This window comes from Agrobacterium sp. InxBP2, assembly GCF_026191755.1.
Classification (GTDB): Bacteria; Pseudomonadota; Alphaproteobacteria; order Rhizobiales; family Rhizobiaceae; genus Agrobacterium; species Agrobacterium pusense.
This window is the reverse complement of sequence record NZ_JAINDY010000029.1, coordinates 341373-398848: the sequence shown is the minus strand read 5'-3', so window position 1 is coordinate 398848 and position 57476 is coordinate 341373. Positions and strand designations below refer to the sequence as shown.

Here is a 57476-nt window from a genome sequence, read left to right as displayed (position 1 = left end):
CATGCCCGTCGCCCTTGCCCGGTAAGCCTCGGTCAGCTCGTCCATCATCAGGTTCACCGACCATTCGTCCAGCACGATGTGATGGAAGAGGAAGGAGAGCACCTGACGGCCGGTGTGGGGGTCGCGCAGGAAGCGCAGCCGCATCGGCAGTTCGCGCGCTAGATCGAAGCGCCAGCCAGCCTCGGCGTGGCGGTCCACCCCTTCGCTTTCTTCGCTGGTCCAGAACCATTTGTAACCGGGCAGATCATGCATTGGCACGATCCTCTGCAGAACCATATCGTTTTCGAGGTAGAAATGGGTCCGCAGGCCAGGATGGCGCTCGATTATATCGAGGAAGGCGCATTCGAAGGCGGTCTCATCAACCGGATCGAGGAAATCGAGCGCGAAGGGAATGTTGAAGATTTCGCCGAAACCGAAAGCGGCATAGGCTTTCCAGAGCGACATCTGCGCCAGCGAAAGCGGCGCGGACAGCGAGCCGCTCGCCGTCGCGTCCGCCTGCGCAGGCGCAGCGGTTGCGAGCCGCGTCGCCTGTTTTGCGAGCGTGGCGGCGGTCGGGTAGCTGAACAGATCGTTGAAACGCAGCTCGATGCCGTGATTGGCGAGAAGGCGGCCGATGATGCGGGTCGCGATCAGCGAATGGCCACCGAAATCGAAGAAATCGTCATCCGGCCCCATGTCGGGTGAGACGAGCGCATCACGGAACTCGGAGAGGATCGTTTCGACGGTGTCGTCCTTCTGAGCGGACGCACTGGGCGAAAGGGCTGCCTGCTGCGGTGCTGCCGCGGTGTCTTGAGGGACGACCTCGGAAAAATCCGTGCCGCCTTCAAGATGGCTGACGAAGCGCTCCAGGAGGAAGGCCGTCGCATGTGGCGATGTTTCCCTGCCGCCCGTCAATTCAAGGCGGATCTCGCCCGCGGCCGTCGGCCCGACGGCAAGTGTCAGGCCGAGGCCGGATTGCAGGGAGGGCAGGGGCAGGTGCTCGAAGTGAAGACCATGCTCCGATATGGCCTGCACAGGTGTCGCAAGCGCCTGCAGCGTTAAGGTGACCTTTGCGCCTCCATTGTCGGTTCGTTGCTCCAGCCCCGATAGCACGGCATTTTCAGCCTGTTCGGGCGATTGGTCGCGGGTGATCGCTATCCGCGCCACGGACTCGGCTGAAATCGGTGTGGCTGCGCCGAGGCCGGGCCGCAGGCGAAGGGTTACTGTTTCGGGGCCGCCGTTTCTTGCCAGGAAAAGCGCAAAACGCGATCCGGCACGCGCGAGGATCGCGTTTGCAGCCGTGGAGCTGTGGAGGCCGAGCAGGGAAGCCGCAAGGTCGACGCCATGGCTATGGCTCGCAGGCCTGTCAATTGTGTTCTGCCGCAGCGCCACGACGGTCGAGCCGGTGGCTGGACGTTGCAGCCAGCCAAGCGGAAGCGGGTCGACGCTGTCACTTTCGACCGCACGCGGCGAAAGCGGTTTCGGCGTTCCACCGGCATAGGCCGCCGTAATACCGTCCAGCAGGATCTGCGGCGAGAGGACCTCGCCCAGCAGGGCATGGACCAAAAATGCCAGCAGGATTTCCCCTTCGCTCAAAAGCACGACGGCCTGGAAAGGCGGGTCGGTCTCGGCATCAAAGGGCCTCCCCTGAAGGTCGTGCAGCAAAGTCAGTTCCTCCTCTGCCGAGGGGACATGCAGCAGCTGCACGATGGATGCGGATGGAGCCTCAATACTCTTGGCAAGCGTACCGTCCTCGCCAAAAGCAAAGCGCGCACGAAGCTCGGGCCAGACCTCACAAACCGTCTTCAGTGCCGAGGTTAGACGCAGCAGATCGCATTCTTCACCGATCCGATAGGCGAGAAGCTGCCGAAAAACCTGATCGGGATCCTGAAACTGTTCGAACCAGACCCGTTCCTCATATCGGCTCGGCGGGGCCTCCTCTTCGTTGTCGAAGCCTTCTTCGATGCGACGTGCGAGCATACGTGTGTTGTCTGCTGCCATGGTCCTCTCCTTGGTATAGTCGGAAATCGCGCTCCGGCGCGAAACGTGCCGGTTCGCGGGATCAATGTCCCGCGCGTGACCGTTCGATGAGTGCCTGCCACGCGGCAAGCGTTGGCCGCCGGGCCAGATCGTCATAAGCGAGCCGCGCTCCCGCAAGCTGTGAAAGCGGCTGCATCAGGCGCATGAGGGCAAGCGAATGAAGCCCATAGCCGAACAGGTTGTCCCCCGGTTCGATATCGCGCACTTCATCTTCCAGAACCCTTGCGAGAAGGGCTCTGAGTTGCGTCATAATCGCTTCCGCATCCCGCATGGCAGCCGTCGTGATTGCCGGGTTACTCATCGAAATGATCGTGAACGCCGCTCGCGCCGCGCCGCCAGTAGCCGGAAGCACGGGTCCATTTGGGGTTGGCGCCAAATTCCTCGACCAGAAGGGCGCGAACCGCCTTTGCGGTCTTCGATTCGCAGGCGACCCAGCTGAAGAAATCGCCCTTTGGCAGTTCGAGCTGGCGCAGGGCGCTCGTTAATGCGTCGTGGTCGGTTCCGTTGTCCGGCCTCTGCGTTATCCAGACGATCGATGCGTCCGCCCTGGTTACGAGCTCCAGCCGGTCCGCCTCCGTCTCGACTTCAATCAGCGCCACGACGGGTGTGCCGGCAGGCATCTCCTCCAGTCGCCGTGCCAGCGCGGGAAGGCCGGTATCGTCAGCGATCAGCAGGTGCCAGTCATAGGTGAAGGGAACGGTGAAGGAACCGCGTGGGCCGGCGATCCACGCCTTGTCACCAGCTTTCGCGCTCTTCGCCCAGTTGCTGGCCGGGCCATCGTGATGGGTGGCGAAATCGATGGCGAGTTCGCCTTTTTCGGCATCGAAGCTGCGCGGCGTGTAGTCACGCGCCAGCGGCCGCGGCGCGCCTTCCGGGAATTCAATGCCGTTCGGGCCGATCACCGGCAGGGTCGGTTCGGTTTGGCCGGGCTGGGGGAAGAACATTTTGACGTGGTCGTCAAAACCGAGGCTCGTAAAGCCCTCCAGTTCCGGCCCGGTCAGCACGATGCGTACCATGGACCGGCTGAGTTTTTCGGTCCGCGCCACGTCCAGCGCGCGCAGCTTCACGGCGTGGCGGTGGCGTTTGGGAGTGCGGTCCGGAAGGGCGGAATCCATGGTTTCTGGCATGCTCATGCTGCTGTCTTTCCTGGGATGACGCCGACGGGTTCGGCGGTCTCGCTGTCCCGGGTCGGCGTGCCGGATGATCGCGCGTTGGGGTTCTCATCCGGCGCGATATTCCGGCGTCGTTGCGTCAAGATGCGCGGACCATAACAGGCGGTTTCCGCCCCGGCAATATAAGTTTCTTCGAAAACTCAAGTTTATGCCCGGCACGTGATCGTGCCGGGATTTGTCGGGCAGAAAGGTGGTCAGCGGCGGCCTGCCCAGCTTTCCACTTCATCCAATGTATGGAGCGCGCTCGGAATCGAAGGCGTCGTCACCCTGGTGGAATCGAGGAAAACAATTCTTTTCTCGCGTGCCGGTTTTACGAAACGCTCCCAGCCGGGAATGATCTTTTCAAGCGCGGCGCGGGTTCCCGCCTCGCCGCGGGCTGGGCTGGTATAGCTGTTCATCACCACAAGCAGATCGGGATTGAGCTTGCCGAATGCTTCGGCACTCAGCGGCATCATCAGGGTCGAGCCCATTCCGCCCGAAGAGGCGGTACTGTCGATCTTCAACCTGACATAACCGAGATCCTCTATTGCCTGCACCGCGCCGGACATGTTCCCCACGGCGTTGATCTGGTCCGTCAGCAGGATCGCGAGATAAGTCTTGCCGTTGATATCTTCACCCAGCGTCTTTTTGACGGCGGCGAGCTTGGTGTCATAAATCTTCCGACGCTCAGCGAAGACATCGCTTCGCCCAACCAGACCTGCAAGGTCTTCCTCCACGCTGAAGCCATAGGCTTTGCCGGCGCTTGCCTTTTGCAGATAGACCGGTGCGACTGTGGAGAGCTGTTCGGCCTTGCCGCTGTCCATTTCCGTGGCGACGATGAGGTCCGGTTGCAGCGCCCGCAGCTTTTCGAGGTCGATTTGGCCGACAGCGCCGAAACCCTTCGGTTTCGCGTGGCCTTCGCCAAGAACGGTATCAACGAAATCGACGGCGGTTGCGAATTTGCCGTCGCTGTTGCGGCCATAGGCGCCGACCACATCAGCGCCAAGATCCATCAGCGGCACGCCCAGAAGCGGCTCGTGCATGACGACAATGCGCTGCGGCTTTTCCGGAACGGAGAGGGTGCGGCCGACGGCATCGGTCACGCTGCGCTCGGCGGCGAGACTCGTTCCGGCGGCCAGAAGTGCGGCGACGAGGATGGCAATTCGCATGGCATTCCCTTTATTCGATATATTAGTGAGCGGTGGTTCTGCGCAACGCCTGCAGGCGCAGCGTGAGGATGAAGAGCGGCACGCCGATCAGCGTCAGCGCAAGGCCAATCGGCATCGGCACATCCGCCACCAGCCCGCGCGAGAGCGTATCGGCGGCGACCACCAGAATGCCGCCGGTAAGCCCCGACAGGAAAAGCCTGGCGCGGCCGACAGCGGGCGAAACGAAGGTGGCGAGATGCGGGGCGATGACGCCGAGAAATGTCAGCGGGCCGACGGCGGTAACGGAGGAGGCGCTTAGAATTACCGCAAACACAATGACGAGCGGTCGCGAATGCCTGACGGTTTCTCCGAGTGCCATGGCCATCTCGCTGCCAAGATCGAACACGGCAAGCGCCCGGCCAATGAGGAAAATGCCGGCAAGGCTTGCTGCAAAGAGGGGAGCAAAAACGATGATGGTCGGCCAGCTTGCCTGAAACAGCGAACCGGCCATCCAGTCCGCCAGCGAAAGCGAGGTTTCGGCTGGCGTATAGAGCAGAAGCACCGATGAGACAGAGGAAAGCGCCGCCTCAATTGCGATGCCCATCAGCAATATGGCAAGGCCGCTCGAGCGTTCGCGCCCGACAAGCGCGATCAAAAGGAAGGCCACGGCCAGGCCTCCGCCGACAGCCGCAAAAGCCACCAGCGTCTTGGGGGCCGTTGGCACCAGCACCAGAAGCAGCATGATGGTGGTCATCGACCCCTGGCTCAGGCCGAACAGGCCGGGATCGGCGAGCGGATTGCGCGCGACGGATTGCAGCATCGCGCCTGCCAGCGCCACACTCCAGCCAGCCATGAAGCCGAGCAGGATGCGCGGCAGCCGTACCGTCCACAGCGCATAGGCCTGATCATCGCCGAGATGCCCGCCGGCAAACCCGTGCAGGAGATCAATAAGGCCCGTTTCGGTATTGCCGAGGCTGACGGACACGGCGGCGATCGTCAACGCCAGCGCAACCAGCGTCAGGCCGGCCGTCAGATTGCCAATACCGATCTGCAGCCCGCCGGGCAACCTGAGAACGGCTTTCCCGTCCGTGGCAAAATCCCGTTTCACGATAGCCCCCTTGCCGAAGGCGACAGATAGAAACGCTTGACGATGACGATGAAAACGAGGCCGCCAAGCAGGTCCATGAACAGCCCGGTATTGACCACGTAGGGCGCAAACAGGGTTTCCGCGCCAAGATCGGCGAGCACGCAGATGCTCGCGCCGACAAGCGCGGAGGCCGGCAAAGCAAGCGTGAAATTCACGCCGACCAGCGGCCGGATCATATGTGGCACGATAAGGCCGACGAAACCGATCGGGCCGCAGATCGCTACCGCCGAGCCTGACGCCAGCATGGTGGCAAACAGTGCGAGCCGGGAAATACGCGTGACATTCACGCCGGCGGAAGCGGCTTTTTCCGCGCCCAGCAGAACGAGCGTCAGCGGCCGCGCGACCGATAGCAAAATCACCATTGCAATGGCGCCGATCCACCAGAAATCGGTGAGCCGTTCGATATAGACATGGTTGATATTGCCGCCAACCCAGCTCAGGAATTCGGCCCGACGCGTTGGGTTGGAAAGAAGCAGGGCGTTTGTCACGCCGATCAGCAGCATGGAAACCAGCGCTCCGGAAAGGATGAGCGACAGACCGCGCGGATCGTTCACCCGCCCGGCAAGACGCGCGACAACGAAGCAGGCGGCAAAACCGAAGCCGGCGCCCGCAAGCGCGGCAAGGCCCTGTGCCTCAGCAGAGAGATCGAACAGCAGCGCGCCGGCGATCACGAAAAGCGTCGCTCCGGCATTCAGCCCAAGGGTCGAGGGCGAGGCGAGGGGATTGCGGGCAAGCCCCTGCAGCACGCAGCCGCTGACGGCGGTTGTGGCGCCCACATAGATGGCAATCAGCGACCGTGGAATTTGCTGATAGAGGAGCACCGATTGTTCATAGCTATCGGCCTCCCCGCGCCAGAGCGTCGCCATGACTTCGGCAGGCGGCATGTCGCCGGACATGACGAACAGATTGACGGCGAGGATGGCGGCCAGCAACAGCGCCGCGGCAAGGATCAGCGTTGTTTTCGCGATCATGCCGGAATGGCCTGTTCCTGTCGTTCCAGCCGGGGCACGCAGATGAGACGCCCCTGTCTGGAAAATATATCGGCTTCGAGGTCGAAGATTTCAGCGACATTTTCGGGTGTGACCGTGTCTGCTACCGGCCCTGATGCCAGAACCTGCCCGGCCTTCAGCATGATGACGTCGTCGGCGAAAGTGGCGGCGAGATTGAGATCGTGCAGCACGACGATAACGGTCTTGCCGTGCCTGTCGGTCAGCTCGCGCACAAGGCCAAGAACGGCATATTGATATTTCATGTCGAGATGGTTGACCGGCTCGTCCATCAGGATCACGTCCGTATCCTGCGCCAGCACCATGGCGATGAAGGCGCGCTGGCGCTGCCCGCCGGAAAGCGTGTTGACCTGCGCTCTCGCCTTGTCCTCCAGCCCGACCGTCTTCAGCGCCCCGGCGAAAAGCGCCCGGTCACGCTCGCTCGGGCCGCCGGCAAGGCCGTAGCGTGCATAACCGGCAAGCTCGATCAACTCGCCGAGCGTCATATAGTCGGGGCAATGGCATTCCTGCGGCAGATAGGCGATGCGGCGCGCGAGATCCCTGCGTCCGATGTCGCCCAGCGAACGCTCGCCAAGCCTTATCGCGCCCGATGACAAAGGCACGAAACCCATGATGGTTTTCAACAGCGTCGACTTGCCACAGCCATTGGGGCCGACCAGTGCCGTGACGCGACCGCTGTGGAAGCGGCAAGAAAGCCCACGCAGGACGGGAACGTGGCCATAGCTGGCGTGAAGGTCCGTGGCGTCAAGCACCGGATACAACTCCTGTTAGTCATGCGCTCATGCGTCGAGACGCCACATGAGGATTATAAGTCTTTGAATCTTAACATCGAACCTGCGGGAAATGGGCTCCTTCCCGACGGGCGCGACACTCTGGTCTTGAAGCGACACTAAACTATAGTAAAACTCTCCACAAATCGAAATTTGCCGATTCAACGCGCGGTTTTCTTCCCGGATATTTCAGTCGAGGTGCATCATGTCAGTCGCAGCCAAACTTCATGTGGGCATGTCGCTGGCCCCAACCTGGCTCAGCGGTGAAGCATGGCGTCGAGCCGACAGCGATATAAATCGGGTATTTTCCAGCGATTATTTCGTCGATCTGGCACAGCGCGCGGAAGCTGCGCATGTGGATTTCGTGTTCCGGCCGGATACGCTTTTCCTCCGCACCGAGGGGCTGGAAACCGGCGGCGGATTTGCCAGCATGGACCCGACCATGCTTCTTTCGGCCATTGCGCGGGAAACGAGCCATGTCGGCCTGTTGTCCACCGTATCGACCACATTTCTGCCGCCCTATGTGGTGGCCCGCCAGCTTCAGTCGTTGAACTGGCTCAGCAATGGCAGGGCCGGGTGGAACATCGTCACGGCACTGGAGGGGCACGAAAATTTCGGGCTGAGAGAAATGCCGTCACCGCAGGAGCGTTATGGACGCGCCGCCGAATTCACGCAGGTCGTGCAGCAGCTCTGGGCGAGTTTTCCAAATGAAGCCCTTAAACTCGACAGGGAAAGCGGGCGATTTGCCGATTCCTCGCTGGTGCGCCCGGTAGCGCATGAGGGCAGGCATTTCAGTGTGAAAGGGCCGCTCAACCTGCCAGCCCACGCCAGCCGCATTCCGCTGGTGCAGGCCGGTGCGTCTCCCGAGGGGCGCGATTTCGCCTCTTCGGTGGCGGATGCAGTCTTTGCTTCCACGCCGGACATGCAGGCAGCCATCGAACTGAGGGCGGACTTACGGCGGCGCGCCGAAGGACATGGCCGTGAGCCTGACGGGGTGAAGCTGATGCCGGGCCTCAGCCTATATCTGGCGGATAGCGGCAAGGAGGCGCTTGAACTCTTTTCTGAGACCCATGCCCGCGCTAACCGCGCCCGCACCCTGGCGTCGGTTCTCGACATGACGGGCCTCGACCTCACCGACTGGCCGCTCACGCGGGTGGTCACCGCTTCCGACCTGCTGCCGCCGCCCGAAAAACCGCGAAGCCGCACCCATGCCGGACTGCTGCGCAGGCTGATTGAGCGGGAGACGCTAAGTGTCGCGGAATTACTGCGGCGGCCGGAGGTGATGGGATCCGGCCATTGGCAGATCGTCGGCACCGTTGAAGATGCCTTTAAAGGCATCCGTGAATGGGCGGCCGCAGGCGCAATCGACGGTTTTGTCGCGGTGCCCGGCGGCTCGGTGGCATCCATGCGGCTGGTGCTGGAGCGGCTGCTGCCGAAACTCGCCGATGCCGGGCTCTTCCGCACCGCCTATTCCGGTAGCACCTTTGCGGAGCATCTGGCCGAAGGTGTCTAGCCGCCGCCGGATTCGGCGGTTGCCTGCCGGGCGGCCTCGATCAGTCGCGAAAAATGCCGTTCCGCTTCGGCGGTAGCTACGAAAGAGACGGTGGTGACGACACAGCAGAGTTCGCCCTGGGCATCGAAAACCGGCGCCGCCTTGCCCGTCAGGGCGGAGAACAGATGTTCATTGAGTTCGGCGCCGCCCGTCTCGCGGATGGTTTCGAGAATGCCGGCAGCAGGAGGAGAGCCGCGAAAGGCGGGTGGTTGCAGCCTGCGCACGGCAGTCACCCTGTCCGGTGGCAGATAAGCCTGAAAAACCAGACCGCAGGCGCTGTTGTCCAGCGGCAGAACATCGCCAAGAGCGACGGTGCTGATGGAAAAGCTGGCGCTTCGCGCCCACCGCACCACGGTCGGGCCGCGCTCGGTCCAGATCGCCACGCCGCAGCTGGCGCCGATTTGCGCGGCAAGCGCCTTCATCTCACGTCCGGCGGTTTCGACCGGGTTGATTCGTCGGAGGGCGCTGATGCCGATGCCCAGCGCTGCGGGGCCGAGATCGTAACTGCCGCTTGCGGGGTCCTGTATCACCAGTCCCTCCCGCACGAGGCTTTGCATGTAACGATGCGCGGTGGAGCGACCGGTGCCGGCGCGTTTAGCAAGTTCGCCAAGCGCCAGCCTCGTATCGGATCTGGAGAGAAGATTAAGAAACCGCGCCGCAATCGATACGGATTGAATAAGCGCCGAGCGCTTTTCACCTTCGTTTTCCGGCCGTTCTTCGGTTTCGTCATCCATGGCGTTCAAGGTCGTGCCCCACTCTTTCGAGAATGCCTAACGCATTGCGACGAAAATCGGAATGGCTGTCTTCAGCCTTTTCAATGACTTCTCCGGCCGGGCTGCCATGGCGGAAAAGGCGGTCCCTTAAACTTTGTTGTAAATATGGCACATCCCGTTACGGAAGCCTGCTTGTCCGCAATACGGAACGCATTCTCTATTGCGAAACGGATAACGCTTCCGTTACTTGAATATGACTTTAATACTCATGTTTATTTGGGGTGTATGATGGGGTTTAGCTCTAACGGCCGTTTGATGAGCGGGGTCAGTGTTCTGACGTTGGCGACATTGTTCGTGACGCCGGTTGTCGGTCAGGATCAGCAGGCTGATACAGCAGGGACGACCGTGTTGAAGCCGATTGTCGTGACCGGTGAAAAAGTGGCGCGCGACATGAAGAACACAGCCTCGTCCGTGTCAGTCAAAACCGCCGAGGAGATCAAAAAGGAAAAGACCGGCGATCCGACCGTATCCGAAGCGATCAAGGATATTCCGAACGTCGTCTACACCGACAACGTCAGTGCCCCCATCATTCGCGGACAGGACACGCAGGGCCCGAATACCGGCTCCATCGCCTTCTTCACCGGTACGGTGCCGCGCGCGACGATCAATGTGGACGGTCACTATCTCGGGTATAACGAGTTCATCTACGGGGCGACTTCCATATGGGATGTCGACGCCATCGAGGTGTTCCGCGGGCCCCAGACGACCTCGCAGGGCGCCAACGCCATTGCCGGCGCCATCCTTGTCAACACCAAGGACCCGACCTTTACGCCGGAAGCCAGCTATCAGGCGGAAATCGGCAACTATCACCAGAAGCGTGGTTCCTTCGCCTTTTCCGGCCCGCTGATCGAAGACGAGCTGGCGGCGCGCATGGCGATCGATTATTCCGGCCGCGATACCTTCATCGATTACATCAATTCCGCCTTTGCACATGAGGGAACGGACCAAAACTTCAAGGAATTCAACGGTCGCTTCAAGCTTCTTTGGGAACCGTCTGAAATTCCCGGTCTTTCCACAAAGCTGACCTATTCCTACAACGCCTCCAACCGGCCAAGCCAGGAAGCGGCGTCGCGTCCCTTCGAAGATCTCAACCACATCACCACGACGATGCCGAATTTCAGCCAGTATACCAATACGGGCATTCTCGACATCAATTACGATTTCGAGAACGGCGTGAAACTGTTCAACCAGACCCAGTTTTCCGACTCCACCGCCAAACGCCGGGTCGGCATCGCCAACAACGGAGACGCCGATGTCGATCTCAGGAACACGTCGCATGAAACGCGCGTCACCTTCGGCGATCAGGAGGATGTTCTGAGCGGTGTCGCCGGCATTTTTTATGCGCACACGAAAGCCGACGAGGTGCTTTATCTGCGCGGCACCTCTCGCTTCAGCGACACCAAGGACAATCTCGGCCTCTTCAGCGAGCTGAGCTATCGGCTGACCGACCAGTGGACCCTGACGGGTGGCCTGCGCTACCAGCAGGACCAGATTCAGCGCGCCGGTTACCGGACGCTCAGCGCCACCAGCAGAAGTTCGGTCAATTATGACGAAACCTTCTCTGAAATCCTTCCCAAGGCGTCTCTCGCCTATGCCATCAATGATGATTGGACTGTCGGCGGTCTTGTCAGCCGCGGTTACAATCCCGGCGGCGTCGCATTTGACCTGACCACCAGCAAATGGCGGAGCTTCGACAAGGAAACCATCTGGAACTACGAAGTGTTCACCCGCGCCAGCCTGCTCGATGACACACTGACGGTAAACGGCAATCTGTTCTACATGGACATGAAGAACGCCCAGTTTAACGTACCGGTCGTCGTCTCCACCGGCATCAGCGAATCCTACACCGTTAACGCAGAAGAAGCCCATGCCTATGGTCTTGAAATTGGCGCGGATTATCGGGTGCTCGACAATCTCACGCTGAAAGCCAGCGCCGGTCTGCTGAAGACGAAGATCGACGAGATTTCCAGCAATGCCGCCTATGTCGGCAAGGAGTTCGCCAAGTCGCCGGGATACAGCTTCACCGTCGGCGCAAGCTGGGACGTGACGGACAAGTTCACCGTGTCCGGGCAGGTCCGCCATCTCGACGGCTATTATTCCGATACGGACAACAAGGCCGTCTATGCGATCGATCCCTACACGATCGCGGATGTGTGGGCGAGCTACAAGTTCCAGGACGAACTCGAGTTCTACGCTTACGTGAAGAACGTCTTCGACGAGCGCGCGCCGACCCTTATGAAGGAAAACCGCGGCATTGGCGGCATCGAGGCGAGCATGACCGAACCGCGCATGTTCGGCATTGGGGTGCGCGGCACATTCTGAGCCAAAAGCGAACCCGACAAACAAAGAGGCCTTCAAAGCAATCTTCGAAGGCCTCTTTCTTGACGGAACCGCTACGGTCCATAACCCTCAGAAAAACGCCTGAATGCCCGTCTGGGCCCGGCCGAGGATCAGCGCGTGCACGTCATGCGTACCTTCATACGTGTTGACCGTTTCGAGGTTCTGCGCGTGGCGCATGACGTGATATTCGATCTGGATGCCGTTGCCGCCATGCATGTCGCGGGCCTGGCGGGCGATATCCAGCGCCTTGCCGCAATTGTTGCGCTTGACGATGGAAATCATTTCCGGCGCCATCTTGTGCTCGTCCATCAGCTGGCCGACGCGTAGCGATGCCTGAAGGCCGAGCGCGATCTCGGTCTGCATGTCGGCGAGCTTCTTCTGGTAAAGCTGCATGCCGGCAAGCGGCTTGCCGAACTGCTTGCGGTCGAGACCATATTGCAGGGCACGGAACCAGCAATCTTCGGCAGCGCCCATGACGCCCCAGGAAATGCCGTAGCGGGCGCGGTTGAGGCAGCCGAAGGGGCCCTTCAGGCCGGACACGTTGGGCAGCAGTGCGTTTTCGCCGACTTCGACGCCATCCATGACGATCTCGCCTGTTATGGAGGCGCGCAGCGAAAGCTTGCCGCCGATTTTCGGTGCTGAGAGGCCTTTCATGCCCTTTTCGAGCACGAAACCGCGGATCTGGTTGTCGTGGGCTTCGGATTTGGCCCAGACCACGAAGACATCGGCGATCGGTGCGTTGGAAATCCACATTTTCGAACCGCGCAGACGATAACCGCCCTCGATCTTTTCAGCACGGGTCTTCATGCCGCCCGGATCGGAGCCGGCATCCGGCTCGGTGAGGCCGAAACAGCCGATCAGTTCGCCCGCGACGAGGCCGGGCAGGTATTTCTTCTTCTGCTCATCCGAACCGTAAGCGAAGATCGGGTGGATGACGAGCGAGGACTGCACGCTCATCATCGAGCGGTAACCGCTGTCGATCCGCTCCACCTCGCGGGCGACGAGACCATAGGCCACATAGCTCGCATTCGCCGCGCCATATTCTTCCGGCAGGGTAACGCCGAGAAGGCCTTGCCGGCCCATCAGGCGGAACAGTTCCGGCTCGGTGGTTTCAGAAAGATAGGCTTCGGAGATACGCGGCAAAAGCTCCGATTTGCCGAAGGCGGCCGCGGCGTCGCGTATCATCCGCTCGTCGTCAGTCAGTTGGTCTTCGAGCAGGAAAGGATCCTGCCAATTGAATGCTACGCGTTCGCTCACTTTATGCCTCCGGATTTGCTGGCAGGATTATTCGTATTCACCCCGGATGGCACAAGCCATGTTTACTCATTTTTGCATTACATATAGTAATGGCTCATGACATCTCTCAGCCGCAAACTCCTGCCATCCACAAGTGCGCTTGCCGCTTTCGATTCCGTTGCCCGTCTCGGCAGCTTTTCCGCCGCCGCAGATGAGCTGGCGCTGACGCAGGGGGCAATCAGCCGGCAGGTTATGTCACTGGAAGAACAGCTTGGCGTGCGGCTCTTCGACCGCGGCGCACGCGGCGTGGCGCTGACGGCGGAGGGGCAGATCTACGCCAAATCGATCGCGGCGGCGCTCGGCGAGATACGCTCAGCCTCGCTGCAGATCATGACCAAAACGCATGGCAATACGCTCAACCTCGCCATGCTGCCCACCTTCGGCACCCGCTGGCTTCTGCCGCGTATACCGGATTTCGTGGCGAACCACCCGGAGATCACCATCAATTTTGCGACCCGCATCGGCCAGTTCGATTTCGAGCGTGAGCAGCTAGATATGGCAATCCATATCGGCCAGGCCGATTGGCCGGGCGCGGAAAGTACCTTTCTGATGCATGAAATGGTGGCGCCGGTGTGCAGCCCGCAGTTCCTCAGCGCCCATCCGGTGGAAAAGGGAGAAGACATCGCTGCCCTGCCATTGCTGCACATGGCCTCGCGGCCGGGCGCATGGGGCCACTGGTTCGAAAGCCTCGGCCTGTCACTCGTCTTGCCGCAGGGCATGCGCTTCGAACAGTTTTCCAGCGTTGCGCAGGCCTGCATCGCCGGCCTCGGCGTCGCGCTGATGCCGCTCTTCCTCATCGATAACGAGTTGAAATCGAAGCAGCTGGTCAAAGCCTTCGATCATCAGGCCAGAAGCCCGAGCTCGTATTACGCGGTGGCCCCGCTTTCACGCGCCAACCACGTCCCGGTCGTCCTGTTTCGAGATTGGCTGGTGCGTCAGGTGGAGGCTTATCGCGCAGCCAGTACCCAGAGCGCGTAAAAATAATCGCTCTTTTTTCGGGCATTTAACCTTTGTGCCCAGCTTTTCGCCCTATTTTGCCAGCGCAGGACTCGACAGCGGTTCGCGCCTCGATTATCGTGATTAAACGTTTAATCAGCCCTTCCGGACCATTATGGCGTCGTCACGACCTGCCACCAATCTGAGCGCGATAGCAGCGGCACTCGGCGTGTCGGTGGCAACCGTGTCCAATGCGCTGTCCGGCAAGGGCCGCGTTTCGCCCGAACTGGTGGAACGTATCCGCAAGACGGCGAGCGAGCTGGGCTATGTGCCGAGTTCGGCGGGCAGGGCGCTTCGCACCGGCAGGTCGGGCGTTCTCGGGCTCGTCCTGCCCGATATTGCCAATCCTCTCTTTCCACAAATTGCGCAGGCCATCGAGAAGGCGGCTGTCAACGCGGGTTATGGCGTGCTGATCGCCGATGCGCGCGGTGAGATCGCCATGCAGACGGATGCGATCGACCGGCTGATCGAGCGCGGGGTGGACGGCATGGTGGTCGTTCCCCGACGTGGCACACGCATTTCCGGCGTTGATTGCCCGGTGGCCGTCATCGACAGCCCGTCGACACCGGGAAATACCGTTGCTGCCGACCATTGGGATGGCGGCCGGCAGGTGGGTGAATATCTTGCGAGCCTCGGCCATCGCAAGGTGGTGCTGGTCGGCAAGAACAGGGATTCCAATGTTCAGAATGACCGTCTCGGCGGCATTCGCGATGGTCTCGGCAAAACATGCCTGGCCCAGACGCTCTGGATCGATGGCATTGAAAAGGCCGGTGGCGCGGGCTGCCGGCTGGGCCTTGCGGAGAAAGTTGCCGAAGGTTTCACGGCCTTTGCCGCCGTATCCGATCTGCACGCGCTGCGCGTGCTGACCGAATTGCAGCGCGCGGGAATCGAGGTGCCGGAAGAGGCGAGTGTCACCGGCTTCGACGATCTTATCTTTTCTGCCGTGGTCACCCCGCCCTTGACGACCATGCGCATGGATATGGGCCGCATCGCCGATCTCGCCGTTGGCGCGCTTTTGCGCGCGATCGATGGCGCCGGAGAAAACGGGGGCGCGGTCGACGTCACGGCGGATGTTTCGAAAGTACCGATGGCGCTGATCATGCGCGGCTCCACCGGCAAGACAAAGCATGATGCGATTGAAGCCAAGAACACGACAGCAGGAGAACTCACACCATGAAAAAGATCATTCTCGCATCGGGCGCCGCCCTGATGCTGACGATGGGAGCCGCTGAGGCCCAGGACAAGACGTTGACGATCTCGGTCTACGCCTTCGCGCAGGATGAATTCAAGGAACTGGTCTATACGCCCTTCGAGCAGAAATGCGGCTGCAAGCTCGTCGTCGAGACCGGCAACAGCGTCGAGCGTCTGGCCAAGATGGAGGCCAACAAGGCCAGCCCGGTCGTCGATCTCGCCATCGTCTCCATGGCCGATGCGCTGTCGGCCACCCGCAAGGACCTGATCCAGAAGATCGATGCTTCCAGGGTTCCAAATATTGAAAAGCTCTATGACATCGCCAAGGACCCGAATGGCGATGGCATGAGCGTCGGCGTCAATTTCTACGCCACGTCGATTGTCTACCGCACCGACAAGATGAAGATCGACAGCTGGGCCGATCTTTTGAAGGACGGTATCGTCGACCACGTCGCCTTCCCGAATGTCACCACCAACCAGGGCCCGCCGGCGCTTTACATGCTGGGCAAGGCCATCGGCAAGGACACGCCCGATCTTGCCGGCGCCATCGAGGCCGTGGGCGAAAAGAAGGACGATATCGTCACCTTCTACGTCAAGTCCTCGCAGCTGGTGCAGCTCATGCAGCAGGAGGAAATCTGGGCAGCGCCGATCGGCCGCTTCTCCTGGGCGCCTTTCACCAAGCTCGACCTGCCGCTCGCCTGGGCAACGCCCAAGGAAGGCCAGACCGGCGGCATGAACGTGCTCGTCGTACCGAAGGGCACGAAGAACGAGGACCTTGCGCTGCAATTCATGGATTTCTGGCTCTCGACCGACGTCCAGAAGGCGCTGGCGGAAAAGCTGGTGGACAGCCCGACCAACAGGGAAGTCAAGGTTTCCGACGAGGTGGCGAACAACATCACCTATGGCGATGAAACCGCCCGCAGCCTGCAGCTCATTCCTTCCGACGTAACGCTCGATAACCGCGACAAGTGGCTGTCGGAGTGGAACGCCAAGGTGGGGCAGTAACAAGCTCGAAGGGGCGGGAATGGGTTACGTGCTGGCGCACGTCACCCCCCTCTGTCCTGCCGGACATCTCCCCCACAAGGGGAGAGATCGATATGCCGGTACCCACTGACGCCAAATGAACAAGTCCTCCGCCAAACGTTGCCGGCGGAATTTCAAGACCGGAGAATGCCATATGTTTCAGAACCGGGCCGAAGCGCTGGCGCTTGCCTTGCCCGCCGCAATTTTCGCGGCGGCGGTCTTTCTCGTGCCGGTCTTCATGCTTTTGTCGGAAGGCTTTCGCACCGCTGACGGCTGGACATTGTCGGCCTATGGCGCTTTCTTTTCCGATCCGCTGAACCAGACGGTTTTCCTGCGCACGCTGAAGCTCGGCGCGCTCGTCACCGTCGTTTCGGCGGTGGTGGGCTACGCGGCGGCTTTCGCCATCGTCAACCTGTCGCCGGCCAGGAAGGGCCATGTGGTCAACCTCGTCGTGCTGCCGCTGATGATTTCGCCGGTCGCCCGCACCTATGCCTGGATCGTCATTCTCGGCAGAACCGGCATCGTCAACCAGGCGCTGCAGGCGGTGGGCCTCAGCGACGGGCCAATCCGCATCCTGTTTTCCGAAACGGCCGTCTTCATCGGCCTTCTGCAACTGTTCCTGCCATTGATGATAATCTCCCTCATCAGCGCGCTGGAGAACATGCCGAAGGATACGATCGCTGCTGCCCGCGTTCTCGGCGCCAACTGGTTTCAGGTGTTCTGGAAGGTCATCCTGCCGCTCACCCGGGAAGGGCTCGTCGTCGGTGGCACGCTGGTCTTCACCGGTTCGCTGACCGCCTATATCACGCCCGCCATTCTCGGCGGGTCCAAGGTGCTGATGCTGGAAACCCTGCTTTACCAGCAGGTCACGGTTTCCAATAATTTCGTCGCCGCCAGCGTCATCGCCTTCATCCTGATTGTCATGAGCTTTGCCGCCAATATCCTCTTGAAGCGCATCGCCACTGCGAGGAACAAGAAATGACCCGGCAGCTCTTCATTCCGCTCACGCTTCTGCTTGTCGTCGGCTTCCTCATCGGGCCGTTCCTCATCATCGTCGCGGCCTCGTTTTCGGCCGGCGATACGCTCGCCTTTCCGCCGCAGGGCTTTTCGCTGAAGTGGATCGCGAAGGTCTTTACGGTCGAAAGCTTCCGCGAGAGCTTTGCGATGTCGATGTTCCTTGCCATCGGCGGCACGTTCACGGCGCTGATCCTCGGCATTCCCGCTTCCTACGCCATGTCGCGCTACAAACTGCCCTTTAGCGAGACGGTGCGCACCATCGTGTCCGCGCCGATCATCGTGCCGGGCATTATCGTGGGTCTTGCGCTGCTGCGTTATTTCGTCGTGCCCTTCGGCATCGGCATCACGCTTGCGTTGTTTCTCGCCCACACCGCGCTCATCCTGCCCTATGCGGTGCGCGTGGTTTCAGCCAGCCTCAACAATCTGCGCTCCGATATTGAGGAGGCGGCGGTGCTGCTCGGCTCGTCGCGGCTTGGCGCATTTTTCCGTGTTGTGCTGCCGAATATCCGCGGCGGCATCCTGTCGGCCTTCATTCTCGGTTTCGTGACGAGTTTCAACCAGGTGCCTGTGTCGCTGTTCCTGTCCGGTCCCGGCGTGCGCACGCTGCCTATCGACATGCTGGGCTACATGGAAATCGTCTTTGATCCTTCCGTGGCCGCCCTTTCCTCGCTGCTCGCCTTCCTTTCCATCGGCATCGTTTTCATGGCCGAACGTTTCCTGGGGTTCTCCCGTTATGTCTGACGCAAATTATCTTTCGCTGCAAAAAATCTCGCTCGCCTATGGCGGCAATGTCGCCGTCAAGGATCTCGATCTCGATATCCGCAAGGGCGAATTGCTCGCGCTTCTCGGGCCCTCCGGCTGCGGCAAGACCACGACGATGCGCGCCCTCGCCGGGCTGATGCCGGTGGCTGCCGGGCGGATCAATCTCGATGGCGCCGATATTACCCGGGTGGCGGCCAACAAACGCGCCGTCGGGCTGGTGTTCCAGTCCTATGCGCTCTTCCCGCATCTGACGGTCTATGAAAACGTCGCCTTCGGCCTGAAACTCAAGGGAATGAGCGGCAAGGCGCTGGAGGACAAGGTCGCCTCCGGCCTGAAGTCGGTCGGCCTGTCCAATTTCGCCTCACGCAAGCCGGCGGAACTATCGGGCGGCCAGCAGCAACGCGTGGCATTGGCACGCTCCATGGTCATGGAACCGAAAGTGCTGCTTCTCGACGAGCCGCTCTCCAATCTCGACGCCCGCCTGCGTCTTGAAATGCGGACCGAACTGCAGCGCGTGCAGAAGGAAACCGGTGTCACGATGATCTTCGTCACCCATGACCAGATCGAGGCGCTCGCGCTTGCCGACCGCATTGTCGTCATGAAGGGCGGCAAGATTGAGCAGATCGGCACGCCGGAAGAGATTTACAACGCGCCGGTTTCCGCCTTCGTGGCCGACTTCGTCGGCTTCGAAAACATCTTCGCCCTTCAAGGCGGGGCTTTGAAAACCGCCAACGGCACAACACCGCTTCCCGGACCAGTCCTTTCAGCATCCGGACTGGCCTGGCGGCCGCGCATGGTCACCCTCGGTTCAGGTCCTTTCCAGGGAACCGTGCGCGGCACATCCTTCGCCGGCAACAGCCGCGAATATCTGCTCGACACACCGCTCGGGCCCATCAAGGCTGAAACCGACGCGGCCCTGACCTCCCACGCAATAGGCGATACGCTTGCCTTCGACCTGCCGGTCGAAAAGGCGGCGAGCCTCAAGGTATTCAACTGATCATGGGTGTTTGGATCGATACCGATATGGGCTTTGACGATATCGCCGCCATCTTGGTGGTGCAATCGTCGGGTCTCGCCATAGACGGCATCTCGCTGGTCTTCGGCAATGCGACGCTTCAGGCCGTCTGCGGCAATGCCGCGGGTGCGGTTGCCGCTTTTGGCTGGTCGATGCCGATCCATCAGGGCCGCGCCATGCCGGTGTTGGGTGCACTTGAAACGGCGCAGTGCATTCTGGGCGAAAACGGCATCCCGACCGTCGGCCAAAGCCTGCCGGATGCCGCGGCCTTGCCGAAAAGCGATGCCTTCGCCGCTCTCTGCGCCTGGCTGGAGGGGGAGGGCGAGAGGCGCATTCTCGCGCTTGGTCCGCTCACCAATATTGCCGCCCTGTGCCTCGCCCGGCCTGATCTTGCCGCGAGAATTTCCGACCTCACCTGGATGGGTGGCGGCGTGACGAGCGGCAATCACACGGCCTCGGCCGAGTTCAACGCCTTTGCCGATCCGGAAGCGCTGGCCATCGTGCTCTCCCATGGCCTGCCGTTGCGTATGGTCGATCTGGACGCCTGCCGCAAGGTTACCGCTTCGCCCGCCGACGTGCTGCCGATCCGCAATGCGGGCGGCAGGAATGCCGGGCTGATCGCCGATCTGCTTGATGGTTTCATCGGCATCGCCACCCGTCGCGGCAGACCAGGCATGGCACTTTACGATCCCGTCGCTGCCGTTGCCTTCGCCTCTGGCCTAATCGGCTGGCGTCACGCACGGATAGATGTCGAGCTTCAGGCGACGCTGACGCGGGGCAGAACGGTGGTCGAGCCGCGTGCGGAGAAAGCGCAAACATTCAACGCGCATTTTGCTGACACGCTGGATGCCGACGGTGCGAGGACGGTTATTCTTGAGGCGCTGCGCCGGGAGGCCGCCCGATGAACGCGAACCTCACCACACGCGAACCTGCCGATCTCGGCGATGATGCGCTCCGCGCCCGCGCCGTCGCCGCCGCGCGCGGCGATGCGCCTTTCGACATCCTCATCACCGGTGCAACATTGGTGGATGTGGTAACCGGTGAGCTGCGCCCTGCCGATATCGGAATTGTCGGTGCGCTGATCGCCAGCGTGCACGAACGGGCGAGCCGGAGCGACGCCGCGCAGGTCATCGATGCGGCCGGCGGGTATGTCTCGCCGGGTCTGATCGACACGCATATGCATATCGAGAGCTCGATGGTCACACCGGCCGCCTATGCGGCAGCGGTTGTCGCCCGCGGCGTTACCACCATCGTGTGGGATCCGCATGAGTTCGGCAATGTGCATGGCGTCGAAGGGGTGCGCTGGGCGGCAATGGCCATCGAAAACCTGCCGCTGCGTGCCGTTCTCCTGGCGCCCTCATGCGTGCCTTCCGCGCCTGGGCTGGAACGCGGCGGAGCTGATTTCGAAGCCGCCATTCTCGCCGATATCCTGTCATGGCCCCAGGTCGGCGGTGTCGCGGAAATCATGAACATGCGCGGCGTCATCGAACGCGATCCGCGCATGAGCGGCATCGTGCAGGCCGGGCTTGCCTCGGAGAAACTGGTCTGCGGCCATGCGCGCGGCCTCAAGGACGCCGATCTCAACGCCTTCATGGCGGCGGGCGTCTCGTCCGATCACGAGCTGGTCTCGGGCGAAGACCTCATGGCGAAACTGCGGGCCGGCATGACCATCGAGCTGCGCGGCTCGCATGACCACCTGCTGCCGGAATTCGTGGAAGCGCTGAACGCGCTGGGCCACCTGCCGCAGACCGTGACGCTGTGTACGGACGATGTCTTCCCGGACGACCTGTTAAATGGCGGCGGGCTGGATGATGTGGTGCGCCGCCTTGTCCGTTATGGCCTGAAAGCCGAATGGGCACTGCGCGCCGCAACGCTCAATGCCGCCCAAAGGCTTGGGCGTCCTGACCTCGGGCTCATTGCCGCCGGCCGTCGCGCCGATATCGTTATCTTCGAGGACCTGAGCGGTTTTGCCGCCCGTTACGTCCTTGCCGGGGGCAGGACGGTTGCGGAAGGCGGACATATGCTTGTGGACGTGCCCGCCTGTGATATGACGGCGCTCGAAGGCTCGATGAAGCTGCCGCTGCGCGTGGCCGAAGATTTTCGGGTTGCTGCCGAAGGCGCGAGGGTGCGCCTCGCCACCATCGACCGCCCGCGCTTCACGCAATGGGGCGAGGTGGAGGCCGAGGTGAGAGATGGTTTCGTCGTTCCGCCCGAAGGTGCGACGATGATCTCCGTCACCCACCGCCACGGCAAGTCCGAACCGGTCACCCGGACTGGCTTCCTCACCGGCTGGGGAGACTGGAACGGCGCCTTCGCCACAACGGTCTCGCATGACAGCCATAACCTCACCGTTTTCGGCGGCAATGAAGAAGACATGGCGCTCGCCGCCAATGCGGTGATAGCGGCAGGCGGTGGTATGGCCGTCGCCTCCGAAGGTAAGGTAACTGCACTTCTGCCGCTGCCGCTCTCCGGCCTCGTTTCCGATGCGGCACTTGAAGAAGTTGCAAAGGCTTTCGAGGAACTGCGCGAAGCCGTTGGCAGGGTGGTGGAATGGCAGCCGCCCTATCTCGTCTTCAAGGCCTGCTTCGGGGCCACGCTCGCCTGCAATATCGGCCCGCACCAGACGGATATGGGCATCGCCGACGTGCTGACGGGACAGGTGATGGAGAGCCCGGTGATGGCGGTTTTAGGGTACTAACGCCACGGGCTGCCGCGACGGCACCGTCGCAGCAGCCCGTGCGTCTCAGTTCACATTGTGAAGTTGCGCTTCGCCGTTATGCAGAAAGCAGGCTTTGGTGAACAGGCCCAGATCAAGCAGGTTGGGAAGGCGGATATCGCGCATATCGGGAACTCGTTTGATTTGCGGATCAAATGAGCGGTCAATCTGCGAGATGAAAGCGAAAATAACGCCAGTCTTTTTTGCGAATTCTGCAAGGACGGTGACTTGTTGCGACAGGTCCGGCTTATGGCGCTGCTGGTCGAGTAACTGCAGATAATCGATTACGGCGAAGGTGCCGGATTTGGCTGGCGAGAGGTAACGGATCATGTAGTCCGCGCATATCTCGTCCGATGTCACGATCTCGATTTCTCTCTGAGCGCCTGCGTGTTGCCCGGTGCGTTTTCCTACCTGTTGCTCGGTCATTTCGAGCGTGAATAAAATGGACTGCCGTCCGTCTCCGGCTGCCGCCCGCAGAAGCTCAAAAGCAAGCGCTGTCTTGCCCTGGCCCGGCCGGCCGGCGAGCAGGAGCATGTCGCCATTCACGATGCGCGAGAACAGGTCTTTGGACAAAGAGCCAGCCGCAACGTGAGCGGAAAGCAGGCTCCAGGCTGCAAATCCTTCCTCGCACGCGATCTGGTCCAGCGCTTCGTGAAGGGGGATGGCATTATTCCGGACCATAAGTTTGGCCCGTCGCTTCAATTGGAAAATCGGAGTGGAAAGCTTCATCACAAAACCTCTATTGCGGGTTCAAAACGCAATCCCTCCTTATGCGAATGCCCGAACAGATGGTTCGATGATAAGATTACCCAGCATGTCGAATGCTTCCCCGAAAGGAGGGGGGAGGCGTGGGTCCAGCCTATGTCTGAAAGCTACCGCGCCCGATGATTCGCCACAAGTGTCTGAGATGTTGCCGGTCGAAAAACAGCAGGGAACAAGATGGATTTACTCCGCCGCCAGTTCCTGCTCCACCAGCGTCGCCCAGAAAGCTACGCCCGGCACGATGGCCGCATCGTTGAAGTCGTAGGAGGTGTTGTGGTGCAGTGCGCCGTCCACCGCCGGGCCGTTGCCAAGCCAGACATAGCAGCCTGGGGCTTCGCCCGCGAAAAAGGCGAAATCGTCGCCGGCGGTCGAGGGCGGAAAGGCGGTGCGCGCTTTGTTGCCGAAGACGGTTTTGGCTGCCCGGAGCGCCCGTTTCGTCGCGTCCGTTTCGTTGATGACGGGCGGGATGCGGCGGATGAATTCGTAATTTGCCTCGATGCCGAACATTGCCGCCGTGCCCTTGGCCAGCCTGCCGATTTCCGCCTCCAGCTGGTCTCGCACTTGAGGTGCATAGGCGCGCGCGGTCCCGCCGATTTCGACGAGATCTGGGATCACATTGAGTGCCTTGGGGTCGCCTGCCTGCACCGAACAGGCACTGACCACGGCCGGCTGCAATGGGTCGACCACGCGGCCGACGATAGTTTGCAGCGAGGCGAGGAAGGTGCCGGCCGCCGTTACCGGATCGCGACCAAGATGCGGCTTCGCGCCGTGGGTGCCGACGCCCTTGAAGGTGACGCGCCAGCTGTCCGACGAGGCAAGCTGCGGTCCTTCCACCACCGCCATTTCGTCGATGCCCAGCCCCGGCATATTGTGCAGGCCATAGACCGCATCGCAGGGGAACAGCTCGAAAAGCCCGTCCTCGACCATTTTTTTTGCGCCGCCACGGCCTTCTTCGGCCGGCTGGAAGATGAAATGCACGGTGCCGGAAAAATCGCGGGTCTTTGCGAGGTAACGCGCCGCACCCAGCAGCATGGCAGTGTGGCCGTCATGGCCGCAGGCATGCATCTTGCCGGGGAATTTCGATTTGTAGGGGCGGTCTGGAACCTCAGGCATGGCAAGGGCATCCATGTCCGCGCGAAGACCAATGCTGCGCGTGCCGTTGCCCACCTGCAGCGTGCCGACGACGCCGGTGCCGCCGAGACCGCGGTGCACCTTCAGCCCGGCGCGCTCAAGCAGATCGGCGACGATGGCGCTCGTTCTTTCCTCTTCGAAACCCAGTTCCGGATGCGCGTGCAGATCATGACGGAGTTCCGTCAGGAATGGCAGGTCCTCGCCGATCCGGTCCAGCAGTCTCATGGGAAGCTTGTCCTTGAATGTGGGAAAAACCCGCGTCATAGGTGGGTTTGTCCAAATGCCTGTTGCTTTTTTCTCTTCTAACGGAAAAAGCCAATGAAATGAACCCGCAGCGTCTCTGTGGTTGCTAAAATGATAAATCTGCCGAACGGGATTGGCGTGGCTGAAAACCGTCTCCGCCATGCGCCATCTCCGTTCTGAAAGGAAAACAGATGCCATCACCAGCATCGCCCGCCATCGCCCCGTCTCCCGCAACGCCGCATGAGTTCTGGCAGCAAATCCATCCGCCCCGGAGCTTCGAAACAGCAGGCGCATATTCCACATTCTTTCCGGCGGAACTGGATGATGGAAGGCAGATCTGTCTGCCCATACGGCCGCTTGCGGACGGAGAGCACGCACTCGCATCGCTCATCGTCAACCAGGCTTCCTTTGAGGTTCTGGAGGCGCTGGCCGCCGATCTTGCCGCAAAGCTTCTTCCCTTCAAGCCGGATGTCGTTATCGGCCTGCCGACGCTCGGCCTGACGCTTGCGGCCGCCGTTGCCCGCCATCTGGGCCATTCCCGTTACGTGCCGCTCGGCACCTCGCGCAAATTCTGGTATCTGGAGGAGCTGTCGGTGCCGATGTCCTCCATCACCACGAAGCAGGAAAAAAGGCTTTATGTCGATCCGCGCATGCTGCCGCTCATCGAGGGTAGACGGGTGGCGCTGGTGGATGACGTGATCTCCAGCGGCAGTTCCATCCTGTCGGGCCTTGCGCTACTCACCGCCTCCGGCATCAACCCCGCCGTCATCGGCGCAGCCATGCTGCAATCGGATCGCTGGCGGGAAAAAATCGCCGCTTTCGGGCCGGAATGGCCGGAGCGGGTGAGGGGTGTTTTCGCGACGCCGCTGCTGACCAAAGCGGAAGATGGCTGGCGCGCCTGACGAAGCGCAAATTCCGTCAAAAGGCAAGTGGTGATAAATTCACCGCTGCCTAATTTGTATCTTGCGAAGCTCGAATAGATCGTCCTAAGATCGCGGCTGACAGACAATAGCGGTCGGCTGATAACGCGCCGGCTTGCTTTCGCGCGGTGTCATCCCGGCGTCTGCCTGCCCCGTTTATTGTTTCGATGACTGGAATTTCTTCCCATGCATGCAGTGTTTGACGGTCATAATGATGTGCTGCTTCGGTTGTGGCGCAACAGCAAGGCCGGTGCCGATCCCGTGGCCGAATTCAAGAACGGCACACGGGAAGGTCATATCGATGGTCCACGCGCACGGGCAGGCGGACTCGGCGGCGGTATCTGCGCCATCTATATCCCGTCCGGCGATCTGATTCTGCAGGAACCGGACGAGAACGGCCATTACGATACGCCGCTCGCCACGCCGCTCGAGCGACTGCCTTCGCTCGATATCGCGATGGAAAAGGCGGCGATTGCGCTGAGGCTCGATCGCGCTGGAGCGTGGCGGCTCTGCCGCTCCACGGCGGATATCCGCAAGGCCTTTGCCGAGGATATCTTCGCCGCCGTGCTGCATATGGAAGGCTGCGAGGCGATCGGCGCCGATCTCGATGCGCTGGAAGTATTTTATGCCGCGGGTCTGCGTTCGCTCGGCCCGGTGTGGAGCCGGCACAATATTTTCGGCCACGGCGTTCCTTTCTCCTATCCCATGTCGCCCGATACCGCGCCCGGTCTTACCGATGCCGGTTTTGCGCTGGTGAAGGAATGCAACCGCCTCGGCATTCTCATCGATCTCGCGCATATCACCGAAAAAGGCTTCTGGGATGTGGCCAAGACCACCAACCAGCCGCTGATCGCCAGCCATTCCAATGCGCATGCGCTCACTCCGGTCGCCCGCAATCTCACTGACAGACAGATGGATGCCATCAAGGAAAGCGGCGGGCTGGTTGGCCTCAACTACGCCGTGACCATGCTGCGTGCCGATGCGCGTGACATCGCGGATACGCCGCTCTCCGATATGGTGCGCCATATCGACTACATGGTCGAGCGTATGGGCATCGACTGTGTGGCGCTCGGATCGGATTTCGACGGTGCGACGGTACCTGTCGGAATTGCTGATGCCAGCGGTAACCACAATCTGGTTGCGGCGCTGAAATCGGCGGGCTACGGTGATGGAGAACTTGCTAAAATATGCCGGGAAAACTGGCTGCGCGTCTTGTCCCAGGCTTGGCACGAAGCGGCCTGATAAACAGTTTAAGCGAACCAAATCAATCTCATAACAAAAGGGGAGATCCTATGATCAAATCGCTCAACAAATCCATGCGTATCCTCAGCACCAGCGCTGCCCTGTCGCTGATGATGCTGTCTGCCCCGCATGCTTTTGCCGCCACGCCGGCCGATACGTTGGTGGAAGGTTTCGCCATCGACGACATCATCACGCTCGATCCGGGTGAGGCTTTCGAACTGTCTGCCGCTGAAGTCACCGGCAACACCTATAGCAAGCTCGTTTCCATCGATCTCAACGACACGTCCAAGGTTGTCGGTGATCTCGCCGAAAGCTGGACGACCTCCGAGGATGGCCTGACCTATACGTTCAAGCTGAAATCCGGCCTGAAGTTCGCCTCCGGCAATCCGGTCACCGCTGATGACGTTGCCTTTTCCTTCGAACGCGCCGTCAAGCTCGACAAGTCGCCGGCATTCCTGTTGACGCAGTTCGGCCTGAAGGGCGACAACGTTACCGAAAAAGCGAAGGCAACGGACGCGAACACCTTCGTTCTGACCGTCGACAAGCCCTATGCGCCGAGCTTCGTGCTGAACGTGCTCACCGCAACCGTCGCTTCGGTGGTGGACAAGAAGCTCATCACCGAAAAGGCGAAGTCGGTCACGCCGAGCGCCGATTACAAATACGACACGGATTTCGGCAACGAATTCCTGAAGACCGGTTATGCCGGTTCCGGCCCTTACAAGATCCTTGGCTGGAAGGCCAACGAAGCCGTCATTCTGGAGGCCAACCCGAACTATTACGGTGAGAAGCCGAAGCTGAAGCGGGTCGTCTATCGTCACATGAAGGAAAGCTCCGGCCAGCGTCTGGCGCTTGAAAACGGCGATATCGATGTTGCCCGTAACCTTGAGCCCGGCGATATGGAAGCCGTTTCCAAGAAGGAAGGCCTTGCCGTTACCTCCGCGCCCAAGGGCACCGTTTATTATTTCAGCCTCAACCAGAAGAACGAGAACCTGAAGAAGCCTGAGGTCATCGAAGCGTTCAAATATCTCGTCGATTATGACGCGATCGGCGCGACGATCATCAAGGGCATTGGCGAAGTCCATCAGACCTTCCTGCCGAAGGGCCAGCTTGGCGCGCTTGATGAGAACCCCTACAAGCTTGACGTCGCCAAGGCCAAGGAACTTCTCGCCAAGGCCGGTCTGAAGGACGGCTTCACCGTCACCATGGATGTGCGCAACACCCAGCCGGTGACGGGCATTGCCGAAAGCGTGCAGCAGACGCTGGCACAGGCCGGCATCAAGCTCGAAATCATCCCCGGCGACGGTAAGCAGACGCTGACCAAATATCGCGCCCGCACGCATGATATCTACATCGGCCAGTGGGGTTCGGACTATTTCGACCCGAACTCGAATGCGGAAACCTTCACCATCAACTACGACAATTCGGATGAAGGCAAGAACAAGACGCTGGCCTGGCGCAATGCCTGGGATGTTCCTGATCTGACCAAGGAAACCCAGTCTGCTCTCTTGGAAAAGGACAGCGCCAAGCGCGCCGCCATCTATGAAAACCTGCAGAAGGAAGTTCTGGCGAAGGGTCCCTTCGTCATCATCTTCCAGCAGACGGAAGTGGCCGGTTATTCCGCCAAGCTCAAGGGCCTGAAGCTCGGACCGAGCTTCGACACCAACTATGTCTATCCGATCTCCAAGGAATGATCCGGAAGGATCGGTCTCTTGAGCATCGTTGAAGCAAACAGCCGGGCGAGGCAGGGCAAACGCCGTGCCAACGCCCGCGCGAAGGCCATTCTCGGCTTCGCCGTCACCGTCATCACCACCTTTCTGGGGCTGATGGCGGTCACATTTTTCATTGGCCGCGTGGTGCCGATCGATCCCGCACTGGCGATCGTCGGCGACCGCGCGCCTGCGCATGTGGTCGAGCGCGTCCGTGAGCAGCTCGGCCTCAACCTGCCGCTCTGGCAGCAGTTCTTTATCTATCTGAAGCAGGCGCTTTCGGGCGATTTCGGCACCTCCGTCCTCACCACCAATCCCGTGATGGAGGACATCAAGCGGGTGTTTCCGGCGACGATCGAACTTGCCACGATCGGCACGATCATCGGCGCCGTTTTCGGCATTCCGCTCGGCGTTCTCGCGGCCGTCAAGCGCGGCAGCTTCGCCGACCAGGTCGTGCGTGTCATCGGCCTTATCGGTTATTCCGTGCCGATCTTCTGGCTCGGCCTGCTGGCGCTGCTGGTGTTTTACGCCCGGCTGCAATGGGTGGCTTATCCCGGGCGCATGGACATCGTCTATGAATTCACCTTCACGCCGGTCACTGGCTTCTTCCTGATCGACGCCATCTGGCAGCGGCAATGGGACGTGTTGTGGGATCTTTTCCGCCACATCATCCTGCCGGCCTCGCTGCTCGGTTATTTCTCGCTGGCCTATATCAGTCGCATGACGCGCTCCTTCATGCTGAATGAGCTCGCCCAGGAATATGTCGTCGCGGCCCGCGCCAAGGGGCTTTCGGAAACGCGCATCATCTGGTTCCACGCGCTGCGCAACGCCGCCGTGCCGCTGGTAACCGTGATTGCGCTCTCCTATGCCGGTCTGCTGGAAGGTTCGGTGCTGACCGAAACCATCTTCGCCTGGCCGGGGCTTGGCCTCTACATCACCAATTCCCTGCAGAATGCGGATATGAACGCCGTTCTCGGCGGCACGATCGTGATCGGCGCCATCTTCGTCGGCATCAATCTCTTCTCCGATCTGCTTTACCGGACGCTCGATCCAAGGACGCGCAGCCGATGACGATTTCGACCGATACACTCAAACCCTATAGCCGCGAATGGCTGCTCTCCGACCGGCCGGCCTCGCGCAGGCAGGCGCGGCTTGGCCGCGCCTATGTGATCTGGCGGCGCTTTTCGGAAAACCGGCTGGCGCTGCTCGGCCTTGGCATCATCATCGCGCTGCTGTTCGTGGCGATTTTTGCCAATGTGCTGGCGCCACATAATCCGGTGCAGGGCGATCTGCGCAATGCCCGGCTTCTGCCGCCCGGCACTGCCGGTTATCTGCTCGGCACCGATGATCAGGGCCGTGATATTCTCTCGCGCCTCATCCACGGTTCGCGCCTGACCCTGTTCGTCGTGCTTTTGGTGGCCATCATCGCCGCACCCATCGGGCTCATCGTCGGCACAGTCTCGGGTTATGCCGGCGGCTGGGTGGATGCGGTTCTGATGCGCATCACCGATATTTTCCTCGCTTTTCCGAAGCTCGTTCTGGCGCTGGCGCTGGTAGCGGCCCTGGGGCCTGGCATTGAAAATGCGGTGCTCGCCATCGCGGTCACCTCATGGCCGCCCTATGCGCGCATCGCGCGTGCCGAAACCATGACCTTCCGCAATTCCGATTTTATCGCTGCCGTGAAGCTCATGGGCGCGTCACCCTTCCGCATCGTCTTGAAACACGTCATGCCGCTTTGCATGTCGTCGCTGATCGTGCGTGTCACGCTCGATATGGCGGGCATCATCCTCACCGCCGCAGGCCTCGGTTTCCTCGGCCTTGGCGCACAGCCACCGCTGCCGGAGTGGGGTGCGATGATCGCGTCGGGACGGCGTTTCATTCTCGATCAATGGTGGGTGGCTGCCATGCCGGGTATTGCGATCCTGATCGTCAGCCTCGGTTTCAACCTTTTGGGTGACGGTCTGCGCGATGCGCTTGATCCCAAGGAGGCGGGCCAATGAGTGCGTCTCTTCTGACGGTTGAGAACCTGCGCGTTTCCTTCCCGACCCGCACCGGGTTGGTGGAGGCGGTGCGGGGCGTGTCCTTCACGCTGGGGCGCGAGCGCCTCGGCATTGTCGGCGAATCCGGCTCCGGAAAGTCGCAGACTGGCCGCGCCATCATGGGTCTGACGCCAAAAAATGCCCGGATCGAGGCCGATACGCTGCGTTTTGGCGATATTGACCTGCTCAAGGCATCGGCAAAAGAGCGGCGGCTCATGCGCGGCAAGCGTATGGCCATGATCCTGCAGGATCCGAAATATTCGCTGAACCCGGTCATGACCATTGGCCGCCAGATCATGGAAACGCTGCGTACCCACGAAAAGATTGGCTCCAGCGAAGCGCGCCAGCGCACGCTTGCCATGCTGGAGGCGGTGCAGATCCGTGATCCCGAGCGCGTCTTCGATCTCTTTCCACACGAAGTTTCCGGCGGCATGGGCCAGCGCGTCATGATCGCCATGATGCTCGTCTGCGGTCCGGAATTGCTGATCGCCGACGAGCCGACCTCGGCGCTCGATGTGACGGTGCAGCTGGAAGTGCTCGATATTCTCGACAAGCTGGTGCGCGATCGCGGCATGGGGCTGATCTTCGTCAGCCATGATCTCAGGCTCGTCTCCTCCTTCTGCGACCGGGTTCTCGTCATGTATGCCGGCAAGGTGGTGGAAGAGCTTGCTTCCGCTAACCTCAAGGAAGCGAAACATCCCTATACGCAGGGCCTGTTGAACTGTCTGCCGCAAATTGGCGGCCATCGGCATCCGCTGCCCGTTCTGGAACGCAAGCCGGAGTGGCGCGCATGAGCACAGTTCTTTCCATCAGAGACATGGTGGTGGATTTCGACGGTTACATCGCGCTCGACAGCGTCAGCGTCGATGTTGCCGAGGGTGAATCCTTCGGTATCGTCGGTGAATCCGGTTCCGGTAAATCGACCCTGCTGCGTGCCATCGCCGGCCTCAACCATTTCGATGAAGGTTCGTTGATGGTGGCCGGGCGCTCCTATTCGGGCAAGCACCGCGACAAGAGCTTTTATCGCGATGTGCAGATGGTGTTTCAGGACCCGTACGGTTCACTGCACCCGCGCCAGACGGTGGATGCGCTGCTGCTCGAGCCGCTGGTCATCCATGGTCTCGACAATCGCGAACAGCGCATTGCCCGCGCTTTGGACGAGGTGGGTCTCGGTTCCGGTTTCCGCTTCCGTTATTCACACCAGCTGTCCGGCGGCCAGCGCCAGCGCATCGCCATTGCCCGCGCACTGATCGTCGAGCCGAAAATCCTGCTGCTCGATGAGCCGACCTCGGCGCTTGATGCGTCTATTCAAGCTGAAATCCTGAACCTCCTGGAACAGGCCCGCAAGGACCGCAACCTCACCTTCGTCATGGTCAGCCACGATCTCGGCGTCATCAGCCACATGTGCGACCGTCTGGCGGTGATGAAAAGCGGCAAGGTGGTGGAAATGCTGGAGGCCGAGGCGCTGGAAAGCCGCGAATTCAGCGCGGATTATACGAGGCAGCTGCTGGTGGCGAGCGAGGGCTTCAAGCGGGTTTGATGGCGTGAGGGTGCGGGCCGTTTCTTCTCCCCGAGGGGGAGAAGATGCCCCGAACGGGGCAGATGAGGGGGCAAGATCTCCGCATTTCTCCACCGTCGCCCCCTCATCTGACGCTGCGCACCACCTTCTCCCCGGCGGGAGAAACAAGCGGCGATCTTTCGTTACACACGCGATCTTCTCCGGTGACGTATTCTCTCATCGCGCCACGGTGATATGCTGGCCTGCCAAACCCGCATATCCGAACAAGGTACCACCCCATGCAATTGCGCGCCTTGATGTATTTCGATGAACTCGTCCGCACCAATTCCATGCGCGCCGCGGCGGAAAACCTGAATGTGGCGCCGACGGCGGTGAGCCGGCAGATCGAAAATCTCGAATATTATTTCGGCTCGCCCCTGGTGGAGCGTTCCAGCCGTGGCGTAAAGCTAACGGCGGCGGGCGAGCTGCTGGCCGCCCGCGCCGGCAAGACGCTGCGCGAACTCGACCATGTGCACCAGTTGATCGACGATCTCAAAGGTCTGCAGCGCGGCCGGGTAACCATTTACGCCAATGGCGCGACAGTGGCCAACCTTCTGGCGCCGGTGCTGGCGCAGTTCAGCCTCAAGTATCCGAAGCTGCGTTTCGAGGTCCATATCACCAGTGCGCGCCAAGCCATGGAAGCGCTGGGGGCTGCGGAAGCAGACCTCGTTGTCAGCCTGTTTGCGCCAAAGGTTTCCGGGGTCAAGGTGCGCTCGCGCACGCGCATCAATTACGATGCGATCTTTCCCGCCGGTCATGCCCTTGCCGGTCAGCCGGAGGTGTCGCTGAAGGAACTGGCCGGGTTGCCACTTGCCTTGCCGGACAAGAGTTTTGCCGCGCGTCAGGCCTTCGATATGCTTTTTGCCGAGGCGGATATCGAACTTGACCCCGTTTTCATCACCAGTTCGCTGGAAATGCTGAAAGAGCTGGTGCTGGGCCACGCCGCGGCCACGCTGCTGCCGGCGCTTTCGGTGGCGCGCGAAATCCGTAGCGGCCAGATGGTCGCCGTTCCGCTCTCGGGCAAGAAGGGTATCCACACCCAGATTGACCTCTGTGTAGCGCCCGACAGGCAATTGTCCTTCGCAGCTTCCAAGCTTGCCGATTTCATCGAGCGTTTCATGCGTGAGGCGACGGCAGGGTAGTTTCTTCTCCTCGGCGGGGCGAGGAACCGGAGACGTTCCCGGAATTGCCCACCAAGGTTGATTTTCACCCACATTCCCGTGTAGCCATTTCAGCTACACGGAGCACACAAAAATCATGATTGTGTGTGCGCCTGCAACATGACACTCTTTTTGCAACGGGTGGTCTTTGGAAGGGCAAAAATGCCCCGGCCGCCAGACAGGGGACTAAAGGATGCCACGTACCTATCTTTCGCAGGCAGCGAAGCTCTCGCGCCGTACCGCGCTGGCGCTTGCTCTCGGCACGGCGCTCTTTCTGCCGCTCTCGATTGCTGAGGCCGAAGCTGCGGCGAAAACCGCTTTGACGCTCGGCATGACGGTAGAGCCGACCGGTCTCGATCCGACCATTGCCGCTCCCGTCGCCATCGGTCAGGTCACCTGGCAGAATATTTTTGAAGGTCTCGTCACCATCGACAGCAAGGGCAAGGTGAAGCCGCAGCTCGCCGAAAGCTGGGAAATTTCCCCTGATGGCAAGACCTACACCTTCAAGCTGCGCAAGGGTGTCACCTTCCATGACGGCGAGGCGTTCGATTCCTCCGTCGCGAAGTTCTCGCTGGACCGGGCGCGTGGTGAAGCTTCCGTCAATCCGCAGAAACGCTTCTTTGCGGCGATCGACAGTATCGAGACCCCGGATGCCGACACGCTGGTGCTGAAGCTGAAGCAGCCCGCCGGCAGCCTCATCTACTGGCTCGGCTGGCCGGCCTCCGTCATGGTCGCGCCCAAGAGCGCAGAGACCAACCGCACCACGCCCGTCGGCACCGGCCCGTTCAAATTCGTGAACTGGGCCAAGGGCGACAAGGTGGAGTTGCAGAAGAACGCCGCCTATTGGGACAAGGCCGTGTCGGTAAAGCTGGAAAAGGCGACGTTCCGTTTCGTCTCCGATCCGCAGGCGCAGGCGGCGGCGCTGAAATCCGGCGATATCGACGCCTTCCCGGAATTCGGTGCGCCGGAATTGATGAGCTCGTTTGACGGCGATGCGCGCCTCGGCACCTTCGTCGGCAATACCGAGTTGAAGGTCGTGGCGGGCATGAACAGCGCCCGCAAGCCCTTCAGCGACAAGCGCGTGCGCCAGGCGCTGATGATGGCGGTGGATCGTGGCACCGTCATCGAGGGTGCATGGTCCGGTTTCGGAACGGCCATCGGCAGTCACTATACGCCGAATGATCGCGGATACATCGATACGACGGGCGTTCATCCCTATGATATCGATAAGGCCAAGGCGCTGCTTGCCGAAGCGGGGTATGCGGACGGTTTCAGCTTCACCATCAAGGCCCCGCAGATGGCCTATGCCCAGCGCACCTCGCAAATCCTGCAGGCGATGCTGGCTGAAATCGGCGTGACCATGACCATCGAGACCACGGAATTTCCGGCCAAATGGGTGGCGGACGTCCTGAAGGGTGCGGATTACGACATGACCATTGTCGCCCATGCCGAGCCGATGGATATCGATATCTACTCCCGTGATCCCTATTATTTCAACTACAAGAACCCGGCCTTCAACGAGGTCATCGCCAGCGTCGAAAAGACGGCGGATGCGGCTGAGCAGGAAAAGCTTTATGGCGACGCCCAGAAAATCCTCGCCGAAGATGTGCCGGCGCTGTTCCTGTTCGTGATGCCGAAGCTCGGGGTCTGGGACAAAAAGGTGAAAGGGCTGTGGGAAAACGAGCCCATTCCCTCGAATGTGCTGACGGATGTGCATTGGGAAGAGTGACGTTTGACGATACTCGTGTCTTCCGTCATGCCGGACTTGATCCGGCATCCTGCCAGCCCAAGTCCTTGGGCTGAAAAGGCTCCCTCCGCCGCGCAGACGCGCGTCGGCTGGATGCCGGATCAAGTCCGGCATGACGGGAGAGTGTGGAGCTTTCCAGCCGCCGCGCGTAAAGTATCGCAAGGAGCAGATGCCAGATGTTAGCCGTCCTCATCCGGCGTCTCGTAAGCCTCGTCATCACGCTGTTTGCCGTCTCGCTCATCATCTATCTTGTCATGGGCCTGTTGCCGGGTGATCCGGCCGCCATCATGCTGGGAACCTCGGCCAGTCCGGATACGCTGGCCGCACTGCAAAAGCAGATGGGTCTCGATCAGCCGCTGCTGCTGCGCTACATCCGCTGGCTTGCTGGCGTCTTCCGCGGCGATCTCGGACAATCCTATACCTATGGCGTGCCGGTGGCGGGCCTGATCGTCGAGCGGTTGGCCGTGACGCTGCCGCTTGCGCTGCTGGCCGTTTGCCTGTCCGTCACTATCGCCATCCCGCTCGGCGTAGCGGCGGCGAGGAACCGCAACGGGGTGCTGGATTTCGCGGCCGGACTGTTTTCCCATGTGGGCATTGCCGTGCCGGGGTTCTGGGTCGGGTTGCTGCTCATCATCGTCTTTTCCACCACGCTCGGCTGGATGCCGGCTGGCGGTTTTCCCGGCTGGTCGCCAAGCTTTGCAGCGGGTCTCACGGCGCTTATCCTGCCGGCAGTCGCTCTTGCGCTGTCGCAGGCCGGCGTTCTCACCCGCGTCTGCCGTTCCGCCGTGCTTGAAGTGATGAACGAGGATTTCGTGCGCACTGCCCGGGCCAAGGGCCTGAGCGAGCGGGTGGCGCTGTGGCGGCATGCGGTGCCGAACGCGATGATACCCGTCGTCACCATGATCGGCCTGCAATTCACCTTCCTCATTGCGGGTGCCGTGCTGGTGGAAAACGTCTTCAACCTGCCGGGCCTTGGCCGGCTTGCCTATCAGGCGCTGACCCAGCGGGATATCGTCGTCATGCAGTCCGTCGTGCTGTTCTTCTCGGCGCTGGTCATCATCATGAATTTCGTGGTCGATATAGCCTATCTCTTCATCGACCCGAGACTGCGGGCAGGTGCGCGATGATCCGATTTATCCGCCGCCGCCCGGCCTTCGTTATCGGTATTGCCGTCACGGCCTTTCTCGTCGCCGTCGCGCTGTTATCGCTGGTCTGGACACCGGTTTCGCCCACCAAGATGCAGATCGTGCAAAAGCTGAAATCGCCCTTCGTCTACGGTGGTCTCGGTACCGACCATTTCGGCCGCGATGTGCTCTCCATGCTGATGGCCGGTGCGTGGAACTCGCTTTCCACCGCCATTGCCGCCGTTGCCATTGGCGCCTTTATCGGCACGGCGATCGGCGTCACGGTCGCGGCGCTGCGCGGTTTCACAGAAACCGTCGTCATGCGCATCTGCGATATCATCTTCGCCGTGCCGCCCATCCTGTCGGCCATGATGCTCGGCGCCTTCATCGGCACGGGACGCTTTACCGCCATCATCGCCATCGCCACCTTCATGGTGCCGGTCTTTGCGCGACTGACGCTGGGGGCGGCCTTACAAATCTGGGCGCGGGAATACATCACCGCCGCCACCAGCATTGGCCAGAACCGCGCCAAGATCACGATGTTGCACGTCGTGCCGAATATTTCCAACCAGATCATCGTGCAGGTGACGATCCAGCTGGGTCTTGCGATACTGACGGAGGCAGGCCTTTCCTTCCTCGGTCTCGGCATGCCGCCGCCCGCCGCCACCTGGGGGCGGATGCTGGCGGACGCCCAGACCTATCTCGGCGCGGCGCCCTGGCTTGCCGTCATGCCCGGCCTTGCCATTGCGCTCGCTGTCTTCGGCCTCAATCTTCTCGGCGACGGCCTGCGCGACCTGCTGGACCCGCGCGATACAAGCTGACCGCTTCAAGCCGATATCGCCGCTATTTCCTGTTTTTCTGACGAGACGATGCCATGACCGATCTCATACACCTCAACACGCTCGAAATTCTGGCGCTTTACCGGGAGAAGAAACTCTCGCCATCGGAATATTGGCAGGCGGTGGAGGCGCGTATCGAGGCATTCGAGCCGGTTGTGAACGCCCTTTACGCTTATGATCCGGAGGATGCGCGCAGGCAGGCGCTGGCCTCGACGGAGCGCTGGCAAAAGGGTGAAACGCTGGGAGCCCTCGATGGAATTCCGGTCTCGCTGAAGGAACTCATCGCCACGAAAGGCCATCCTGTGCCGCTCGGCACCAGGGCGGTGGAGCTTGTGCCCGCGGTTGAAGACGCGCCGGTGGCCGCCCGTTGCCGTGAGGATGGTGCGATTATCTATGCCAAGACGACGTGCCCGGATTACGGCATGCTCTCTTCCGGCCTTTCCAGCTTCCATAAGCTCAGCCGCAACCCGTGGGACCCCACCCAGAATCCCGGCGGCTCCAGCGCCGGTGCTGCTTCGGCCGGTGCTGCGGGTTACGGCACCTTGCATATCGGCACGGATATTGGCGGCTCGGTAAGATTGCCGGCGGGGTGGACGGGCCTCTTCGGCTTCAAGCCGAGCCAGGGTCGTATCCCGGTTGATCCCTATTATACCGGCCGCTGTGCCGGGCCGATGACGCGCACGGTCGTTGATGCGGCTTATGCCATGGCAACGCTTTCGCGGCCGGACTGGCGCGACGGCACATCGCTGCCGCCGAACAGCATCGACTGGATGGACCTCGATATTGATGTGAAAGGCCTGAAAATCGGACTGATGCTGGATGCGGGCTGCGGCCTGCCGCTGGACGAAGAGGTGCGCGACGCCGTTGTCGCGGCTGCAAAACTGTTCGAGGCGGCCGGCGCCATCGTCATCCCGGTCGAGCCGGTGCTGACGCGTGAGATGCTGGATGGCCTGGATGATTTCTGGCGGGCGAAGTTCTGGGGCGACATGGTGGCGTTGAGCGCGGATCGTCGTGCCGCGATCCTTCCCTATATTCACGAATGGGCGGAAAAGGGCGCTGATGTTTCCGGCGCGCGTGCTGTTTTCGGTTTTAACCAGACCATGGAAATGCGTAAAGTTTGCGGGAGGTTGATGCAGTCCGTTGATGTGGTGATTTCACCCGTTAACCCCATCGTCTCCTATCCTGCCGACTGGGCTTCTCCCACCAACGATCCTGCACGGCCCTTCGAACATATCGCCTTTACCGTGCCGTGGAACATGTCGGAGCAGCCCGCATCCTCGATCAATTGCGGCTTCTCCACATCCGGCATGCCCATCGGCCTGCAGATCGTCGGTCCGCGTTACCAGGATCTATTCGTGCTCAAACTGTCCAAGTCTTTCGAGGATTGGGGTGGTGGCGTCCGGCGCTGGCCGGAGCCGCCGGCCGGCTGATATCACCTTTATCGAGCATGTAGTATTGCCATAATACCCGCATCTCGATCCCTCCTGTTAGGGTGCCCAAGGGCATTCGAAAACGGGAGGAGCAGACATGCCGAAGAAGATTTTGATGATCACCGGTGATTTCGCCGAGGATTACGAGACCATGGTGCCGTTCCAGACGCTGCTCGCTGTCGGCCACACGGTGCACGCCGTCTGCCCCGGCAGGAAGGCGGGCCAGACCATCGCCACGGCCATCCACGATTTCGAGGGCGACCAGACCTACTCGGAAAAACGCGGCCATAATTTCGCGCTCAACGCCACCTTCGCCGATATCAAACCGGCGGATTACGATGCGCTGGTCATTCCGGGTGGCCGTGCGCCGGAATATCTGCGGCTCAATGCGGACGTGCTGGCGGCGGTGAAACATTTCTTCGAGGCAGACAAGCCTGTCGCGGCCGTCTGCCATGGCGCGCAATTGCTGGCGGCTGCGGGTGTGCTCAAGGGCCGCACCTGCTCGGCCTATCCCGCCTGCCGCCCGGAGGTGGAGCTGGCAGGCGGCACCTATGCCGATATCGCCATCGATGCGGCGGTGACCGACGGCAAGCTGGTAACGGCGCCCGCATGGCCCGCCCATCCCGCCTGGCTTTCGCAGTTCATGGCGGTGCTCGGTAAATAAGACCGGCGAACGGGGCTTTTTCCGGCCCCGTTTTCCGCCTATATCTCAGGCGTGGTGAGGGAGGAAACCATGTGCAAGCTCTTCATCAAGGCAGACCCGGCGCTCTGGGAAAGCCATACGCGGTCGCTCCGCATCGATGGCATGGTCACCAGTGTCCGGCTTGAGAACTTTTTCTGGACGACGCTGGACGAGATCGCGCGGCGTGACGGCATGAACAGCGTGCAGCTCATCGCCAAGCTCTATAATGAATCGATCGATGCCGGGCACGATCTCGGCAATTTCACCTCGTTCCTGCGGGTCTGCTGCGGGCGTTATCTCGCGCTTCAGCTTTCCGGCGATATTCCGGCGCGGAACGATATCCCGATTGCGGCGCTGGATGCGGACAGCATTCTGGATGCAGAAAAGGTGAATTATCACTAGGACGCGTCCCGCTTTTGTGCCGCGATACGCTCAACCTCATCCCTGTGCTTGTCACAGGGATAAGGGAAGGGAAGCGTTCAGCTCTTCAGCGCCCGCGGATCAAGCGCATCGCGCACGGCATCGCCGATGTAATTCACGCTCAGAACCGTCAGCGAAATCGCCAGCCCCGGCCACAACACGCGCGAGGGCGTCAGTTGCAGGAAGTTCGCGCCGTCGAACAGCAGCCGTCCCCAGGTCGGAAAGTCGGAGGGGAAGCCGAGACCGAGGAAGGAGAGGGCGGATTCCGTGATGATGGCGGCAGCGATGCCGAGCGTGGCGGAGACCATGATCGAGCTCAGCACATTCGGCAGAATATGCCTGAGGATGATGCGGTATTCGCGCATGCCGCTCGATTTCGCAGCCATGATGAATTCCTGGCTTTTGATCGTCAGCACATCACCGCGCACGATGCGGGCTGTATGCATCCAGCTGGTTATCCCGATCACGAAGACGATCAGGATGAAGATGCCAGTCTCCGGCCCAAAGGCCGCACGCAGCGTGTCGCGAAACAGCATCAGGATGACGAGCAGCAGCGGCAGAAGCGGTAGGGCCAGGAACAGGTCGGTGAGGCGCATCAAGGGTCCGTCCAGCCTGCGGAAATAACCTGATAGAACACCCACCAGCGTGCCGAGGAACAGAGCCAGCAGCATGGCGGTGATGCCGACGGCAAGTGAAATGCGCCCGCCGGCCAGGACCTGCGCCAGCATGTCCTTGCCAAGATTATCGGTGCCGAAGGGATGCGCCAGCGACGGCCACTGGTTGCGCGCCTTCACATTGATGGCGTTCGGAGCAACGGTGTGAATATAAGGCCCGACATAGACCGCGAGCAGGATGAAGATGAAGACGAAGAGCCCCGCCACGCCGCCCTTGTGAACGCGAAACTGTTTCCAGATATCGGCAAGGGCGGATTGCGTGGGGGTGGCCGCAACCGTCGGCGCTGTAATGGTGGCGTCAGTCATAGCGGATCCTCGGGTCGAGAATGCCGTAAAGCACGTCGGCAATCAGGTTGAAGAGCACGATCAGCACCGCAAAGATGAAGGTCAGCGTCTGAACCAGCGGAATATCCGCCCCCTGAACGGCTGTTATCAGCAATTGGCCAAGCCCGTTCACGCGGAAAATCTGCTCGGTGATGATGGCGCCGGAGAAGATGGTCGGCACCCCAAGCGCAATAACCGTTACGACCGGGATGAGGCTGTTGCGCAGCACGTGGATGAGCAGCACGGATTTTTCCTTCACGCCCTTGGCGCGTGCGGTGCGCACGTAATCCTGATGCAGATTGTCGAGCATGGAGGCGCGCACGAAGCGGCTGATCTGCGAGACATTATAGAGCGTCAGGACCAGCACCGGCAGGAACATCTGCTTCACCTGCGCCACGAAGCTCGCCCAGTCCGTGACCCTCAGATTGGTGTCGTAGACTGAAGGGAACCATTGCAGGTAAGAGCTGAAGATGACGACCAGCAACACGCCGGTGAAGAAGGTCGGCACCGAATAACCGACCATGGAGACGAAAGTGCCGATCTGGTCGAAGATCGAATATTGCTTGTAGGCGGAGATCACCCCGATCGGGATGGCCAGCAGCGCACCGAAGAGATAGGCAAGGCCCACCACCCACAGTGTCTGCGGCATGCGCTGGATGACGAGATCGACCACCGGGCTGCGTGTCGCCCAGGAAAGCACCCGCATACGGCTGCCATCGCCGATCTGCCAGCCGGTCAGCTTTTCGAAGAGGTTCAGCGGCTCGTTGATGAAGAATTGCTGCAGCCACATCAGGTAACGGATGAAGAAGGGCTGGTCGAGGCCAAGCGAGGCGCGGATTTGCTCACGCACTTCAGGCGGGATGGTGAGGGGAAGGTCGCCGGTCGGATCGTTGGGCGCGAGATCAAGCAGCGCGAAGATGACGAAGCTGATGACGAGCAACGTCGGAACGGCAAAGGCTAGCCGCCGGAGCGTAAAGGTAAACATCTGAAACTCTCCAGACCCAGAGCGCGGCAGAGCGAAAATTGGGAGCTATTTCGCCTTAACGCGGCAAATGTGTCTTCAGAACATGGTCCAGGGGCATGCAGAAGGCCGGCCTCTCCGGGGGAGAAGCCGGCGCATCTGCGTGTTACTTCTTGCGGGACCAGTCCGCGACGTTCCAGAGTTCCGAGTCCCAGGCATTCATGCGCACGCCTTCCAGCGTCAGCGAATGCGAGGAAACGCTGCCGCGGTGGATGAGCGGAATATGCGCGCCTTCCTCCGTCAGCATGTCGTTGAGCTGCTTGGAAATCTCCGCACGCTTGGCAAGGTCGGCGGTCTTGGAGAGTTCACCCACAAGCTTGTCGAATTCCGGGTTGCAGTAACGCGGAATATTCTGCCCCTGCCAGCCATTTTCGGGGGCCGGAATTTTGTCGCACAGCCATTCCGCCAGATATTTTTCCGGGTCCGTACCGTCGAAATTGTTGGTGTACATTTCGACGTCGGCATAAAATTTCTGGAAGGTATCCGGGCTCGCCGGGTCACCGCCGAAGAAGACCGAGGCGCTGACATTGCGCAGTTCGGAAGCGACGCCGATCTGCGACCACATGTCCTTCACCAGTTCCTGCGTGGCCTGGCGAACCGAGTTGGTGGACGTCTGGTAAAGGAAGGAAAGTTTCACGCCATTCTTGGCGCGAATGCCATCGGCACCCTTCACCCAGCCGGCATCGTCCAGTAGCTTGTTTGCGCCTTCCACATCCTGCTTCAGGCACCAGCTGTCATTCTTGGTGGAAGCGACGGCTTCCGGAGCCGGTACGATGTTGCAGGTCGGCTTGCCCGCTTCTCCGTAACCTGCTTCATCGATGACCTCACGGTCGATGGCGAGCGAAAGCGCGCGACGTACCGCGGGATCGGAAATGGCCGGATGGGGACCGGCCTGTTTGGTGGAGCGCTTGTCGCCCAGCGAAGGATCGGCATTGTACCAGTTGAGATTGATACGCTCGACCTGCGTGCCGAAGGCGGTTTCCAGCTTGCCCTTGCCGGCCGCCACCATGGTGGCGAGGATTTCCGGCTCCACCTGCATGTTCCAGGCATAGTCGAATTCCCCGGTTTCCAGCACGGCGCGCGCGGCGGAAGCGGCATCGCCGCCGCCCTTCAGGGTCGCCGTGGCGAAGGCGGGCTTGGCGGGGTCACGGTAATTGGGGTTGGCAACGAAGCTGATGACGTCGTTCGGCTTGAAATCCTTGACGACGAAGGGGCCGGTGCCGATGGGGCCGAAATTGGCGGAGGTGCAGCCGGGAGCTGCCGCGCCGACGCATTTTTCAAACTGCTTCTTCTGGATGACCGGCGACTGTGCGCCCACGAATGCCGAATAGGGGTAGGGTTTCGGCTCCGTGAAGCTGACCTTGACGGTGTGTGCGTCGATGGCTTCGACGTTCTTCACGCCCTCATATTGTGCCGCCTGCGCGCAGCCGCCATCGGGTGCGGTGCAATATTTCCAGGTGAAGATCACATCCTCTGCGGTGAAGGGCGTGCCGTCAGACCACTTCACGTCGGTCTTCAGCTTCCACGTCATGCTGAGCAGATCCTTCGCGACGCCGCCATTGTCGATCGTCGGAATCTCGGTCACCAGCATCGGCACCAGCTCGCCCTTTTCGTCATACCGCGCCAGCGGCTCGATAACCATGGACGAGCTGTAGACTTCCTTCGTGCCACCCGAAAGATAGGGATTAAGCGTCGATACGGCCTGCCAGAACAGGATTTTCAGTTCGCCGTCACTGCCGCGCTCGGCGTGGGCGGCAGAGCCCGCGAGAGCCATGGCCGCCACCGTGCCGGCAAAGAGAACGCTGCGCTTCTTCATTGTGGTTTTCCCCTTTTTGGATTTTATCTGTTTGAATGTTTGACGCTTTTCCCGTCGTCATGTGCAAGGTCTGTTATTCTAACTATTTGACTTTGCTAAGGAATACTCCTCCATTCCAGATGATGCTATTGTCAGTTTTTTTGAAAAGCAAGTCCCAATGTTTCATTGATGAACAAATTTTGAGCCATTTAGTTTTGGGCCTATTTTTCGCTCATGCAGCAAATTTCATGCTTGCAAAAGAGGAAATTCCAAACTCAATATGGCGTCCGACAACCCGGCGGGGAACAAAAAAAGGGAAAGAGAGAATGCCGATATTGAACCGTGTGGCTGAAATGCAGGAAGAAGTTGCCGGCTGGAGGCGCCATCTGCATGAACACCCGGAACTGCTCTACGATGTCTACGAAACATCGAAATTCGTTGCCGAAAAACTGAAATCCTTCGGCTGCGACGTGGTCGAAACGGGCATTGGCAAAACAGGCGTGGTCGGCATCATCAAGGGCCGGCACGGGGATGGTCCGACCATCGGTTTCCGATCCGACATGGATGCGCTGCCGATCCTTGAGACGAGCGGCAAGCCATGGGCCTCGAAGACGCCGGGCAAGGCCCATTCCTGCGGTCATGACGGGCATACCGCCATGCTTTTGGGTGCGGCGCAATATCTGGCCGAGACGCGCAATTTCAAGGGGTCGGTGGCGGTGATCTTCCAGCCGGCGGAAGAAGGTGGCGCGGGAGCGCTTGCCATGTTGAATGATGGCATGATGGAGAAATTCGGCATCTCGCAGGTCTATGGCATGCATAACGAGCCGGGCATCCCCGTCGGGCAGTTCGCCATCCGCAAGGGTTCCACCATGGCGGCTGCGGACAGTTTCGAAATCACCATCACCGGCAAGGGCAGCCATGCGGCGGCACCGCATCTTTCCATCGATCCGGTGCTGACTTCGGCGCATATCATCATCGCCCTGCAATCCATCGTCTCGCGCGAGACGGATCCGTTGAAATCACTCGTCGTCACCGTGGCCACCACCCATGGCGGCACGGCGTCCAACGTCATTCCCGGTGCGGTGACGCTGACCGGCACCGTGCGCACGCTGCTGCCGGAGACCCGCGATTTCGCCGAAAAGCGCCTCAAGGAAGTGGCCGCCGCCACCGCCATGGCTCATGGCGCGACGGTGGAGGTGAAATACGATCGCGGTTATCCCGTCACGTTCAACCACAGTGACGAGACAGAATTCGCGACCGGCGTGGCGATGGGTGTGGCCGGCGCCAACGCCGTCAACACCAATCCCAATCCGCATATGGGCGCCGAGGATTTCTCCTACATGCTGGAAGCGCGCCCCGGCGCCTTCATCTTCATCGGCAATGGCGACACCGCCGGGCTGCACAATGCCGCCTATGATTTCAACGACGACGCGCTGCCTTACGGCATCAGCTACTGGGTTTCGATGGCCGAAACTGCACTTGCTGCATGAGACATCCGGCGGCCCCTCGTGGCCGCCTTCTGCTTTTCAGGAGATCGGCATGCTTTTGGCAGCGACATCAATGGAACAGACCGGCGGTTCGGTCAGCCCGGTTTTATCGGTTCAAAATCTCACCACCTCCTTCCGCGTCGATGGCGGCTGGAAATCCGTGGTGCGCAATATGAGTTTCGAGATCGCGCCGCGTGAGACGGTGGCGATCGTCGGCGAGAGCGGCTCGGGCAAGAGCGTCACCTCGCTCTCCATCATGCGGCTGCTCGATAAAAAGACGAGCCGCATCGAAGGCAAGGTCATGCTCGGCGGGCGCGATCTGCTGGCACTGCCGGAAGAAGAGATGCGCAAGGTCCGGGGCAAGGACATTTCGATGATCTTCCAGGAGCCGATGACCAGCCTCAACCCGATCTTTCCGATCGGCAAGCAGATCGCCGAAGCGCTGACCGTACATCAGGATATTTCCTCCTCTGCTGCGAAGGCTGAGGTTATCCGGCTTCTGGAAAAAGTCCGCATTCCCAACGCGAAGAACCGTTTCGACGATTATCCTCACCAGTTTTCCGGCGGCATGCGCCAGCGCGTGATGATCGCCATGGCGCTTGCCTCCAAACCGAAGCTGCTGATCGCCGACGAGCCGACGACGGCGCTCGACGTGACCATCCAGGGCCAGATTCTCGACCTCATCAAGACATTGCAGGAAGAGGAGGGCATGTCGGTTCTCTTCATCACCCACGATATGGGCGTGGTGGCGGAAGTCTCTGACCGCACCATCGTCATGTTCCGTGGCGATGTGGTGGAAACCGGCACCACCGACGACATTTTCCATCGTGGCCGCCACCCATATACGCGAGCCCTGCTTTCCGCGGTGCCGAAGCTGGGTTCGATGAAGGAAAGGCTGCTGCCGGCCCGTTTCCCGATCATCGATATCAAGACCGGCGAAAGTCAGCCTGTGGCGGACGTGAAGGATACTGTCTCCGGCGGCCGCACGCCCATCCTTTCGGTCAAGGATCTGACCACCCGTTTCGACATCCGCTCCGGCCTATTCGGCCGCAAATCCGGCGCCGTGCATGCAGTGGAAAAGGTTTCCTTCGATCTCGCCGAGGGCGAAACCCTCTCGCTGGTGGGTGAATCGGGCTGCGGCAAGTCCACCACGGGCCGCTCCATCACCCGGCTGATCGAGCCGACGTCAGGCGATGTCATGCTCGATGGCTACGAGGTGCTGAAGCTCGACAAGACGACGCTGCGAACCATGCGCCGCAGCGTGCAGATGATCTTCCAGGACCCCTTCGCCTCGCTCGACCCGCGCATGAGCGTCGGCACGGCGATCATGGAGCCCTTTATCGAACATCGCCTCGGAACCAAACAGCAGGCCCGGGAAAAGGCTGCCGATCTTCTGGAAAAAGTGGGCCTGAGCCCGGATATGATGCGGCGCTTCCCGCATGAATTTTCCGGCGGCCAGCGCCAGCGCATCGCCATTGCCCGCTCGCTGATGCTCGATCCCAAGGTCATCGTCGCCGATGAGGCGGTATCGGCGCTCGATGTCTCGATCAAGGCGCAGGTCTGCAACCTGCTGCTCGACCTGCAGCAGAACCTCAACCTCGCCTTCCTGTTCATCAGCCATGACATGGCGGTGGTGGAACGCGTCAGTCACCGGGTGGCGGTGATGTATCTTGGCGAGATCGTCGAGATCGGCCCGCGCGCGGCCGTTTTCGATAATCCCCAGCACCCCTATACGAAGAAGCTGATGTCCGCCGTTCCGGTGCCTGATCCCGCGCGACGGCAGATCAAGCGCAACATGGCGACCGACGAGATCAGAAGCCCGATCCGGCCGGTGGACTATGTGCCGCCGCAGCGGCTTTATCGTGAGGTTTCGGCGGGGCACCTGGTGCAGGAAGCGGCTTGATTGAGCAGTGCTGGCTTCGGGCTGACGCAGGTAAAGGGACCGGGTGGTTCCCGCATATTTCTTCTCCCCGCCGGGGAGAAGTCCGCGGCAGCGGGATGAGGGGGCAAGGGTAGAGAAACCGAGAGCTTGCCCTCTCATCCGACCCTTCGGGCCACCTTCTCCCCCTCGGGGAGAAGAAACCTGCCGCACCGCCACGACAGATGATTTTACGCCCGTCGCACGCTCCCCTGCGCATCCCCCCGTTTGACAGCCGCTGCAAAAAAATGCCAGCAAATGCGCAGACGTAATTCTCAGAGGGCAGCGGCATGGCCAGACGAAACGACGCACATGGACGGCTGGATGATGCGGCCCGTGCTGGCTGGCTTTATTATGTCGCCGGTCGCACGCAGGACGAGATCGCCGCCGCCATGGGCATTTCCCGGCAGTCGGCGCAGCGGCTTGTGTCGCTGGCCGTTGCCGAGCGGCTGATCAAGGTTCGGCTCGACCACCCCATCGCCGCCTGTCTCGAAAAAGCCGAACGTCTCAAGGAAAAATTCGGCCTTGGATATATCGAAGTCGTGCCGAGCGATCCTGCCGGGATTTCTTCCACGGTGGGGATCGCCGAGGCCGGAGCGGCGGAAATCGAGCGCTGGCTGAGAAATGTCGATCCCATCGTCCTCGCCATCGGCACCGGCCGTACATTGAAGGCGGCCGTGGACCAGCTGCCGCCGATGGAATGCCCGCAGCACCGCATCGTCTCGCTGACGGGCAATATCGGCCCAGACGGATCGGCCGCCTATTACAACGTCATCTTCAGCATGGCCGATGCCATCAAGGCCAGGCATTTCCCGATGCCGCTGCCGGTGCTCTGCTCATCGGCGGAAGAACGCGAGTTGCTGCACGATCAATCCATGGTGCGCTCCACGCTGGCGCTGGGGGCCGCTGCCAATGTTACCTTCGTCGGTATCGGTGAGCTCGGCGAAAATGCACCGCTCTGCGTCGATGGGTTTCTTGATGTCGACGAGATGAAGGCACTGATGGCGAGCGGGGCGGTGGGAGAGATTTGTGGGTGGATTTATGATGCCAACGGCCACATCCTCGATCACGTTGTCAACGAGCGCGTCGCCTCCGTTCCCATTCCCTCACGAGACACCTGCACCGTCATCGGCATGGCGCAGGGTGCGCGCAAGAACGCATCGATTCTGGCGGCGCTGAAGGGTGGCCTGTTGAACGGGCTCATCACCGACGAAGCGACAAGTGAATATTTGCTCACACACTGAGCAAAAATTACTTACGTAAAATCAAGAGCTTGGTTTTTCCCTGTGCGTCGCAGCACAGGATGTCGCTTGACATTTTTGGTCTGCGGGTGAGTAAATGCCCCAGAGCAAAGCGAATGCTCATCATTTTTCTTCTGGGAGGAAGATATGACATTGAAGACCATTTTGCTGGGCGCATGCTCGGCACTCGCCTTTTCGACCCTTGCTTCCGCCGAGACGCTGACCATTGCCACCGTGAACAACGGCGACATGATCCGCATGCAGGGTCTCACCTCGGACTTCACCGCCAAGAACCCGGATATCAAGGTCGAATGGGTAACGCTTGAAGAAAACGTCCTGCGCGAGCGCGTGACGACCGATATCGCCACCAATGGCGGTCAATATGACATCATGACCATCGGCAACTACGAAGTGCCGATCTGGGCCAAGCAGGGCTGGTTGCTGCCGCTCGAAAAGCTCGGCGACAAATATGACGTCGACGACATTCTGCCGGCGATCCGTGGCGGCCTTTCCGCTGACGGCAAGCTTTACGCAGCCCCCTTCTACGGCGAATCCGCCATGATCATGTATCGCAAGGACCTGTTTGAAAAAGCCGGCCTGAAGATGCCTGATAACCCGACCTGGGAATTCATTGGCGATGCGGCCCGCAAGATCACCGACCGCAAGGCCGATATCAACGGCATCTGCCTGCGCGGCAAGGCCGGCTGGGGCGAGAACATGGCCTTCATCAGCGCGCTCACCAACTCCTTCGGTGGCCGCTGGTTCGATGAAAACTGGAAGCCGCAGTTCGACCAGCCGGAATGGAAGAGCTCGCTGCAGTTCTACGTTGATCTGATGAAGGATGCCGGCCCGTCCGGTGCCTCCTCCAACGGTTTCAATGAAAACCTGACGCTGTTCCAGCAGGGCAAATGCGGCATGTGGATTGACGCCACTGTGGCTGCCTCCTTCGTTTCCAATCCGAAGGATTCCACCGTTGCCGACAAGGTCGGTTATGCGCTCTTCCCGACCCATGGTGAGCTGAAGAACCACGGCAACTGGCTGTGGTCCTGGAACCTTGCTATCCCGAAGAGCTCGCAGAAGGCCGAAGCCGCTGAGAAGTTCATCTCCTGGGCAACCAGCAAGGACTACACCGCACTTGTCGCTTCCAAGGAAGGCTGGGCAAACGTGCCTCCGGGCACGCGCACCTCGCTTTACAAGAACGCCGACTATGAAAAGGCAGCCGCCTTCGCCAAGCCGACGCTTGCCGCCATGGATGCCGCCGACATCACCAAGCCGACTGTAAAGCCCGTGCCTTACACCGGCGGCCAGTTCGTGGCGATCCCTGAATTCCAGGCGCTCGGCACCACGGTTGGTCAGCTGTTCTCGGCGGTCGTTGCCGGTCAGTCCAGTGTCGATGATGCGCTTGCCAGCGCCCAGTCGACCGCGACGCGCGAAATGACCCGCGCCGGTTACATCAAGTAATCCTCCCGAAGATCGCTGTCCGGCGCCAATGCCGGGCAGCGAGACTGCGGGCTGAAGACCGCCATGCGGCTTCGATAGCTTTCAAATCAAAACAAGAATGAGCCGGTTCTTCCGGATATGCCGGGCGCATCTCTTGATGCCCGAGCCCAAGGGGAGGTGAGTGCAAATGGCAACACGAAACACAAGCGGTCTTGCGCGGGTGATGCTTGCGCCTTCGGTTCTGCTGCTTCTGGTCTGGATGATCGTGCCTCTGGCAATGACCCTGTGGTTCTCGTTCCAGAACTACAACCTCCTGAACCCAGCCAATGTCAGCTTCGCCGGCCTGTTCAATTATCAGTATTTCTACACCGACCCCGCCTTTTTCCAGTCGATCTGGAACACGCTGCTGATCGTCGGCGGGGTGCTTTTGATCACCGTGATCGGCGGCATTGCCATTGCTCTGTTGCTTGACAACGACATTTTCGGCCAGGGCATCGTGCGCATCATGATCATCTCGCCCTTCTTCGTCATGCCGCCGGTTGCCGCGCTGGTGTGGAAGAACATGATCATGCATCCCGGCTACGGCGTGCTTGCCGATCTCTCGCGCTTCTTCGGTTTCCAGCCGGTCGACTGGTTCGCCCAGTTTCCGCTGCTGTCCATCATCATCATCGTCGCCTGGCAATGGTTGCCCTTTGCAACGCTGATCCTCTTGACGGCGCTGCAGTCGCTCGATGGCGAGCAGAAGGAAGCGGCCGAGATGGATGGCGCCAACTTCGTCAACCGCTTCATCTATCTGACGCTACCACATCTTTCCCGGGCCATCACGGTCGTCATCCTCATCCAGACCATCTTCCTGCTCGGCGTCTACGCGGAAATCCTCGTCACCACAAATGGTGGCCCGGGTTACGCTTCCACCAACCTTGCCTTCCTGATCTATCGCACCGCACTTCTGGGTTACGACGTCGGTGGCGCTTCGGCCGGCGGTATCATCGCCGTTATCCTCGCCAATATCGTCGCCATCTTCCTGATGCGCGCGGTCGGCAAGAACCTCGACCGGTAAAGGGGAAACATCATGGCCCGCAAGACAACCACTCGCGCAAAGATCGGCTTCTCCATCGCTGCATGGATCGTCGCGCTCCTGCTGTTCTTCCCGATCCTTTACGCCTTCCTCACTTCGATCAAGACCGAGCCGGAGGCGATCGCCGGCTTCAGCCTCATTCCCTCGGGCACGCTTGAGAATTACGTGACGGTCCAGACCCAGCGCGATTATTTCAAGCCCTTCATGAACTCGGTGGTGCTGTCACTAGGTTCTACGATCATCGCGCTGATCATCGCCATTCCCGCCGCCTGGGCCATGGCGTTCTCGCCGACCAAGCGCACCAAGGACATTTTGATGTGGATGCTTTCCACCAAGATGATGCCAGCGGTGGCCGTGCTGGTGCCGATCTATCTGATCTTCCGCAATGCCGGCCTGCTCGATACCCGCATTGGCCTCACCATCATGCTCACCTTCATCAACCTGCCGATCGTCATCTGGATGCTCTACACCTATTTCCGGGAAATTCCCGGCGAGATCCTGGAAGCGGCCCGCATGGATGGCGCATCGCTGTGGAACGAGATCGTGCATGTGCTGACACCGATGGCGGTGCCCGGCATTGCCTCGACGCTGCTCTTAAACGTCATCCTCGCCTGGAATGAATCCTTCTGGACCATCCGGCTGACCACCACCAATGCGGCACCACTGACGGCCTTCATCGCTTCCTTCTCCTCGCCGCAGGGGCTGTTCTGGGCAAAACTTTCGGCCGCCTCGATGATGGCGATCGCCCCCATTCTCGTCATTGGCTGGTTCTCGCAGAAGCAACTCGTGCGCGGCCTGACCTTCGGCGCCGTGAAATAAGGAACGACAAACATGGGCAGCATTTCCCTTCAGAACGTGTCCAAGGTCTTCGGTGAGGCAAAGGTCATCCCGTCGATCGATCTCGATATCCACGATGGCGAATTCGTCGTCTTTGTCGGTCCCTCCGGTTGCGGCAAGTCCACGCTTCTGCGCCTGATCGCCGGGCTGGAGGATGTCTCCGGCGGCAAGATCGTCATCGACGGCAAGGATGTGACCGAGCGTGCGCCGGCCGAACGTGGCCTTGCCATGGTGTTCCAGTCCTATGCGCTTTATCCGCATATGAGTGTCAGGAACAACATCGCCTTTCCGCTGAAGATGGCCAAGCTCGACAAGGCGGTTATCGACAAGAAGGTGGAGGATGCGGCACGGGTGCTGAACCTCACCGATTATCTCGAACGCCGGCCCTCACAGCTCTCGGGCGGCCAGCGCCAGCGCGTGGCCATCGGCCGCGCCATCGTGCGCGAGCCTTCCGCCTTCCTGTTTGATGAGCCGCTCTCCAACCTCGATGCGGCGCTGCGCGGCACCATGCGGCTGGAAATTTCCGAGCTGCACAACACGCTGAAAACGACGATGATCTACGTTACCCACGACCAGGTGGAGGCCATGACCATGGCCGACAAGATCGTGGTGCTGAACCGTGGCAATATCGAGCAGGTCGGCTCGCCGATGGAGCTCTATCGCTCTCCCGCCAACCTCTTCGTCGCCGGCTTCATCGGCTCGCCGCGCATGAACCTCATCACCGGTGACTTCGCCCGCCAAAAGGGTGCCGCCACAGCCGGTGTTCGGCCGGAACATTTGGTGCTGTCGAAGGAAAGCGGTCTCTGGCAGGGCAAGGTCACCGTCGCCGAACATCTCGGCTCCGACACTTTTCTGCATATCGATGTCCCAGGCATCGGCCCGATTACCGCCCGCGCGGACGGCGAATTCGCCTGCAAGCACGGCGACACTGTCTTCATCACGCCCGACGATACCAAAATCCACAGGTTCGATGACAAGGGCAAGGCAATCTAGGCGGGGCTGGCCCTAAAGACGCAGCGGCGCGCCATTCGGTGGCGGCCGTTTGCAGATAGTCCGAATGCCCGCGACAGGGCGATTGGCAAGACCACCGTTTTCCCTTCGAGGATCATGACATGACATGCAAACTTTCCCTCGCAACGCTTGACGAAGCAAAAAAGACGGCGGCCGTTCCGTCCTACAGCCGGGACGATCTTTCTGCCGGCATCGTGCATTTCGGCGTTGGCAATTTCCACCGCGCCCATCAGGCGGTTTATCTCGACGACCTGTTCAACACCGGAGCGGACCATGACTTCGCGATCATCGGCGCGGGTGTCCTGCCGTCGGATACGGTGATGCGCGAAAAACTCGCCGCACAGGATTTCCTGACGACCGTTGTGGAGCAGGACAATAACCGCACCGGTGCGCGTGTCACCGGGCCGATGATCGATATTCTGCCGGTCGGAGACAGCGCGGCGATCATCGAAAAACTGGCCGATCCGCAGATCCGCATCGTTTCCATGACGATCACGGAAGGCGGTTATTTCATTGACGCCTCCGGCTCCTTCAATCCGCAGCATCCGGCGATTGCCGAAGACGGCAGAAATCCGGCTTCGCCGAAAACCGTGTTCGGGCTGATCGTCGCCGGGCTGAAGGCGCGGCGCGACAGAGGCGTGCAGCCTTTCACCGTCATGTCCTGCGACAACATTCCGCATAATGGCAAGGTCACGAAAAATGCCGTGGTCGGGCTGGCGGCTTTGTCCGATCCTGCCTTTGCCAACTGGATTGGCGAAAACGTTGCCTTCCCCAATTCGATGGTCGACCGCATCACGCCAGCCACCGGCGAGCGCGAACGCAAGATCGCCCAAGACGATTTCGGCATCGAAGACAACTGGCCGGTGTTCTGCGAAGAATTCAAGCAATGGGTGATGGAGGATAATTTCCCGGCGGGCCGCCCGGCGCTCGAGAAGGCGGGCGTGCAGTTCGTATCCGATGTTGCGCCCTATGAGCATATGAAAATCCGCATCCTCAATGGCGGCCATGCGGCAATCGCCTATCCTGCGGCGCTGCTCGACATCCACTTTGTCCACGAGGCGATGGAGCATCCACTGATCCGGGCGTTTCTGGCAAAACTCGAAAAGGAAGAGATCATCCCGGTCATTCCGCCGGTGCCGGATACGGACCTCAATGAGTATTTCGCTCTGATCGAGCGGCGCTTCCTCAATCCGAAGATTGGCGACACCATTCCGCGTCTGGCGCAGGACGGTTCCAACCGCCAGCCGAAATTCATCCTGCCTTCCACCGCCGACCGGCTGGAGCGCGGAGAGGATATCATCGGTCTATCCCTCGTCTCGGCCTTGTGGTGCCGTTATTTTCAGGGCACCTCGGACAGCGGCAAGGAAATCGTCTTCAACGATGCCAGCGCCGAGCGCCTGCAGGCGGCGGCCATCAGGGCCAAGGACGATCCCATGGCCTTCCTCGCGCTTAACGATATTTTCGGAGCAGTTGCCGAATCGGAACTTTTCCGTAAACGCTTCGCCCACGCGCTGAAGACGCTGTGGCAAGAGGGTACAGCGAAGACCTTGCAGCTTTATCTGGATGACAAGCTGACCGAAAAGTGACGATGAGATGGAAGACGACACCGGCCCCCTTTTGATTTTCGACTGCGACGGCGTTCTCGTCGACAGCGAGCCGGTTTCCATCTCCGTCCTCCTCGACATGCTCTCCCATCTGGGTGTGACGATGGGGGAGGAGGAAGCCTATGAGCGCTTTCTCGGCCGAAGCGTCGCCAGCATGACAAGGACGTTGTTCGAGGATTACGGTGTCGAGACGGATATCGATTTTCTCGATCATATGCGGGCGACGCTATTCGAGCGCTTCAAAAGCGAGTTGCAGCCGATCGACGGCATTGCGCAAACGCTCGACAGGCTTGTGCCATTCAGGCGCTGTGTTGCTTCCTCCAGTCAGCCGGAACGTATCCGTTATTCACTGGGGCTGGCCGGCCTGATCGACAAATTCGAACCGCATGTCTTCAGCGCCACCATGGTGAAGAACGGCAAGCCGGCGCCTGATCTCTTCCTGCACGCGGCGCGCCAGATGGGCGTCGATCCGCGTCACTGCATCGTGATCGAGGACAGCCCGGCCGGTATTGCTGCGGCAAAGGCCGCCGGCATGGGCGTTTTTGCTTTTACCGGTGGTTCGCATGCCCGTTTTCCCGCATTCCGTGAAAAGATCGCCGGGCTTGGCGCGGATGCCGTGTTTGACGCGATGCCGGATTTGGTCCAACTTGTCGGCAGCTATGTGGGGAAGGGCGGTTTGGGCGGCCAAGCGGAACGTGATGCAGGCTAAAACGGATTTCGCCTGCCGCCGCTGTCGCCGGGTCGTTGCGCAAGGGATGGAATTGCAGTCTTGAAGCGTCAAAATCTCGTCGCTGTCGATGTCGGCACCGCCAGCGCCCGGGCCGGCATTTTCGATGCGGCCGGCCGGCTGCTTGCCCGCGCCACCCATCCGATCCTGATGCAGAGGCCGCAGGAAAACCACGCCGAACATGATTCCACCGACATATGGAAGGCAGTCTGCATCGTGGTAAGGGCAGCGCTTGCCGAGGCGGGTGTTCCGCCGGAAAGCATTGCTGCAATCGGTTTCGACGCCACCTGTTCGCTCGTCATCCGCGATGGGCGGGGTGAGCCGGTTTCGGTATCCGTGACCGGGGAAGACCGGTTCGACACCATCGTCTGGCTCGATCACCGGGCGATATCGGAGGCCGACCGGCTGACGGCATCGGGACACCGGGTGCTGGATTTCGCCGGCAACAGCGTCTCGCCGGAAATGCAGATGCCGAAGCTGATGTGGCTGAAGCAGCATATGCCCGAGAGCTGGTCGCGCATGTCCTTCGCCTTCGATCTGGCGGATTTCCTGACGTGGAAAGCGACCGGTTCAGCAAAACGTTCAAATTGCACGCAGACGGCGAAGTGGAATTTTCTTGCGCAGGAAAATCCCGGCTGGCAGGCGGATTATCTCGAACTGGCGGGGCTTGCCGACTTGAGAGAGCGGGCAGGGCTCCCCGAAACCACCGTGATGCCGGGAGAAAGCATCGGTCCGCTTTCGCCCGAAGCTGCAGCCGAGCTTGGTCTGGATACCGGTTGTCAGGTCGCTGCGGGCATGATCGACGCCTATGCCGGCGCGCTGGGGGCGCTGGGCGGATGCCTGTCTGCCGATGTTGGCCGCCATGTTGCGCTGATCGCCGGGACTTCGAGCTGCCTTGTCGCGGTGTCGGAGCGGCAAATGCCCGGCCATAGCCTCTGGGGCCCCTATTGGCAGGCGATCCTGCCCGGGCACTGGCTGGTGGAGGGCGGGCAATCGGCCACCGGCGCGCTGCTCGATCATATGGTACGCATGCATGCAGCGGGCGGGGAGCCGGATACGGCGCTGCATGCCCGCATCGTTGCGCGGGTAACGGAATTGCGGGCGCTTGAGGGCGAGGCCTTTGCCGAGCGGCTGCATGTGCTGCCGGATTTTCACGGCAACCGCTCGCCGCTTGCCGATCCGCACGCCGTCGGCGTCATCAGCGGGCTGACATTGGATACGTCTTTCGACAGCCTCTGCCGTCTCTATTGGCGCACCGCCGTCGCGATTGCGCTCGGCGCGCGCCATGTGCTCGATGCGATGGAGCGTTTCGGTTATGCCGTGGAGAGCCTGCATGTCACTGGCGGACATGTGAAAAACCCGCTGCTGATGGAGCTTTATGCCGATGTGACCGGCAAGCGCATCGTGGTTCCCGCCACCGCCGATGCGGTGTTACTGGGCACGGCAATGACAGCGGCAACCGCCGGCGGGGTGCATGCAAGCCTCGCGGCTGCTGGCGCCGCCATGTACCCCGGCAACGCGGAAATATCAGGCGATCCGGCGCGGGGACCACGTTATGAGCGGGATTATCGCCGTTTTCTCGCCATGTACCGGCATCGTCAGGAGCTGGAAAGTCTTTGACTTATCAGCGTGGAATTTTTGCTGACGGATGCCGCGCGATTCTTCTCCGGCGGCGAGAAGAAACAGGTGGTGGCCACTCGATCCTGCCGCCTGCCAAGCGCAGATCAGCCGCGTAGCGAGCGCTTCAGCGCGGCAAAGTTTTTCGCCCGCGCTTTTGTTGCGTCATCGGCCCCGGCGCTTAGCGCGCAGAGGGTGAATTCCAGCAGGGAAACCAGTTGCAGCAAGCCTTGGCCGCCATTTTGCGCCTGCGGCATGGCGAGACAGAGGTCGGCACTTTCCGGGCCCCATTCGTAAAAGCGCGTGGTGATCAGCAATGTGCGATAGCCGCTCTTGCGCGCCATTGCAGCCAAGCGCTGCAGCGGTGACAGGCTGCCGCCGCAATCCATGATGACGAGCAGGGTCTTCGCGGTGTCGAAATCCCACAGGGCGACATAGGCGGCGCTGTCGCTGCCGAGATAATGGATGTGCCCCCGGCTTTCGAGAAGACGCGCGTAGAAATGCCGTCCGGCATCGAGACCTTCCGGCGAGGTTGCCAGAAAGACATCGCCCGCCGTGGCGATCTCGTTCATGGCAAGCCGCCAGATTGACTGGGACGTCATGTCGAAGGCGGTCTGGACGGCCTGGATCTGCTGCGAAAGAAGCTGTGAAAACGGGTTGGACTGGCGTTCGCCGCCTTCCGCCGTTTCGGGCTGGTCCGCGCCGGCGGTTTCTTCGGCATGGCGCAGATCGGCGCGGATATCGCTGAACTGCCGGTATCCCAGCGAGCGCAGGAAACGTCCGACCGTCATCGGGCTGAGGCCGAGCTTCGCAGCCAGCGTCTGCGCCGTCTCGAACGGTAATTCGTCGAGATGTTCGATCAGATATTTGGCGATCTTGCGCTCGGAAGGGGTGCCTGCCTTCATGGCGCGCGTAAGGTTCAACAGCAGCTTTTCCACCAACGCCTCATTCTTATCTTTATTGAACGATGATGCATGCGCGCGCGCAGACAAGCGTGCGAACCGCAATTTGACGGTGGGGGATAGCTTTTCCGGCCTTGTCCTCCACCGGACCGGAACGCGAATTATGATAGGTATATTGTTATATTTTAGAGATACCTTTTATTCAAGAGAAATTCCATCTCCGGTTTAGATCGCGCTAATCTACCTTTTGGGTCCCCGTCTTGCGCAGGATAGGGTCATCGCCTATCTCCTCCTGAGAGAGTGCCCCAACCCGAGAAGCTTCAAGGAGTTCCGAATGATTTTTGATGCGGCGCGGCTCGCCTTCCAAAATCTCTTTGCCGCCGAAACCCGGTCGGTATTCTGGAAGGTACTGGGGCTCACCCTTCTCGTGCTCGCGGCCCTGTGGTTCGCCATCCGCTCGATCTTCATCTATTTCGCCCTGCCATGGATAGACGCGCTGATTCCGGGCGTGCCCGACTGGGCGGGCTGGCTGAGCTTCGTTTTCGCCATTTTCGCCGGAATAGGGCTGGCTCTGGCACTGGCGCTGCTCATCTCGCCGGTCACTGCCGTCATCGCCGGCCTGTTTCTCGACGATGTCGCCGAAGTGGTTGAAAAAAAGAGCTATCCGGACGATCCGCCCGGCAAGGCGATGCCGATGGGCGAGGCCGTGCTCTCCTCCATCAAGTTTTTCGGCGTTGTCATTGCCGGCAACCTCATTGCGCTTTTTCTGCTGCTTGTTCCCGGTATCAACCTCATCGCATTTTTTCTGGTGAACGGTTACCTGCTCGGCCGGGAATTCTTCGAATTCGCGGCGATGCGCTTCCGCTCGCCCGCT

At 60.7% G+C, this 57476-nt stretch carries 50 protein-coding genes (2 of these 50 cut by a window edge); 35 read left to right on the top strand and 15 right to left on the bottom strand.

The genetic code is table 11. The annotated features are described in order from the left end of the window. The 7 genes from K7A42_RS14440 to K7A42_RS14410 all read right to left on the bottom strand — a co-directional run. On the bottom strand, positions 1 to 1980 hold the 5' portion of the coding sequence (locus tag K7A42_RS14440; protein ID WP_282455437.1) for a condensation domain-containing protein. It extends 855 nt beyond the left edge of the window; only the first 1980 of its 2835 coding nucleotides appear in the window; it begins with the start codon at positions 1978 to 1980; its stop codon lies beyond the left edge, outside the window. Positions 1981 to 2041: 61 nt separating this feature from the next. Then, the gene (locus tag K7A42_RS14435; RefSeq protein WP_034496885.1) at positions 2042 to 2320 is read right to left on the bottom strand and encodes a phosphopantetheine-binding protein; all 279 of its coding nucleotides are present in this window, start codon (positions 2318 to 2320) and stop codon (positions 2042 to 2044) included. After that, entirely contained in the window at positions 2313 to 3152 is an 840-nt protein-coding gene (locus K7A42_RS14430; protein WP_282455436.1) for a siderophore-interacting protein, read from the bottom strand. The genes K7A42_RS14435 and K7A42_RS14430 overlap by 8 nt, the downstream gene beginning before the upstream one ends. A gap of 233 nt (positions 3153 to 3385) precedes the next feature. Further along, entirely contained in the window at positions 3386 to 4339 is a 954-nt protein-coding gene (locus tag K7A42_RS14425) for an ABC transporter substrate-binding protein (protein ID WP_022562798.1), read from the bottom strand. 22 nt (positions 4340 to 4361) lie between these two features. After that, positions 4362 to 5426 (bottom strand): FecCD family ABC transporter permease, encoded by a 1065-nt coding sequence (locus tag K7A42_RS14420; protein WP_034496879.1) that lies wholly within the window; start codon positions 5424 to 5426, stop codon positions 4362 to 4364. After that, positions 5423 to 6436, bottom strand: coding sequence for a FecCD family ABC transporter permease (locus tag K7A42_RS14415; protein WP_125271304.1), 1014 nt, complete (start codon positions 6434 to 6436; stop codon positions 5423 to 5425). Before K7A42_RS14415 ends, K7A42_RS14420 begins: the two co-directional genes overlap by 4 nt. After that, on the bottom strand, positions 6433 to 7233 hold the full coding sequence (locus tag K7A42_RS14410) for an ABC transporter ATP-binding protein (RefSeq protein ID WP_034496875.1): 801 nt from the start codon (positions 7231 to 7233) through the stop codon (positions 6433 to 6435). Before K7A42_RS14410 ends, K7A42_RS14415 begins: the two co-directional genes overlap by 4 nt. Before the next feature lie 214 nt (positions 7234 to 7447). Between K7A42_RS14410 and K7A42_RS14405 the strand changes: the two genes are divergently transcribed. After that, complete coding sequence (locus K7A42_RS14405) at positions 7448 to 8755, top strand: NtaA/DmoA family FMN-dependent monooxygenase (protein WP_282455435.1); 1308 nt, start codon at positions 7448 to 7450, stop codon at positions 8753 to 8755. Here the strand turns inward: K7A42_RS14405 and K7A42_RS14400 are convergent. Beyond that, positions 8752 to 9528, bottom strand: a complete 777-nt coding sequence (locus K7A42_RS14400) for an IclR family transcriptional regulator (protein ID WP_282455501.1) — start codon at positions 9526 to 9528, stop codon at positions 8752 to 8754. The genes K7A42_RS14405 and K7A42_RS14400 overlap by 4 nt on opposite strands. 294 nt (positions 9529 to 9822) lie before the next feature. On the opposite strand from K7A42_RS14400, the gene K7A42_RS14395 reads away from it, so the two are divergent. Then, entirely contained in the window at positions 9823 to 11889 is a 2067-nt protein-coding gene (locus tag K7A42_RS14395; protein WP_282455434.1) for a TonB-dependent receptor, read from the top strand. Positions 11890 to 11976: 87 nt separating this feature from the next. Here the strand turns inward: K7A42_RS14395 and K7A42_RS14390 are convergent, their stop codons facing one another. Further along, the gene (locus tag K7A42_RS14390) at positions 11977 to 13164 is read right to left on the bottom strand and encodes an acyl-CoA dehydrogenase (RefSeq protein WP_282455433.1); all 1188 of its coding nucleotides are present in this window, start codon (positions 13162 to 13164) and stop codon (positions 11977 to 11979) included. Between the two features lie 96 nt (positions 13165 to 13260). Between K7A42_RS14390 and K7A42_RS14385 the strand changes: the two genes are divergently transcribed. The 8 genes from K7A42_RS14385 to K7A42_RS14350 all read left to right on the top strand — a co-directional run bounded on the left by K7A42_RS14385 (position 13261) and on the right by K7A42_RS14350 (position 21905). After that, positions 13261 to 14181 carry a LysR family transcriptional regulator gene (locus K7A42_RS14385; protein ID WP_004445308.1) on the top strand — a complete coding sequence of 307 codons (921 nt, stop codon included), beginning with the start codon at positions 13261 to 13263 and terminating at the stop codon, positions 14179 to 14181. A 133-nt stretch (positions 14182 to 14314) separates the two neighbouring features. Next, positions 14315 to 15376: a LacI family DNA-binding transcriptional regulator gene (locus K7A42_RS14380; protein ID WP_004445307.1), complete on the top strand. Its 1062-nt coding sequence runs from the start codon at positions 14315 to 14317 to the stop codon at positions 15374 to 15376. Next, entirely contained in the window at positions 15373 to 16395 is a 1023-nt protein-coding gene (locus K7A42_RS14375; protein WP_022562787.1) for an ABC transporter substrate-binding protein, read from the top strand. Before K7A42_RS14380 ends, K7A42_RS14375 begins: the two co-directional genes overlap by 4 nt. Positions 16396 to 16567: 172 nt before the next feature. Further along, a complete protein-coding gene (locus K7A42_RS14370) occupies positions 16568 to 17395 on the top strand; it encodes an ABC transporter permease (protein WP_004445303.1) in 828 nt (275 codons plus the stop codon). Then, positions 17392 to 18171: an ABC transporter permease gene (locus tag K7A42_RS14365; protein WP_004445302.1), complete on the top strand. Its 780-nt coding sequence runs from the start codon at positions 17392 to 17394 to the stop codon at positions 18169 to 18171. The genes K7A42_RS14370 and K7A42_RS14365 overlap by 4 nt, the downstream gene beginning before the upstream one ends. After that, positions 18164 to 19189: an ABC transporter ATP-binding protein gene (locus K7A42_RS14360; RefSeq protein ID WP_282455432.1), complete on the top strand. Its 1026-nt coding sequence runs from the start codon at positions 18164 to 18166 to the stop codon at positions 19187 to 19189. The genes K7A42_RS14365 and K7A42_RS14360 overlap by 8 nt, the downstream gene beginning before the upstream one ends. 2 nt (positions 19190 to 19191) lie before the next feature. Continuing rightward, complete coding sequence (locus K7A42_RS14355) at positions 19192 to 20112, top strand: nucleoside hydrolase (protein WP_282455431.1); 921 nt, start codon at positions 19192 to 19194, stop codon at positions 20110 to 20112. Continuing rightward, on the top strand, positions 20109 to 21905 hold the full coding sequence (locus K7A42_RS14350) for an adenine deaminase (RefSeq protein ID WP_282455430.1): 1797 nt from the start codon (positions 20109 to 20111) through the stop codon (positions 21903 to 21905). The genes K7A42_RS14355 and K7A42_RS14350 overlap by 4 nt, the downstream gene beginning before the upstream one ends. Before the next feature lie 45 nt (positions 21906 to 21950). Here the strand turns inward: K7A42_RS14350 and K7A42_RS14345 are convergent, their stop codons facing one another. Then, complete coding sequence (locus tag K7A42_RS14345) at positions 21951 to 22652, bottom strand: DNA helicase (protein WP_112766256.1); 702 nt, start codon at positions 22650 to 22652, stop codon at positions 21951 to 21953. A 216-nt stretch (positions 22653 to 22868) separates the two neighbouring features. Further along, on the bottom strand, positions 22869 to 24041 hold the full coding sequence (locus K7A42_RS14340) for a M20 aminoacylase family protein (RefSeq protein WP_006698343.1): 1173 nt from the start codon (positions 24039 to 24041) through the stop codon (positions 22869 to 22871). 209 nt (positions 24042 to 24250) lie between these two features. On the opposite strand from K7A42_RS14340, the gene K7A42_RS14335 reads away from it, so the two are divergent. The 14 genes from K7A42_RS14335 to K7A42_RS14270 all read left to right on the top strand — a co-directional run bounded on the left by K7A42_RS14335 (position 24251) and on the right by K7A42_RS14270 (position 38908). Further along, positions 24251 to 24961, top strand: a complete 711-nt coding sequence (locus tag K7A42_RS14335; RefSeq protein ID WP_037091438.1) for a phosphoribosyltransferase — start codon at positions 24251 to 24253, stop codon at positions 24959 to 24961. A 204-nt stretch (positions 24962 to 25165) separates the two neighbouring features. Beyond that, positions 25166 to 26221: a dipeptidase gene (locus K7A42_RS14330; protein ID WP_004445294.1), complete on the top strand. Its 1056-nt coding sequence runs from the start codon at positions 25166 to 25168 to the stop codon at positions 26219 to 26221. A gap of 50 nt (positions 26222 to 26271) precedes the next feature. Beyond that, positions 26272 to 27912, top strand: coding sequence for an ABC transporter substrate-binding protein (locus K7A42_RS14325; RefSeq protein ID WP_004445293.1), 1641 nt, complete (start codon positions 26272 to 26274; stop codon positions 27910 to 27912). Between the two features lie 18 nt (positions 27913 to 27930). Beyond that, complete coding sequence (locus tag K7A42_RS14320; protein ID WP_004445291.1) at positions 27931 to 28998, top strand: ABC transporter permease; 1068 nt, start codon at positions 27931 to 27933, stop codon at positions 28996 to 28998. Then, on the top strand, positions 28995 to 29927 hold the full coding sequence (locus tag K7A42_RS14315; RefSeq protein WP_004445289.1) for an ABC transporter permease: 933 nt from the start codon (positions 28995 to 28997) through the stop codon (positions 29925 to 29927). The genes K7A42_RS14320 and K7A42_RS14315 overlap by 4 nt, the downstream gene beginning before the upstream one ends. Next, positions 29924 to 30760, top strand: a complete 837-nt coding sequence (locus K7A42_RS14310; RefSeq protein WP_034496847.1) for an ABC transporter ATP-binding protein — start codon at positions 29924 to 29926, stop codon at positions 30758 to 30760. The genes K7A42_RS14315 and K7A42_RS14310 overlap by 4 nt, the downstream gene beginning before the upstream one ends. Then, a complete protein-coding gene (locus K7A42_RS14305) occupies positions 30757 to 31506 on the top strand; it encodes an ABC transporter ATP-binding protein (RefSeq protein ID WP_045531559.1) in 750 nt (249 codons plus the stop codon). Before K7A42_RS14310 ends, K7A42_RS14305 begins: the two co-directional genes overlap by 4 nt. A 257-nt stretch (positions 31507 to 31763) precedes the next feature. Further along, positions 31764 to 32666 (top strand): LysR family transcriptional regulator, encoded by a 903-nt coding sequence (locus tag K7A42_RS14300; protein WP_004445283.1) that lies wholly within the window; start codon positions 31764 to 31766, stop codon positions 32664 to 32666. A 211-nt stretch (positions 32667 to 32877) separates the two neighbouring features. Beyond that, positions 32878 to 34413 (top strand): ABC transporter substrate-binding protein, encoded by a 1536-nt coding sequence (locus tag K7A42_RS14295; RefSeq protein WP_035207069.1) that lies wholly within the window; start codon positions 32878 to 32880, stop codon positions 34411 to 34413. A 194-nt stretch (positions 34414 to 34607) separates the two neighbouring features. Continuing rightward, entirely contained in the window at positions 34608 to 35558 is a 951-nt protein-coding gene (locus tag K7A42_RS14290) for an ABC transporter permease (RefSeq protein WP_282455429.1), read from the top strand. Next, positions 35555 to 36376, top strand: coding sequence for an ABC transporter permease (locus K7A42_RS14285; protein WP_282455428.1), 822 nt, complete (start codon positions 35555 to 35557; stop codon positions 36374 to 36376). Before K7A42_RS14290 ends, K7A42_RS14285 begins: the two co-directional genes overlap by 4 nt. 53 nt (positions 36377 to 36429) lie before the next feature. Further along, on the top strand, positions 36430 to 37824 hold the full coding sequence (locus tag K7A42_RS14280) for an amidase (protein ID WP_045531570.1): 1395 nt from the start codon (positions 36430 to 36432) through the stop codon (positions 37822 to 37824). A 97-nt stretch (positions 37825 to 37921) separates the two neighbouring features. Further along, on the top strand, positions 37922 to 38488 hold the full coding sequence (locus K7A42_RS14275) for a DJ-1/PfpI family protein (RefSeq protein ID WP_282455427.1): 567 nt from the start codon (positions 37922 to 37924) through the stop codon (positions 38486 to 38488). Between the two features lie 69 nt (positions 38489 to 38557). Further along, on the top strand, positions 38558 to 38908 hold the full coding sequence (locus K7A42_RS14270) for a ribbon-helix-helix domain-containing protein (RefSeq protein WP_004445271.1): 351 nt from the start codon (positions 38558 to 38560) through the stop codon (positions 38906 to 38908). Positions 38909 to 38985: 77 nt separating this feature from the next. Here K7A42_RS14270 and K7A42_RS14265 read toward each other — a convergent pair whose 3' ends face one another. From K7A42_RS14265 to K7A42_RS14255, 3 genes are all read right to left on the bottom strand, one after another. Then, positions 38986 to 39906: an ABC transporter permease gene (locus K7A42_RS14265; RefSeq protein WP_004445269.1), complete on the bottom strand. Its 921-nt coding sequence runs from the start codon at positions 39904 to 39906 to the stop codon at positions 38986 to 38988. After that, positions 39899 to 40909 (bottom strand): ABC transporter permease, encoded by a 1011-nt coding sequence (locus K7A42_RS14260; protein WP_004445267.1) that lies wholly within the window; start codon positions 40907 to 40909, stop codon positions 39899 to 39901. Before K7A42_RS14260 ends, K7A42_RS14265 begins: the two co-directional genes overlap by 8 nt. A 142-nt stretch (positions 40910 to 41051) precedes the next feature. After that, the gene (locus K7A42_RS14255; RefSeq protein ID WP_004445265.1) at positions 41052 to 42761 is read right to left on the bottom strand and encodes a peptide ABC transporter substrate-binding protein; all 1710 of its coding nucleotides are present in this window, start codon (positions 42759 to 42761) and stop codon (positions 41052 to 41054) included. 305 nt (positions 42762 to 43066) lie between these two features. Here K7A42_RS14255 and K7A42_RS14250 point away from each other — a divergent pair, with 305 nt between their 5' ends. From K7A42_RS14250 to K7A42_RS14205, 10 genes are all read left to right on the top strand, one after another. Beyond that, positions 43067 to 44230 carry a M20 aminoacylase family protein gene (locus K7A42_RS14250; RefSeq protein ID WP_004445263.1) on the top strand — a complete coding sequence of 388 codons (1164 nt, stop codon included), beginning with the start codon at positions 43067 to 43069 and terminating at the stop codon, positions 44228 to 44230. Positions 44231 to 44279: 49 nt separating this feature from the next. Next, a complete protein-coding gene (locus K7A42_RS14245; RefSeq protein WP_022562770.1) occupies positions 44280 to 46130 on the top strand; it encodes an ABC transporter ATP-binding protein in 1851 nt (616 codons plus the stop codon). A 305-nt stretch (positions 46131 to 46435) separates the two neighbouring features. Then, positions 46436 to 47389, top strand: coding sequence for a sugar-binding transcriptional regulator (locus tag K7A42_RS14240; RefSeq protein ID WP_282455426.1), 954 nt, complete (start codon positions 46436 to 46438; stop codon positions 47387 to 47389). Positions 47390 to 47533: 144 nt separating this feature from the next. After that, complete coding sequence (locus K7A42_RS14235; RefSeq protein WP_034496827.1) at positions 47534 to 48847, top strand: ABC transporter substrate-binding protein; 1314 nt, start codon at positions 47534 to 47536, stop codon at positions 48845 to 48847. Positions 48848 to 49013: 166 nt separating this feature from the next. Then, the gene (locus K7A42_RS14230; protein ID WP_004445256.1) at positions 49014 to 49886 is read left to right on the top strand and encodes a carbohydrate ABC transporter permease; all 873 of its coding nucleotides are present in this window, start codon (positions 49014 to 49016) and stop codon (positions 49884 to 49886) included. 12 nt (positions 49887 to 49898) lie between these two features. Continuing rightward, positions 49899 to 50723 carry a carbohydrate ABC transporter permease gene (locus K7A42_RS14225; protein WP_004445255.1) on the top strand — a complete coding sequence of 275 codons (825 nt, stop codon included), beginning with the start codon at positions 49899 to 49901 and terminating at the stop codon, positions 50721 to 50723. 12 nt (positions 50724 to 50735) lie between these two features. After that, positions 50736 to 51734: an ABC transporter ATP-binding protein gene (locus K7A42_RS14220; protein ID WP_006698332.1), complete on the top strand. Its 999-nt coding sequence runs from the start codon at positions 50736 to 50738 to the stop codon at positions 51732 to 51734. Between the two features lie 119 nt (positions 51735 to 51853). Further along, positions 51854 to 53338 (top strand): mannitol dehydrogenase family protein, encoded by a 1485-nt coding sequence (locus K7A42_RS14215; protein ID WP_282455425.1) that lies wholly within the window; start codon positions 51854 to 51856, stop codon positions 53336 to 53338. Between the two features lie 7 nt (positions 53339 to 53345). Next, positions 53346 to 54065, top strand: coding sequence for an HAD family hydrolase (locus tag K7A42_RS14210; RefSeq protein ID WP_077986905.1), 720 nt, complete (start codon positions 53346 to 53348; stop codon positions 54063 to 54065). Positions 54066 to 54125: 60 nt separating this feature from the next. Continuing rightward, positions 54126 to 55703, top strand: a complete 1578-nt coding sequence (locus K7A42_RS14205) for an FGGY-family carbohydrate kinase (protein WP_035207112.1) — start codon at positions 54126 to 54128, stop codon at positions 55701 to 55703. Positions 55704 to 55807: 104 nt separating this feature from the next. Here K7A42_RS14205 and K7A42_RS14200 read toward each other — a convergent pair whose 3' ends face one another. Further along, the gene (locus tag K7A42_RS14200; RefSeq protein WP_282455424.1) at positions 55808 to 56641 is read right to left on the bottom strand and encodes a MurR/RpiR family transcriptional regulator; all 834 of its coding nucleotides are present in this window, start codon (positions 56639 to 56641) and stop codon (positions 55808 to 55810) included. A gap of 295 nt (positions 56642 to 56936) precedes the next feature. Here K7A42_RS14200 and K7A42_RS14195 point away from each other — a divergent pair, with 295 nt between their 5' ends. Continuing rightward, positions 56937 to 57476: the 5' portion of a sulfate transporter family protein gene (locus tag K7A42_RS14195; RefSeq protein ID WP_004445244.1), read on the top strand. Its footprint extends 198 nt past the window's final position; the window shows 540 of its 738 coding nt (coding positions 1-540); it begins with the start codon at positions 56937 to 56939; its stop codon lies off the right edge, out of view.

What these genes read in the sequence shown, in the direction of transcription:
- K7A42_RS14435 (WP_034496885.1), bottom strand. Translation starts at nt 2,320, where the DNA reads ATGAGTAACCCGGCAATCACGACGGCTGCCATGCGGGATGCGGAAGCG.
- K7A42_RS14430 (WP_282455436.1), bottom strand. Translation starts at nt 3,152, where the DNA reads ATGAGCATGCCAGAAACCATGGATTCCGCCCTTCCGGACCGCACTCCC.
- K7A42_RS14425 (WP_022562798.1), bottom strand. Translation starts at nt 4,339, where the DNA reads ATGCGAATTGCCATCCTCGTCGCCGCACTTCTGGCCGCCGGAACGAGT.
- K7A42_RS14415 (WP_125271304.1), bottom strand. Translation starts at nt 6,436, where the DNA reads ATGATCGCGAAAACAACGCTGATCCTTGCCGCGGCGCTGTTGCTGGCC.
- K7A42_RS14405 (WP_282455435.1), top strand. Translation starts at nt 7,448, where the DNA reads ATGTCAGTCGCAGCCAAACTTCATGTGGGCATGTCGCTGGCCCCAACC.
- K7A42_RS14400 (WP_282455501.1), bottom strand. Translation starts at nt 9,528, where the DNA reads ATGGATGACGAAACCGAAGAACGGCCGGAAAACGAAGGTGAAAAGCGC.
- K7A42_RS14395 (WP_282455434.1), top strand. Translation starts at nt 9,823, where the DNA reads ATGAGCGGGGTCAGTGTTCTGACGTTGGCGACATTGTTCGTGACGCCG.
- K7A42_RS14385 (WP_004445308.1), top strand. Translation starts at nt 13,261, where the DNA reads ATGACATCTCTCAGCCGCAAACTCCTGCCATCCACAAGTGCGCTTGCC.
- K7A42_RS14380 (WP_004445307.1), top strand. Translation starts at nt 14,315, where the DNA reads ATGGCGTCGTCACGACCTGCCACCAATCTGAGCGCGATAGCAGCGGCA.
- K7A42_RS14375 (WP_022562787.1), top strand. Translation starts at nt 15,373, where the DNA reads ATGAAAAAGATCATTCTCGCATCGGGCGCCGCCCTGATGCTGACGATG.
- K7A42_RS14370 (WP_004445303.1), top strand. Translation starts at nt 16,568, where the DNA reads ATGTTTCAGAACCGGGCCGAAGCGCTGGCGCTTGCCTTGCCCGCCGCA.
- K7A42_RS14365 (WP_004445302.1), top strand. Translation starts at nt 17,392, where the DNA reads ATGACCCGGCAGCTCTTCATTCCGCTCACGCTTCTGCTTGTCGTCGGC.
- K7A42_RS14360 (WP_282455432.1), top strand. Translation starts at nt 18,164, where the DNA reads ATGTCTGACGCAAATTATCTTTCGCTGCAAAAAATCTCGCTCGCCTAT.
- K7A42_RS14355 (WP_282455431.1), top strand. Translation starts at nt 19,192, where the DNA reads ATGGGTGTTTGGATCGATACCGATATGGGCTTTGACGATATCGCCGCC.
- K7A42_RS14350 (WP_282455430.1), top strand. Translation starts at nt 20,109, where the DNA reads ATGAACGCGAACCTCACCACACGCGAACCTGCCGATCTCGGCGATGAT.
- K7A42_RS14345 (WP_112766256.1), bottom strand. Translation starts at nt 22,652, where the DNA reads ATGAAGCTTTCCACTCCGATTTTCCAATTGAAGCGACGGGCCAAACTT.
- K7A42_RS14340 (WP_006698343.1), bottom strand. Translation starts at nt 24,041, where the DNA reads ATGAGACTGCTGGACCGGATCGGCGAGGACCTGCCATTCCTGACGGAA.
- K7A42_RS14335 (WP_037091438.1), top strand. Translation starts at nt 24,251, where the DNA reads ATGCCATCACCAGCATCGCCCGCCATCGCCCCGTCTCCCGCAACGCCG.
- K7A42_RS14330 (WP_004445294.1), top strand. Translation starts at nt 25,166, where the DNA reads ATGCATGCAGTGTTTGACGGTCATAATGATGTGCTGCTTCGGTTGTGG.
- K7A42_RS14325 (WP_004445293.1), top strand. Translation starts at nt 26,272, where the DNA reads ATGATCAAATCGCTCAACAAATCCATGCGTATCCTCAGCACCAGCGCT.
- K7A42_RS14315 (WP_004445289.1), top strand. Translation starts at nt 28,995, where the DNA reads ATGACGATTTCGACCGATACACTCAAACCCTATAGCCGCGAATGGCTG.
- K7A42_RS14310 (WP_034496847.1), top strand. Translation starts at nt 29,924, where the DNA reads ATGAGTGCGTCTCTTCTGACGGTTGAGAACCTGCGCGTTTCCTTCCCG.
- K7A42_RS14305 (WP_045531559.1), top strand. Translation starts at nt 30,757, where the DNA reads ATGAGCACAGTTCTTTCCATCAGAGACATGGTGGTGGATTTCGACGGT.
- K7A42_RS14300 (WP_004445283.1), top strand. Translation starts at nt 31,764, where the DNA reads ATGCAATTGCGCGCCTTGATGTATTTCGATGAACTCGTCCGCACCAAT.
- K7A42_RS14295 (WP_035207069.1), top strand. Translation starts at nt 32,878, where the DNA reads ATGCCACGTACCTATCTTTCGCAGGCAGCGAAGCTCTCGCGCCGTACC.
- K7A42_RS14290 (WP_282455429.1), top strand. Translation starts at nt 34,608, where the DNA reads ATGTTAGCCGTCCTCATCCGGCGTCTCGTAAGCCTCGTCATCACGCTG.
- K7A42_RS14285 (WP_282455428.1), top strand. Translation starts at nt 35,555, where the DNA reads ATGATCCGATTTATCCGCCGCCGCCCGGCCTTCGTTATCGGTATTGCC.
- K7A42_RS14280 (WP_045531570.1), top strand. Translation starts at nt 36,430, where the DNA reads ATGACCGATCTCATACACCTCAACACGCTCGAAATTCTGGCGCTTTAC.
- K7A42_RS14275 (WP_282455427.1), top strand. Translation starts at nt 37,922, where the DNA reads ATGCCGAAGAAGATTTTGATGATCACCGGTGATTTCGCCGAGGATTAC.
- K7A42_RS14270 (WP_004445271.1), top strand. Translation starts at nt 38,558, where the DNA reads ATGTGCAAGCTCTTCATCAAGGCAGACCCGGCGCTCTGGGAAAGCCAT.
- K7A42_RS14265 (WP_004445269.1), bottom strand. Translation starts at nt 39,906, where the DNA reads ATGACTGACGCCACCATTACAGCGCCGACGGTTGCGGCCACCCCCACG.
- K7A42_RS14260 (WP_004445267.1), bottom strand. Translation starts at nt 40,909, where the DNA reads ATGTTTACCTTTACGCTCCGGCGGCTAGCCTTTGCCGTTCCGACGTTG.
- K7A42_RS14255 (WP_004445265.1), bottom strand. Translation starts at nt 42,761, where the DNA reads ATGAAGAAGCGCAGCGTTCTCTTTGCCGGCACGGTGGCGGCCATGGCT.
- K7A42_RS14250 (WP_004445263.1), top strand. Translation starts at nt 43,067, where the DNA reads ATGCCGATATTGAACCGTGTGGCTGAAATGCAGGAAGAAGTTGCCGGC.
- K7A42_RS14245 (WP_022562770.1), top strand. Translation starts at nt 44,280, where the DNA reads ATGCTTTTGGCAGCGACATCAATGGAACAGACCGGCGGTTCGGTCAGC.
- K7A42_RS14240 (WP_282455426.1), top strand. Translation starts at nt 46,436, where the DNA reads ATGGCCAGACGAAACGACGCACATGGACGGCTGGATGATGCGGCCCGT.
- K7A42_RS14235 (WP_034496827.1), top strand. Translation starts at nt 47,534, where the DNA reads ATGACATTGAAGACCATTTTGCTGGGCGCATGCTCGGCACTCGCCTTT.
- K7A42_RS14230 (WP_004445256.1), top strand. Translation starts at nt 49,014, where the DNA reads ATGGCAACACGAAACACAAGCGGTCTTGCGCGGGTGATGCTTGCGCCT.
- K7A42_RS14225 (WP_004445255.1), top strand. Translation starts at nt 49,899, where the DNA reads ATGGCCCGCAAGACAACCACTCGCGCAAAGATCGGCTTCTCCATCGCT.
- K7A42_RS14220 (WP_006698332.1), top strand. Translation starts at nt 50,736, where the DNA reads ATGGGCAGCATTTCCCTTCAGAACGTGTCCAAGGTCTTCGGTGAGGCA.
- K7A42_RS14215 (WP_282455425.1), top strand. Translation starts at nt 51,854, where the DNA reads ATGACATGCAAACTTTCCCTCGCAACGCTTGACGAAGCAAAAAAGACG.
- K7A42_RS14210 (WP_077986905.1), top strand. Translation starts at nt 53,346, where the DNA reads ATGGAAGACGACACCGGCCCCCTTTTGATTTTCGACTGCGACGGCGTT.